Annotated in this window: 57 protein-coding genes (1 of these 57 only partly in view); 38 read left to right on the forward strand and 19 right to left on the reverse strand. The window is 64.3% G+C overall.

Annotated features, from left to right (window positions below; genetic code table 11):
* Positions 1–116: 116 nt before the first annotated feature.
* The 16 genes from folE to ACODSO_RS22620 all read left to right on the forward strand — a co-directional run bounded on the left by folE (position 117) and on the right by ACODSO_RS22620 (position 17,832).
* Complete coding sequence (folE, locus tag ACODSO_RS22545) at positions 117–758, forward strand: GTP cyclohydrolase I FolE (RefSeq protein WP_489038898.1); 642 nt, start codon at positions 117–119, stop codon at positions 756–758.
* A complete protein-coding gene (gene folP / locus ACODSO_RS22550; RefSeq protein ID WP_489038899.1) occupies positions 755–1,597 on the forward strand; it encodes a dihydropteroate synthase in 843 nt (280 codons plus the stop codon). The genes folE and folP overlap by 4 nt, the downstream gene beginning before the upstream one ends.
* Positions 1,594–1,962: a dihydroneopterin aldolase gene (gene folB / locus ACODSO_RS22555; RefSeq protein WP_489038900.1), complete on the forward strand. Its 369-nt coding sequence runs from the start codon at positions 1,594–1,596 to the stop codon at positions 1,960–1,962. Before folP ends, folB begins: the two co-directional genes overlap by 4 nt.
* Positions 1,959–2,483: a 2-amino-4-hydroxy-6-hydroxymethyldihydropteridine diphosphokinase gene (folK, locus tag ACODSO_RS22560; protein ID WP_489038901.1), complete on the forward strand. Its 525-nt coding sequence runs from the start codon at positions 1,959–1,961 to the stop codon at positions 2,481–2,483. Before folB ends, folK begins: the two co-directional genes overlap by 4 nt.
* A gap of 5 nt (positions 2,484–2,488) precedes the next feature.
* The gene (locus ACODSO_RS22565; RefSeq protein WP_489038902.1) at positions 2,489–2,953 is read left to right on the forward strand and encodes a DUF3180 domain-containing protein; all 465 of its coding nucleotides are present in this window, start codon (positions 2,489–2,491) and stop codon (positions 2,951–2,953) included.
* A 113-nt stretch (positions 2,954–3,066) separates the two neighbouring features.
* The gene (locus tag ACODSO_RS22570; RefSeq protein ID WP_489038903.1) at positions 3,067–4,371 is read left to right on the forward strand and encodes a DUF6779 domain-containing protein; all 1,305 of its coding nucleotides are present in this window, start codon (positions 3,067–3,069) and stop codon (positions 4,369–4,371) included.
* A 142-nt stretch (positions 4,372–4,513) separates the two neighbouring features.
* Complete coding sequence (locus tag ACODSO_RS22575; RefSeq protein WP_489038904.1) at positions 4,514–5,464, forward strand: Rossmann-like and DUF2520 domain-containing protein; 951 nt, start codon at positions 4,514–4,516, stop codon at positions 5,462–5,464.
* A complete protein-coding gene (panC, locus tag ACODSO_RS22580; protein WP_489038905.1) occupies positions 5,461–6,360 on the forward strand; it encodes a pantoate--beta-alanine ligase in 900 nt (299 codons plus the stop codon). Before ACODSO_RS22575 ends, panC begins: the two co-directional genes overlap by 4 nt.
* 43 nt (positions 6,361–6,403) lie before the next feature.
* The gene (panD, locus tag ACODSO_RS22585; RefSeq protein WP_068376765.1) at positions 6,404–6,835 is read left to right on the forward strand and encodes an aspartate 1-decarboxylase; all 432 of its coding nucleotides are present in this window, start codon (positions 6,404–6,406) and stop codon (positions 6,833–6,835) included.
* A 2-nt stretch (positions 6,836–6,837) separates the two neighbouring features.
* The gene (locus ACODSO_RS22590; protein ID WP_489038906.1) at positions 6,838–7,638 is read left to right on the forward strand and encodes a type III pantothenate kinase; all 801 of its coding nucleotides are present in this window, start codon (positions 6,838–6,840) and stop codon (positions 7,636–7,638) included.
* Between the two features lie 225 nt (positions 7,639–7,863).
* Positions 7,864–8,382 (forward strand): cysteine dioxygenase, encoded by a 519-nt coding sequence (locus ACODSO_RS22595; RefSeq protein WP_489038959.1) that lies wholly within the window; start codon positions 7,864–7,866, stop codon positions 8,380–8,382.
* Complete coding sequence (locus tag ACODSO_RS22600) at positions 8,379–8,801, forward strand: rhodanese-like domain-containing protein (RefSeq protein WP_489038907.1); 423 nt, start codon at positions 8,379–8,381, stop codon at positions 8,799–8,801. Before ACODSO_RS22595 ends, ACODSO_RS22600 begins: the two co-directional genes overlap by 4 nt.
* Positions 8,802–8,864: 63 nt before the next feature.
* On the forward strand, positions 8,865–10,382 hold the full coding sequence (gene lysS / locus ACODSO_RS22605) for a lysine--tRNA ligase (RefSeq protein WP_489038908.1): 1,518 nt from the start codon (positions 8,865–8,867) through the stop codon (positions 10,380–10,382).
* 309 nt (positions 10,383–10,691) lie between these two features.
* Positions 10,692–13,229: an ATP-dependent Clp protease ATP-binding subunit gene (locus ACODSO_RS22610; protein WP_489038909.1), complete on the forward strand. Its 2,538-nt coding sequence runs from the start codon at positions 10,692–10,694 to the stop codon at positions 13,227–13,229.
* 332 nt (positions 13,230–13,561) lie between these two features.
* Positions 13,562–15,160: an MFS transporter gene (locus ACODSO_RS22615; RefSeq protein WP_489038911.1), complete on the forward strand. Its 1,599-nt coding sequence runs from the start codon at positions 13,562–13,564 to the stop codon at positions 15,158–15,160.
* 260 nt (positions 15,161–15,420) lie between these two features.
* Positions 15,421–17,832: a putative bifunctional diguanylate cyclase/phosphodiesterase gene (locus ACODSO_RS22620; RefSeq protein ID WP_489038912.1), complete on the forward strand. Its 2,412-nt coding sequence runs from the start codon at positions 15,421–15,423 to the stop codon at positions 17,830–17,832.
* Here the strand turns inward: ACODSO_RS22620 and ACODSO_RS22625 are convergent.
* Positions 17,776–18,093, reverse strand: a complete 318-nt coding sequence (locus ACODSO_RS22625) for an antibiotic biosynthesis monooxygenase family protein (protein ID WP_068376782.1) — start codon at positions 18,091–18,093, stop codon at positions 17,776–17,778. The two genes, ACODSO_RS22620 and ACODSO_RS22625, sit on opposite strands and share 57 nt — an antisense overlap.
* Positions 18,094–18,131: 38 nt before the next feature.
* Between ACODSO_RS22625 and ACODSO_RS22630 the strand changes: the two genes are divergently transcribed.
* Positions 18,132–18,869 carry an alpha/beta fold hydrolase gene (locus tag ACODSO_RS22630; protein ID WP_489038913.1) on the forward strand — a complete coding sequence of 246 codons (738 nt, stop codon included), beginning with the start codon at positions 18,132–18,134 and terminating at the stop codon, positions 18,867–18,869.
* 5 nt (positions 18,870–18,874) lie between these two features.
* Positions 18,875–19,681 carry an alpha/beta fold hydrolase gene (locus ACODSO_RS22635; protein ID WP_489038914.1) on the forward strand — a complete coding sequence of 269 codons (807 nt, stop codon included), beginning with the start codon at positions 18,875–18,877 and terminating at the stop codon, positions 19,679–19,681.
* Here the strand turns inward: ACODSO_RS22635 and ACODSO_RS22640 are convergent, their stop codons facing one another.
* Positions 19,682–20,578, reverse strand: coding sequence for an HhH-GPD family protein (locus ACODSO_RS22640; RefSeq protein ID WP_489038915.1), 897 nt, complete (start codon positions 20,576–20,578; stop codon positions 19,682–19,684).
* 70 nt (positions 20,579–20,648) lie between these two features.
* On the opposite strand from ACODSO_RS22640, the gene ACODSO_RS22645 reads away from it, so the two are divergent.
* Positions 20,649–21,272 (forward strand): carbonic anhydrase, encoded by a 624-nt coding sequence (locus tag ACODSO_RS22645; protein WP_489038916.1) that lies wholly within the window; start codon positions 20,649–20,651, stop codon positions 21,270–21,272.
* Positions 21,273–21,348: 76 nt separating this feature from the next.
* On the forward strand, positions 21,349–22,071 hold the full coding sequence (locus ACODSO_RS22650) for a hypothetical protein (protein WP_489038917.1): 723 nt from the start codon (positions 21,349–21,351) through the stop codon (positions 22,069–22,071).
* Between the two features lie 6 nt (positions 22,072–22,077).
* On the opposite strand, the gene disA is transcribed toward ACODSO_RS22650, so the two are convergent.
* The 3 genes from disA to ACODSO_RS22665 form a co-directional block, all read right to left on the reverse strand.
* Positions 22,078–23,172, reverse strand: a complete 1,095-nt coding sequence (disA, locus tag ACODSO_RS22655; RefSeq protein ID WP_068376830.1) for a DNA integrity scanning diadenylate cyclase DisA — start codon at positions 23,170–23,172, stop codon at positions 22,078–22,080.
* A gap of 91 nt (positions 23,173–23,263) precedes the next feature.
* Entirely contained in the window at positions 23,264–24,673 is a 1,410-nt protein-coding gene (radA, locus tag ACODSO_RS22660; protein ID WP_489038918.1) for a DNA repair protein RadA, read from the reverse strand.
* 35 nt (positions 24,674–24,708) lie between these two features.
* Positions 24,709–25,386, reverse strand: a complete 678-nt coding sequence (locus ACODSO_RS22665; protein WP_489038919.1) for a copper chaperone PCu(A)C domain-containing protein — start codon at positions 25,384–25,386, stop codon at positions 24,709–24,711.
* Positions 25,387–25,763: 377 nt separating this feature from the next.
* Between ACODSO_RS22665 and carD the strand changes: the two genes are divergently transcribed.
* The 5 genes from carD to rlmB are packed head-to-tail and all read left to right on the forward strand — an operon-like array spanning position 25,764 to position 29,816.
* A complete protein-coding gene (gene carD, locus ACODSO_RS22670) occupies positions 25,764–26,252 on the forward strand; it encodes an RNA polymerase-binding transcription factor CarD (RefSeq protein WP_068376833.1) in 489 nt (162 codons plus the stop codon).
* Positions 26,253–26,255: 3 nt separating this feature from the next.
* Positions 26,256–26,939: a 2-C-methyl-D-erythritol 4-phosphate cytidylyltransferase gene (gene ispD, locus ACODSO_RS22675; RefSeq protein ID WP_489038920.1), complete on the forward strand. Its 684-nt coding sequence runs from the start codon at positions 26,256–26,258 to the stop codon at positions 26,937–26,939.
* The gene (ispF, locus tag ACODSO_RS22680) at positions 26,936–27,400 is read left to right on the forward strand and encodes a 2-C-methyl-D-erythritol 2,4-cyclodiphosphate synthase (RefSeq protein WP_489038921.1); all 465 of its coding nucleotides are present in this window, start codon (positions 26,936–26,938) and stop codon (positions 27,398–27,400) included. Before ispD ends, ispF begins: the two co-directional genes overlap by 4 nt.
* A 23-nt stretch (positions 27,401–27,423) precedes the next feature.
* Positions 27,424–28,839: a cysteine--tRNA ligase gene (gene cysS, locus ACODSO_RS22685; RefSeq protein WP_489038922.1), complete on the forward strand. Its 1,416-nt coding sequence runs from the start codon at positions 27,424–27,426 to the stop codon at positions 28,837–28,839.
* A complete protein-coding gene (gene rlmB / locus ACODSO_RS22690; protein WP_068376846.1) occupies positions 28,839–29,816 on the forward strand; it encodes a 23S rRNA (guanosine(2251)-2'-O)-methyltransferase RlmB in 978 nt (325 codons plus the stop codon). Before cysS ends, rlmB begins: the two co-directional genes overlap by 1 nt.
* A gap of 52 nt (positions 29,817–29,868) precedes the next feature.
* Here the strand turns inward: rlmB and ACODSO_RS22695 are convergent, their stop codons facing one another.
* From ACODSO_RS22695 to ACODSO_RS22720, 6 genes are read right to left on the reverse strand one after another with little or no spacing between them, the layout of a single operon-like run.
* Entirely contained in the window at positions 29,869–30,714 is an 846-nt protein-coding gene (locus tag ACODSO_RS22695) for a 5-oxoprolinase subunit C family protein (RefSeq protein ID WP_489038923.1), read from the reverse strand.
* Positions 30,711–31,313, reverse strand: coding sequence for a 5-oxoprolinase subunit B family protein (locus tag ACODSO_RS22700; protein ID WP_489038924.1), 603 nt, complete (start codon positions 31,311–31,313; stop codon positions 30,711–30,713). The genes ACODSO_RS22695 and ACODSO_RS22700 overlap by 4 nt, the downstream gene beginning before the upstream one ends.
* The gene (locus ACODSO_RS22705; protein ID WP_489038925.1) at positions 31,313–32,071 is read right to left on the reverse strand and encodes a LamB/YcsF family protein; all 759 of its coding nucleotides are present in this window, start codon (positions 32,069–32,071) and stop codon (positions 31,313–31,315) included. Before ACODSO_RS22705 ends, ACODSO_RS22700 begins: the two co-directional genes overlap by 1 nt.
* A gap of 11 nt (positions 32,072–32,082) precedes the next feature.
* Complete coding sequence (locus ACODSO_RS22710; RefSeq protein ID WP_489038926.1) at positions 32,083–32,961, reverse strand: metal ABC transporter permease; 879 nt, start codon at positions 32,959–32,961, stop codon at positions 32,083–32,085.
* Positions 32,958–33,779 (reverse strand): metal ABC transporter ATP-binding protein, encoded by an 822-nt coding sequence (locus ACODSO_RS22715; RefSeq protein WP_489038927.1) that lies wholly within the window; start codon positions 33,777–33,779, stop codon positions 32,958–32,960. Before ACODSO_RS22715 ends, ACODSO_RS22710 begins: the two co-directional genes overlap by 4 nt.
* A 38-nt stretch (positions 33,780–33,817) precedes the next feature.
* Positions 33,818–34,801: a metal ABC transporter solute-binding protein, Zn/Mn family gene (locus tag ACODSO_RS22720; RefSeq protein WP_489038928.1), complete on the reverse strand. Its 984-nt coding sequence runs from the start codon at positions 34,799–34,801 to the stop codon at positions 33,818–33,820.
* 130 nt (positions 34,802–34,931) lie between these two features.
* Here ACODSO_RS22720 and ACODSO_RS22725 point away from each other — a divergent pair, with 130 nt between their 5' ends.
* Positions 34,932–36,020, forward strand: a complete 1,089-nt coding sequence (locus tag ACODSO_RS22725) for a LacI family DNA-binding transcriptional regulator (RefSeq protein ID WP_489038929.1) — start codon at positions 34,932–34,934, stop codon at positions 36,018–36,020.
* 122 nt (positions 36,021–36,142) lie between these two features.
* Here the strand turns inward: ACODSO_RS22725 and otsB are convergent, their stop codons facing one another.
* Positions 36,143–38,689, reverse strand: a complete 2,547-nt coding sequence (otsB, locus tag ACODSO_RS22730; RefSeq protein ID WP_489038930.1) for a trehalose-phosphatase — start codon at positions 38,687–38,689, stop codon at positions 36,143–36,145.
* Between the two features lie 52 nt (positions 38,690–38,741).
* Entirely contained in the window at positions 38,742–39,416 is a 675-nt protein-coding gene (kstR, locus tag ACODSO_RS22735) for a cholesterol catabolism transcriptional regulator KstR (RefSeq protein WP_068373671.1), read from the reverse strand.
* Positions 39,417–39,509: 93 nt separating this feature from the next.
* Between kstR and ACODSO_RS22740 the strand changes: the two genes are divergently transcribed.
* The 6 genes from ACODSO_RS22740 (at position 39,510) to ACODSO_RS22765 (ending at position 46,317) form a co-directional block, all read left to right on the forward strand.
* Complete coding sequence (locus tag ACODSO_RS22740; RefSeq protein WP_489038932.1) at positions 39,510–41,627, forward strand: acyl-CoA dehydrogenase family protein; 2,118 nt, start codon at positions 39,510–39,512, stop codon at positions 41,625–41,627.
* A gap of 92 nt (positions 41,628–41,719) precedes the next feature.
* A complete protein-coding gene (locus ACODSO_RS22745) occupies positions 41,720–42,730 on the forward strand; it encodes an acyl-CoA dehydrogenase family protein (protein WP_489038933.1) in 1,011 nt (336 codons plus the stop codon).
* Complete coding sequence (locus ACODSO_RS22750) at positions 42,715–43,866, forward strand: acyl-CoA dehydrogenase family protein (RefSeq protein WP_489038934.1); 1,152 nt, start codon at positions 42,715–42,717, stop codon at positions 43,864–43,866. Before ACODSO_RS22745 ends, ACODSO_RS22750 begins: the two co-directional genes overlap by 16 nt.
* Positions 43,863–44,774, forward strand: coding sequence for a bifunctional MaoC family dehydratase N-terminal/OB-fold nucleic acid binding domain-containing protein (locus ACODSO_RS22755; RefSeq protein ID WP_489038935.1), 912 nt, complete (start codon positions 43,863–43,865; stop codon positions 44,772–44,774). The genes ACODSO_RS22750 and ACODSO_RS22755 overlap by 4 nt, the downstream gene beginning before the upstream one ends.
* Positions 44,771–45,151 (forward strand): MaoC family dehydratase, encoded by a 381-nt coding sequence (locus ACODSO_RS22760; RefSeq protein WP_489038960.1) that lies wholly within the window; start codon positions 44,771–44,773, stop codon positions 45,149–45,151. The genes ACODSO_RS22755 and ACODSO_RS22760 overlap by 4 nt, the downstream gene beginning before the upstream one ends.
* Positions 45,148–46,317 carry a lipid-transfer protein gene (locus tag ACODSO_RS22765; protein WP_489038936.1) on the forward strand — a complete coding sequence of 390 codons (1,170 nt, stop codon included), beginning with the start codon at positions 45,148–45,150 and terminating at the stop codon, positions 46,315–46,317. Before ACODSO_RS22760 ends, ACODSO_RS22765 begins: the two co-directional genes overlap by 4 nt.
* Here ACODSO_RS22765 and ACODSO_RS22770 read toward each other — a convergent pair.
* Positions 46,289–47,023 carry a FadR/GntR family transcriptional regulator gene (locus tag ACODSO_RS22770; protein WP_489038937.1) on the reverse strand — a complete coding sequence of 245 codons (735 nt, stop codon included), beginning with the start codon at positions 47,021–47,023 and terminating at the stop codon, positions 46,289–46,291. The genes ACODSO_RS22765 and ACODSO_RS22770 overlap by 29 nt on opposite strands.
* Before the next feature lie 69 nt (positions 47,024–47,092).
* Between ACODSO_RS22770 and ACODSO_RS22775 the strand changes: the two genes are divergently transcribed.
* From ACODSO_RS22775 to ACODSO_RS22800, 6 genes are all read left to right on the forward strand, one after another.
* Positions 47,093–47,974, forward strand: coding sequence for an alpha/beta hydrolase (locus ACODSO_RS22775; RefSeq protein WP_489038938.1), 882 nt, complete (start codon positions 47,093–47,095; stop codon positions 47,972–47,974).
* 319 nt (positions 47,975–48,293) lie between these two features.
* Positions 48,294–48,788 carry a gluconokinase gene (locus ACODSO_RS22780; RefSeq protein ID WP_068373661.1) on the forward strand — a complete coding sequence of 165 codons (495 nt, stop codon included), beginning with the start codon at positions 48,294–48,296 and terminating at the stop codon, positions 48,786–48,788.
* 149 nt (positions 48,789–48,937) lie between these two features.
* Positions 48,938–49,240 (forward strand): WhiB family transcriptional regulator, encoded by a 303-nt coding sequence (locus tag ACODSO_RS22785; RefSeq protein ID WP_489038939.1) that lies wholly within the window; start codon positions 48,938–48,940, stop codon positions 49,238–49,240.
* Between the two features lie 11 nt (positions 49,241–49,251).
* On the forward strand, positions 49,252–49,596 hold the full coding sequence (locus tag ACODSO_RS22790) for a hypothetical protein (RefSeq protein ID WP_489038940.1): 345 nt from the start codon (positions 49,252–49,254) through the stop codon (positions 49,594–49,596).
* A 48-nt stretch (positions 49,597–49,644) separates the two neighbouring features.
* Positions 49,645–50,367, forward strand: coding sequence for a DUF2637 domain-containing protein (locus ACODSO_RS22795; protein WP_489038941.1), 723 nt, complete (start codon positions 49,645–49,647; stop codon positions 50,365–50,367).
* 46 nt (positions 50,368–50,413) lie between these two features.
* Positions 50,414–50,911, forward strand: a complete 498-nt coding sequence (locus tag ACODSO_RS22800; protein ID WP_489038942.1) for a DUF427 domain-containing protein — start codon at positions 50,414–50,416, stop codon at positions 50,909–50,911.
* Position 50,912: 1 nt separating this feature from the next.
* Here the strand turns inward: ACODSO_RS22800 and bluB are convergent, their stop codons facing one another.
* From bluB to kstD, 5 genes are all read right to left on the reverse strand, one after another.
* A complete protein-coding gene (bluB, locus tag ACODSO_RS22805; protein ID WP_489038943.1) occupies positions 50,913–51,554 on the reverse strand; it encodes a 5,6-dimethylbenzimidazole synthase in 642 nt (213 codons plus the stop codon).
* Positions 51,551–53,788: a putative bifunctional diguanylate cyclase/phosphodiesterase gene (locus ACODSO_RS22810; protein WP_489038944.1), complete on the reverse strand. Its 2,238-nt coding sequence runs from the start codon at positions 53,786–53,788 to the stop codon at positions 51,551–51,553. The genes bluB and ACODSO_RS22810 overlap by 4 nt, the downstream gene beginning before the upstream one ends.
* A gap of 110 nt (positions 53,789–53,898) precedes the next feature.
* Positions 53,899–55,620: a cholesterol oxidase substrate-binding domain-containing protein gene (locus ACODSO_RS22815; protein ID WP_489038945.1), complete on the reverse strand. Its 1,722-nt coding sequence runs from the start codon at positions 55,618–55,620 to the stop codon at positions 53,899–53,901.
* Between the two features lie 28 nt (positions 55,621–55,648).
* Positions 55,649–56,509: a MaoC/PaaZ C-terminal domain-containing protein gene (locus ACODSO_RS22820; protein ID WP_489038946.1), complete on the reverse strand. Its 861-nt coding sequence runs from the start codon at positions 56,507–56,509 to the stop codon at positions 55,649–55,651.
* Positions 56,506–57,114 carry the 3' end of a 3-oxosteroid 1-dehydrogenase gene (gene kstD, locus ACODSO_RS22825; RefSeq protein ID WP_489038947.1) on the reverse strand. It continues 1,056 nt past the right edge of the window, so 609 of the gene's 1,665 nt are visible here — the last part of the coding sequence; its start codon lies beyond the right edge, outside the window; the stop codon is at positions 56,506–56,508. Before kstD ends, ACODSO_RS22820 begins: the two co-directional genes overlap by 4 nt.

The following is a 57,114-nucleotide window of genomic DNA, read 5'->3' on the forward strand; positions in this document are numbered from 1 at the left end:
TGGAGCCTGCGGAATGACCCGAAGGTTTGTGTGGTGGAGCCTGCGGAATGACCCGAAGGTTTGTGTGGTGGAGCCTGCGGAATGACCCGTAGGTCACGGATGCGGAGGTAGGGCACGTGTCAGTCAGGCAGATCGATGAGGACGGTGAGGCGGTTGCACCCGGCGATGTGGTTGCAGTCGGAACCGGCAACACTTTCGATCAGCCGCGGGCCGAAGCGGCCGTTCGGGAACTTCTGATCGCGGTTGGCGAGGATCCCGATCGCGCAGGGCTCGTCGATACTCCTGCCCGGGTTGCACGCGCGTACCGAGAGATGTTCGGCGGTCTGTACACGGACCCGGATTCGGTGTTGAACACGACTTTCGACGAAGGTCACCAGGAACTCGTGCTCGTTCGCGACATTCCGATGTACTCGACATGTGAGCACCACCTCGTGTCGTTCCACGGTGTGGCACATGTGGGGTACATCCCGGGTAGCAGCGGAAAGGTGACCGGGCTGTCCAAGCTGGCACGCGTTGTCGATCTCTACGCCAAACGGCCTCAGGTGCAGGAGCGGTTGACCAGTCAGGTGGCCGACGCCGTGATGCGCAAGCTGGATCCACGCGGCGCGATCGTGGTGATCGAGGCCGAACACCTTTGCATGGCGATGCGCGGCATCCGCAAGCCTGGGGCAAGCACGACTACGTCCGCTGTCCGAGGCCTGTTCCAGTCGAGTGCAGCGTCGCGTTCCGAGGCGTTGGATCTCATCCTGCGCAAATGACGCTGCCAGTCACGGTTCCCTCCGGCCCAGTCGTGATGGGGGTTCTCAACGTCACCGCCGATTCGTTCTCGGACGGAGGACGCTATCTCGACGTCGATGCTGCGGTCGCGCACGGTGTCGAACTACACGGTCTGGGTGTCGATATCGTCGACGTCGGCGGAGAATCGACCCGTCCGGGCGCCGAGCGGATTGATCCGGGAGTCGAGGCCGATCGGGTGGTTCCCGTCATCAGAGAGCTCAGTGCTCGTGGCATTCCGACGAGCGTGGACACGATGCGTGCCTCGGTCGCGGCCGCCGCCGTCGAGGCTGGAGTGTCTATCGTCAACGACGTTTCGGGCGGACGCGCCGACCGGGACATGGCGGCCGTCGTCGCCGACGCCGGTATTCCGTGGATCCTGATGCACTGGCGTTCGGCCCGGGACTATGCCCACACCGGTGCCGCCGAGCAGTACGACAACGTGGTCGCCGACGTTCGTCGTGAGCTTCTCGAACAGGTCGATCACGCACTGGAAGCAGGTGTGAAGCCCTCGAACATCGTGCTCGATCCCGGCCTCGGTTTCGCCAAGACCGCTCGTCACAACTGGCAGCTGCTCCATGCGATTCCCGTGTTCGTCGAGTTGGGAATGCCGGTGTTGATCGGGGCCTCGCGTAAGCGCTTCCTCGGATCTCTACTGGCGACGGACGGCGTTCCGCGTCCGCCGGACGGACGGGAGATCGCAACCGCGATCGTCTCGGCGTTGGCGATCGCGGGCGGCGCGTGGGGCGTGCGGGTGCACGACGCCCGCGCGACTCTCGACGCGCTGGCCGTCGTAGAGGCATGGCAGGAAGGCGGAAGATGAGCGATCGAATCGAATTGCGCGGGCTCAAGGTTCGTGGACATCACGGTGTCTTCGATTTCGAGAAGCGAGACGGCCAGGATTTCGAGGTCGACATCATTGTCTGGATGGACCTGAAGAAGGCAGCCGCCACCGACGACCTGACGGCGACGATGCACTACGGCGAGCTCGCACAGGCTGCAGCTGCGATCATCTCCGGTCCCGCGCGAGATCTCATCGAGACCGTCGCTGCAGAAATCGCCGACGACGTGATGAAGGACGACCGGGTCGACGCGGTCGAGGTCACGCTGCACAAGCCGTCGGCTCCGATTCCGCTCGAATTCGCCGACGTCGCAGTGGTGGCGCACCGCACTCGGGCAGGCGCATGACGCGCGTCGTCCTCTCGATCGGCAGCAACGTCGGAGATTCGCTCGCCCACCTCCGGTCCGTCACCGCCGAACTCGGGCCGCACCTCGTCAGTGCATCGGCAGTGTTTTCGTCGGAGCCCTGGGGAGGAGTCGAGCAGCAGGACTTCCTCAACGCCGTCGTCGTGGCCGACGATCAGGCCCGCGGACCGTACCAGTGGCTCGAGTTCGCGAGGGAGCGGGAGGAGGCGGCCGAACGCGTTCGCGTCGTCCGGTGGGGACCTCGAAGTCTCGATGTCGACATCGTCGTCTGCAGAGCACTTCTGGGCGACGACCTGGTCAGCGCCGACCCCGAGTTGCTCTTACCCCATCCGCGCGCTCACCAGCGGGCCTTCGTTCTCACGCCGTGGTTGGACGTCGAGCCCGACGCAACTCTGACGGTCGGTGACGACGCCCGCAGTGTCTCGGCGTGGCGTGCATCGCTCACCGACTCCGAACGCGCGAGCGTACGACGGACCGACATGACGCTGGACACACTCCGTTGAACGAGATGAAGACGACCCGAGTGTTGGACCTGGTCGGCCTTGCGGTCTTCGCGGCGGTTGCGATGTGGTTGCTGGTGCGCTCGTTCTACGGTTCGCTCCCGCCGATTTCGATGCTGGCTGGGGCGTCGCTGTATCCGATCGCACTGGGCGAACTGGTCCTTGGGTTCGTCGTTCGATCTCGGATCGGTGGTAGCCGAGTCGGCGACGGTCCGCAGCAACTGCACCCGATCACCGCAGCACGGGCTCTTGCACTGGCCAAAGCGTCGGCTCTGGTCGGGGCAGGCGTGACCGGAGTATGGATCGGGTTTCTGCTCTACGTGGCGCCGCGGGCTGCGACGGTTCGAGCTGCTTCCGACGATGTGGGCGGGGCAATCGTGGGCCTCGTCGCGGGCCTCGCGCTCGTCGGATCCGCGCTGTGGCTCGAACAATGCTGCCGAACACCCAAGGACGGATCCGGCGAGCCGCGGTGAGACGGGCACTCTTGCGGTGGTACGCCGCTGATGAGCGAAAATTTGCGACTCCTGTAGCGAACCGCAATCGAGGTTGACCTTTACCCGGCGATTCGCCAGCTACGCTGGTTGGCATGACCGAACAGACTCGCGCGAAAGCCGGCCGTCGCTCGCGGCGCAGCGCGAGCCAACTGTTCATCGCCGCGCTCGTCATGTTCGGGATAGCCGCGAGTGTTCTTCTATTGTTCAGCGAGAACGTTCAGTGGCTTCGTGTCGGCCTGGTGTCGGCGCTGTGGGCCGCGATAGTCGGTGCCTTCGCGATGACCAAGTACCGGCGGGAGTCCGTCGCAGACCAGACGAAGGCCAAGGACTTACAGACCGTGTACGAGCTACAGCTCGCACGCGAGATCTCCGCGCGCCGCGAGTACGAGCTTGGTGTCGAAGCTCGGGTCCGGAGTGAAGTACAGGTCGAGACCAGCGAGATCGCGGCGCTACGTGCAGAGCTCGCTCACCTCCGGAACAACCTGCAGATGCTGTTCGACGGCAACCTACCGACCGAACGCGTCGCCCTGCGCGCGGAAGCGACCAGGATGGCCGAACTCGGCGGCAGTCGGAACTACGACAGCTATCAACCCGCGCCGTCGGGGCTGTATGTGCCGGGACGACCGAGTGCGGCGGGCCCGCACGAGCCAGAGCTGTCCAACGGTGCAGATGAAGGACCGGTCGGCTCGGTGCCGGGCCTGGCCACCCCGTACGACGAACCCGTCACCGCAGAAACCTCGGTCGTGTACTCGGATGCATCGAACGGTCACGAACCGACTCGCAACTACTACTCGGAATCGACGAGAGTGACCCCCGCTCGACGTCCCGAGCCACGAGTACCTGGTGGCGGCCGACGCACCCCGACGCCGCCGCGTGCGTCAGGACCCGCACCAGGGCCCGTGACCTCTGCTGGCACGGATGCTGCCGACGACGGCGAAGCAGTAAATTACGACGAACCGCTGAATTACGGCGAAGCTGCCGACTACGACAGTGGTGTCGACGACGCCGGTGAGGTGCAGGCACCGGAGAGCAGTCCGGCGAGATCGTGGGACGACTACGCCATGGAATCCGACCCGCCACCGCCCTTCGAGCAGGCGGACGCTGCCGAAGAAGACTTCCCCGGGACTGCGAGCGACGACGTGTCGTCGCAGGCGCTGCCGGACTACGTCGATCCGGCACCGGCTCCCGACCCCGAGCCGGTCAGCGCCTCCGAGTCCTCGTCCGGACAGTGGGATCTCCCCGAGCCTGCACCGCGCCGTCGACGTCGGGCTGACCCGGACGCTGCGGCGAACTCGGGAGCGCACTCCAACGGCCGGTCCGTGGCGGAAATCCTCGCTGGACTTCAGACGGGCGAGAGTGAACCGACCGAGCGTCGGCACCGCCGCCGCGCCGACTGACACCTACGGGCGAGACGACGTCGGGCCAGAGTGAAATAGATCACCGGTTACTTCGTGGCCGCGGCACACCCGTGCCGCTATCCTTCCTGCAGGACGTCTGGTACCCGCCGAGCGGGACTGGAACGAACGAGAGGACTTTTCAGTGACCTCACCTGAGCTCACTGCTGACCCTGCACCCGCGCGTTTGACGGTAGGAATCGTCTCTGCCGGACGTGTGGGTACAGCCCTCGGCGAGGCTCTCGAGCGCGTCGGGCACCTGGTGGTCGGTTGTGCAGCGGTATCGGAGGCTTCGTTGCGCCGCGCGCGGACGCGGCTTCCCGACTCGCAGATCCTGCCGATCGACGAGGTCGCCACCCGCGCCGAACTGCTCGTGCTCGCCGTTCCGGACACGGAGCTCGCATCACTCGCCGCCGGGCTGGCAGCGACGGGGGTCATCGCACCGGGCAAGCTCGTCGTACATACTTCCGGCGCCAACGGAATAGGCGTGCTCGAGCCACTGGCGGCTCTCGGGGCGATCCCACTCGCCATCCACCCTGCGATGACTTTCACCGGGCACCCCGAGGACACCGATCGACTGGCCCACGCGTGTTTCGGAATCACCGCGGCCGACGAGATCGGATACGCCGTCGCCCAGGCGATCGTGCTGGAACTGGGCGGGGAACCGGTCCACGTAGCAGAAGCGAACCGTGCGCTCTATCACGCAGCCCTCGCGCACGGATCGAATCATCTCGTCACTCTGATCGCCGATGCAGTCGACGCTCTGCAGGTGGCACTCGACGGACCTGGATTCCCAGGTATGGACACCGACCCGGACTGGGAGCGTGGCCCGCGGACTGGCCGTGAAACAGAAGTCGCGCAACGAGTCCTGGCTCCACTGGTGACTGCGGCTCTGGAGAACGCGCTGCAGCGCGGGCAATCGGCGCTGACCGGTCCGGTTGCGCGTGGCGACCTGGACGCCGTGCGCACTCACCTCGACGTGCTGGGGGCGGTGGATCCTCGAATCGCGGCCGGATACCGGGCGTTGTCTCTTCGGTCGGCACAACGGGTCGGAGCCTCGGCCGAACTCCTCGACTTTCTGAAAGGTGATCGATGACGCTGGCAGGTAGCTTCAAGGCGGGTGAAACGACCGTCCACCACGACCCAGTGGTGGTGAACTCGGTGTCGAAAGCTCTTCGGGCCGTGGGAAAGACGGTGTCCTTGGTGCCGACCATGGGTGCGTTGCATGCCGGACACATCCATCTCGTCCGCCAGGCAAAGCGGACCGGTGCGGTGGTCATCGTGTCGATCTTCGTCAACCCGCTGCAGTTCGGTGCCGGTGAAGACCTGGATGCGTACCCGCGGACGCTCGACGCGGACGTGGAACTGCTGCGCGCGGAGGGAGTCGAGCTTGTCTTCGCGCCCTCGGCTGCCGATATGTATCCATCGGGTCCGCGGACGACTGTCCTTCCTGGTCCGCTCGGCAGCGAGCTCGAAGGTGCGAGCCGGCCGACGCATTTCGAAGGAATGCTGACCGTCGTCGCGAAACTGCTGCAAATCGCTGCGCCCCACGCCGCCTACTTCGGCGAAAAGGACTACCAGCAACTGACGCTTATCCGGCAGATGGTGCGGGACTTGAACTTCGACGTCAAGATCTTCGGTGTTCCGACCGTTCGGGAGCAGGACGGGCTGGCATTGTCCTCGCGCAATCGTTTCCTCGACGCGGACCAACGGAATGCTGCTGTGGTCCTGTCCGCTGCCCTCGTGGCGGGTGCGCATGCGGCGGCCGGGGGAGCGCCGGCAATCCTGGCCACGGCGCGTGGGGTTCTCGATGCTGTGGCCGAGGTGAAGGTCGATTATCTCGAACTTCGGGGAGTAGATCTCGGCCCTGCTCCCGAATACGGCGACGGTCGACTGCTCGTGGCGGCCAAGGTCGGAACCACACGATTGATCGACAACGTGGGGGTCGCCGTGGGCACCGGTTTCTTGGCAGGAATGGAGCATACGGAATGACGAGATCGACCAATTCATACGTTTCGAGGGTTCAGGAGAGAATATGTTCCGCACGATGATGAAGTCGAAGATCCATCGGGCAACGGTGACTCATGCCGACCTGCACTACGTGGGATCGGTAACCGTCGACCAGGATTTGATGGAGGCCGCCGATCTGCTCGAAGGAGAGCAGGTGACCATCGTCGATATCGATAACGGTGCCCGTCTGGAAACCTACGTGATCACCGGCGAGCGTGGCAGTGGCGTCATCGGAATCAACGGTGCAGCAGCACATCTGGTCAACCCGGGTGATCTGGTCATTCTGATCGCCTATGGCGTGATGGACGAGCAGGAATGCAAGGACTACGCGCCGCGGGTCGTGTTCGTCGACGAGAAGAACCGTCCGGTCGAGTTGGGCAGCGACCCAGCGCATGCGCCGGAGGGGTCCGGCCTGATCACCCCTCGCACGTTGCGTGCCGACTCCGTGCTGGTGTAGCGATGCTTCTCGCGGTCGACATTCGCAACACGTCGACGACACTCGGGCTGTTCAGTGGTAGTGGCGATCATGCGAAGTTGTTGCGCGACTGGCGAATGCGAACCGATCCTCGGGTCACCGCCGATGAACTGGCGCTCATGTTGCGTGGACTCATCGGTGCCGAAGTCGATCAGATCACCGGAGTGTCGGCGCTATCCACGGTGCCGTCGGTGCTGCGTGAGACGCGGACGATGCTCGGTCGGTATTGGGAGCATGTTCCCCACGTCGTCGTGGAACCCGGTGTGCGAACCGGTGTCCCGCTGCTCGTGGACAATCCCAAAGAGGTCGGTGCGGATCGGATCGTGAACACCCTTGCGGCGCACGATCTATACGAAAGTGCATGCATAGTAGTCGATTTCGGGACGACGACCTGTGTGGACGTCGTATCGGCGAAAGGTGAGTTCCTCGGTGGTGCGATCGCGCCCGGCCTCGAAATTTCGACGGCGGCAATGGCGTCGAGATCGGCGGCGTTGCGTGAAGTCGAGCTGATGCGTCCGCGATCGGTAGTCGGAAAGAACACGGTCGAGTGCATGCAGGCAGGCGCAGTCTTCGGGTTCGCGGGCCTGGTGGACGGTCTCGTCGGGCGAGTCAGACGTGAACTGCCCGAGTTCGCGGGCAATGACGTCGCGGTCATCGGAACCGGCGACAGTGCACCGCTGATCATGGCCGAGAGCTCGGCGATCGAGCACCACGAACCGGACCTGACGCTCGAGGGACTGCGGTTGGTCTTCGAGCGCAATCTCGCCAAAAGACGCGTGCGCTAGCGCTCGGAGCGCGCCTGTGTAAGAATCTTCAGCGTGATGACGTGCATGGGACCCCAGGAGTGTTGTCGAGGCTGACCGCTGCCTCGTTCAATTACCGACCCTGGAGTAGTCCCTGTGCTGTCCACACCTGTCTTTGCTGGACCCGTCTTGTCCAGACCCGCTTCTTTCAGATCTGCGTCCGCCAGAGCTGGCTCATCGAGATCCGCCTCGTCGCCGCGGCTCACGCTGCCGACCCGGTTGCGACCCCATGACCTGCTGCGCATCACCGACCAGGGCGCCTCGGAGGTTCTCGACGGCCGGTTCGACCACCTCCTTCCCGACGGTGGGGTCTGGCCCACCGAGGAACGCTGGGCAACCCGGCTGCACACCGACGACGACGTAGACGTCTGGCTCATCAGCTGGGTCGTAGACCGTTCGACCGAACTGCACGACCACGCCGGGTCGCTCGGTGCACTGACGGTGCTGAGTGGATCACTCGTCGAAAATCGTTGGGCGGGTGAAGAGCTCAAGCGTCGTCGTCTCGACGCCGGAGATCAGGCGTCGTTCCCGCTGGGGTGGGTCCATGATGTGATGCGGGCCCCCGCACCCGACATCTCGGTGCCTGACTCGCTGGAGCCGACGTTGAGCGTGCACGCTTATTCACCGCCGCTGACGGCGATGTCGTACTACGAAGTGACGGACAGTTCCTCGCTTCGAAGAACCCGCACCGAGCTGACCGACGAACCCGAAGGGCCTTCGAAATGACCATCGCCCGGATGCTGGAAGAAGCACGCGCCAAGATCGACCGCATCACGGTCTTCGAGTTGCGCGACGCCGTCGCCCGTGGGGCGATCGTCGTCGACATCCGACCGCAGGCGCAGCGAGCCGTCGAAGGAACGCTGCCGGGTGCGTTGGCGATCGAGCGCAACGTCCTCGAGTGGCGGCTCGATCCGACTTCGGACGCGCGCTTGGTTACGGCAGTCGATCACGACATCGAATGGATCGTCATCTGCTCCGAGGGATACACCTCCAGCCTCGCGGCGGCGTCGCTGCAGGAACTCGGGTTGCACAAGTCCACCGATCTGGTCGGCGGATACAAGGCGCTCAAGTCTGCCGGCCTGCTCGGTGTGCTGACTCAGGCCGCGCATTGCGTGCGTGAGGCCGAGGCGATCTCGGCGCACTGAGATCACCTGGGCCCAGCGGTAGCGATTCTGGTTTGACGGACGTGGCAGATAAAGTGTGCGTCTGTGACTGACGCAGCTGCCCCGACGATCGACGACACTCCGGAACAGCTACGGATTCGTCGTGCCAAGCGGGACCGGCTGCTGGAACAGGGCCAGGAGCCCTATCCCGTCTCGGTCGCGCGTACGCATTCGCTCCGCGAGATCCGTGACCTCTTTCCAGCTCTCGAGGCCGATACGTCGACGGGCCAGCTCGTCGGTGTCGCGGGCCGAGTCATCTTCGTCCGCAATACCGGAAAGCTGTGTTTCGCGACGCTTCAGGAAGGCGACGGCACACAGCTCCAGGCGATGATCAGCCTCGCTGGCGTCGGCGAGGACGCACTCGCAGCGTGGAAGTCCGACGTAGACCTCGGTGACTTCGTGTTCGTGCACGGTGAGGTCATCGCCAGTCGCCGCGGCGAGCTCAGTGTGATGGCGGACTCGTGGAAGATCGCGTCCAAGGCGTTGCGTCCACTCCCCGTCGCACACAAGGAACTGAACGAAGAGACGCGGATCCGGCAGCGCTACCTGGACCTCATCACGCGTCCGGAAGCCCGCGAAGTCGCCCGCAAGCGCATCGCCGTCGTCCGTGAACTGCGTAACGCACTGGAGCGTCGCGGATTCCTCGAGGTCGAGACTCCGATGCTGCAGACACTGCACGGCGGTGCCGCGGCTCGGCCGTTCATGACGCACTCCAACGCGTTGGACACCGACTTGTTCCTGCGCATAGCACCGGAGCTGTTCCTCAAGCGATGCGTCGTCGGCGGCATCGAGAAGGTCTTCGAAATCAACCGGAACTTCCGCAACGAGGGCGCCGACTCGTCGCACTCACCGGAATTCGCGATGCTCGAGACCTACGAGGCCTACGGCACGTACGACGACTCGGCAAGGATGACGCGCGAGCTGGTCCAGGAAGTCGCGCAGGCCGCCCTCGGTACCCAGGTCGTCCTGCTTCCCGACGGCACCACCTACGACTTGAGCGGCGAGTGGACGACGCTCGAAATGTACCCGTCACTGTCGGACGCCATCGGTGTCACCGTGACCCCGGAGACCGGCGTCGACGAACTCCTCGAGCTGGCGGAGAAGGTCGGACTGGAGATTCCGCGTAAGGACGGCAAGCCCATCTACGGGCACGGCAAGCTCGTCGAGGAACTGTGGGAACACCAGATCGGCGACGACCTGTTCGCACCGACGTTCGTCCGAGATTTCCCCGTCGAGACCTCCCCGCTGACGCGTCAGCACCGCAGCACACCCGGTGTGACCGAGAAGTGGGATTTGTACGTCCGCGGATTCGAGCTGGCGACCGGCTACTCGGAGTTGGTCGATCCAGTCATCCAGCGCGAACGGTTCGAGGATCAGGCACGTCAGGCCGCGGCAGGCGACGACGAGGCAATGGTGCTCGACGAAGACTTCCTCGCGGCGATGGAACAGGGCATGCCGCCCACCACCGGAACCGGAATGGGAATCGACCGCCTGCTGATGGCGTTGACCGGACTCGGCATTCGCGAAACGATTCTGTTCCCGATCGTCAAGCCGCAGGGCTGACCGGCGGTCTGCCCGGCTCGAGAAGCTGTTCGCCAGCAGCGGACAGAAAATTGGAAACGAATTCGCATCTGCCCGCGTTATCACCTGTAAGCAGGCACTTGACTGCCCCGCGTCGACGAGAACCGTCCGCGCAAAGGGGGGCCGAGGGTCGGCAAGTGAACCACCGGCCAACTACAGTAAAGGTGGAGACGCGGACGCAACAGCGTTGGCGTTAGACCTTCAGTGCCGAGCGACCCGTATTACTGGATACTGTGGTGCTAGAAGACCTGGTGGGGAGTGCTACCACCCACCAAGAAGTGAGGGAGAGCGATGTTCGAGAGGTTCACCGATCGCGCGCGGCGTGTTGTAGTCCTGGCTCAGGAAGAAGCCCGGATGCTCAACCACAACTACATCGGCACGGAGCACATTCTGCTTGGCCTCATCCACGAGGGTGAAGGCGTCGCAGCCAAGTCTCTGGAGTCGTTGGGTATCTCCCTTGAAGGAGTCCGCAGCCAGGTCGAAGAGATCATCGGCCAGGGTCAGCAGGCTCCGTCCGGTCATATCCCGTTCACCCCGCGCGCCAAGAAAGTACTCGAGCTCAGCTTGCGTGAAGCGCTGCAGCTCGGCCACAACTACATCGGAACCGAGCACATTCTGCTGGGTCTGATTCGCGAAGGCGAAGGCGTCGCGGCTCAGGTTCTGGTCAAGCTCGGAGCCGACCTCAACCGGGTGCGCCAGCAGGTCATCCAGTTGCTGTCCGGATACCAGGGCAAGGAACCGTCGGAATCCGGCAGCAGCCGCGGCGAGGCGGGAACGCCGTCCACGTCGCTCGTGCTCGACCAGTTCGGACGCAACCTGACCCAGGCCGCACTCGAAGGCAAGCTCGACCCGGTCATCGGCCGCGCAAAGGAAATCGAGCGCGTCATGCAGGTCCTGAGCCGCCGCACCAAGAACAACCCTGTCCTCATCGGCGAGCCCGGTGTCGGTAAGACCGCTGTCGTCGAGGGCCTCGCGCAGGCCATCGTCAACGGCGAGGTCCCCGAGACGCTCAAGGACAAGCAGCTCTACACCCTCGACCTCGGATCCCTGGTCGCGGGCAGCCGCTACCGCGGTGACTTCGAAGAGCGCCTGAAGAAGGTTCTCAAGGAGATCAACACCCGCGGCGACATCATCCTGTTCATCGACGAGCTGCACACGCTCGTGGGTGCGGGCGCGGCAGAGGGCGCTATCGACGCGGCCTCGATCCTCAAGCCGAAGTTGGCTCGTGGTGAGCTGCAAACCATCGGTGCGACCACACTCGACGAGTACCGCAAGTACATCGAGAAGGATGCGGCACTCGAGCGTCGTTTCCAGCCCGTCCAGGTCGGCGAGCCGACCGTCGAGCACACCATCGAGATCCTCAAGGGTCTGCGCGATCGCTACGAGGCTCACCACCGCGTGTCGATCACCGACGGTGCTCTCGTGGCGGCGGCAACACTCGCCGACCGGTACATCAACGACCGGTTCTTGCCGGACAAGGCCATCGACCTCATCGACGAGGCGGGCGCGCGGATGCGCATCCGCAGGATGACCGCGCCGCCAGACCTGCGGGAATTCGACGACAAGATCGCCGACGCTCGCCGCGAGAAGGAATCCGCGATCGATGCGCAGGACTTCGAGAAGGCTGCGAACCTGCGTGACAAGGAAAAGCAGCTCGTTCAGCAGCGCGCCGAGCGTGAAAAGCAGTGGCGCAGCGGTGACCTCGACGTCATCGCCGAGGTCGACGACGAGCAGATCGCCGAGGTCCTCGGAAACTGGACCGGTATCCCCGTCTTCAAGCTCACCGAGGAGGAGACCACCCGTCTGCTCCGTATGGAAGACGAGCTGCACAAGCGGATCATCGGCCAGGTCGAGGCAGTCAAGGCAGTGTCCAAGGCCATCCGTCGTACGCGTGCGGGTCTGAAGGATCCGAAGCGTCCTTCCGGATCGTTCATCTTCGCCGGCCCGTCCGGCGTCGGTAAGACGGAGCTGTCCAAGGCGCTCGCCAACTTCCTGTTCGGCGAGGACGACGCGCTCATCCAGATCGACATGGGTGAATTCCACGACCGGTTCACCGCGTCGCGGCTCTTCGGTGCTCCTCCCGGATACGTCGGCTACGAAGAGGGCGGCCAGCTCACCGAGAAGGTTCGCCGCAAGCCGTTCTCCGTCGTGCTGTTCGACGAGATCGAGAAGGCACACCAGGAGATCTACAACACGCTCCTGCAGGTGCTCGAAGACGGTCGTCTCACCGACGGTCAGGGACGCACGGTCGACTTCAAGAACACCGTGCTGATCTTCACCTCGAACCTCGGTACCTCGGACATCTCGAAGGCAGTCGGCCTCGGCTTCTCCTCTGGCGAAGGCACCGGGTCCAACTACGAGCGGATGAAGCTCAAGGTCAACGACGAGCTGAAGAAGCACTTCCGCCCGGAGTTCCTCAACCGTATCGACGACATCGTCGTGTTCCACCAGCTCACCAAAGACGAGATCATTCAGATGGTCGATCTCATGCTCAACCGAGTCGAAGGTGCGCTCAAGAACAAGGACATGGCCCTCGAGGTCACCGAGAAGGCGAAGTCCTTGCTCGCCAAGCGCGGGTTCGACCCCGTCCTGGGTGCGCGGCCACTGCGTCGCACCATCCAGCGCGAGATCGAGGATCAGCTGTCGGAGAAGATCCTCTTCGGCGAGATCGAGGCCGGGCAGATCATCCTGGTCGACGTCGAGAACTGGGACGGCGAAGGCCAGGGCGAGGACGCCAAGTTCACGTTCCGCGGCGAGAAGAAGGCAATCGTCGTTCCCGACGAGCTGCCCGTCGACTTGGCCAAGGCCGCAGGCGACGACGGCGAGTAAGCAGCTGTAGGTCCAGTGAAGCGGGTCGCACTCTTGTACAGGGTGCGGCCCGCTTTGCTGTGTGCCGGGCCCGCCGCATCGCCCCGCCCACACGCATCGCCCCCGCCCACCCCGCATCGCATCGCTTGAATGGTCCATTCATACGGTCAGATAGCTTCGGGGGTTCATTCAAGCGGACGCGGGGCGGACACGGGCCGGACCCCAGACGCGGGCCGGACCCCAGACGCGGGCTGGACCCCAGAGGCGGGGCGGACGCGCGGTGGACTGCGGCCCGGATACTTCGCACTCCGCAGGTGAGGCACACCCCGCGACAGTGCGCTTGACTGATGCCCGTGACTACCGTCGAGAAGGGCTCTGTCCCTGCCCGCGCAGGGCTGGTGTTGTTCGTACTCATCCTCGTCGCCGCGGTGGCGAACCTCAATCTGGCGGTAGCGAATGTTGCGCTGCCGGAGATCGGACGGGACTTCGACGCCAGCCAGACTCAGCTGAACCTCATTGCGGTCGCGTATTCGCTGGGCCTCGCGGCGTCCGTGCTGTACCTGGGTGCACTCGGCGATCGGTACGGCCGGAAGATGTTGCTGGTGCTGGGGATGGCGCTGTCGATCCCCGCCTGCATCATCGCTGGTTTCGCGCCGAACTTCGAGGTGCTGTTCGGTGCTCGGTTGCTCGGCGGGCTGTCGGCGGGCCTCGCGTATCCGACTACGCTCGCGCTGATCACTGCACTGTGGTCCGGCCCGCCGCGGACGAAGGCGATCGCGCTGTGGTCGGCGCTCGGTGGCGCACTGTCCGCGCTCGGGCCACTGCTGTCCGGTGCTCTACTCGAGAAATTTCACTGGGGTTCGGTATTCGTCGTCACGCTGCCGCTGGCTCTCCTCGCGCTGATCCTCGCTGCGATGTTCATTCCCTCGCACGTCAACGAGACGACCGATCCCGTCGACAACCTCGGCGGCATGGTGTCGGTGGTCTTCATCGCGGCTCTTGTGCTCAGCATCAATTTTGCGCCGGTCGACGGTATGGGCACGCTCGCGATAGGGCTCGGCGCGATCGCGCTCGCCGCGGGTGCGGTATTCGTATTCAGGCAATCTCGGGCGAAATTCCCGCTCTACGACCTGCGCATTGCACGGCGCCGCACATTCTGGGTCGCTGCACTTGCCGGGATCATCGTGTTCGGTTCGCTGATGGGCGTCATCTTCGTCGGCCAACAGTTCTTGCAGAACGTACTCGAATACTCGACGCTTGCCGCGGGCGCGTCGACGCTTCCTGCTGCCGTCGCGATGGTCATCGTCGCGCCGCAGTCGGCGAAGCTCGTCGAATCTCGCGGCTCGAGATTCACCCTGTTGTTCGGCTACGTCTTCATCGTCGCCGGCCTCGCCATGGCGTGGCTGACGTGGAAGGAGGATGTGTCGTACTGGGTGGTTGCGGTCAGTTACACGCTGCTCGGGATCGGTATCGGTTTCGCCGGAACTCCGGCGTCCCGCTCGTTGACCGGGGCTGTGCCGGTCGATCGGGCGGGAATGGCGTCGGGGACGGCGGACCTGCAACGGGATCTGGGTGGGGCGATCATGCAGTCGACGCTCGGTGCGCTGCTCACGGCCGGATACGCGGCGTCGTTCACTGCGCAGATAGCGCAGTCGCCCCAGGCCGGCAGCGTCAGCGAGGAAACCCAATCGGTACTCACCAAGTCGTTCTCGTCGGCGGCCGATCTGGCCGAGCGGTATCCGCAGTACGGCGAGCAGATCATCGCGGCGGCAAAACAGGCGTTTCTCGACGGTGACCAAAAATCCTATGCCGCTGCGATTGTCGTTGTACTCGCCGGAGCGGTGCTTGTCTTTTTCGCATTTCCCAAGCATGAGGAGGAGAGAAGGCTTCTGGCTCAATATCATTCGGAAGATGCGCACCGATCCGAGACGGCCGAAGTCCAATCCGATTAGCCTTGGCGTGGACGCGTCCGCCACTCGACACCACGTTTCGCGGCGCTGTTCTGTGCGCATTTCACGAGCTGAAAGTGCGGTTCGAGCGCTGTTCGGTGTAAAAAAGGTGTACCTGTGTACCTGTCCGATCGTCGCGTCTGAGATCCTTGCCTATGAAACCAATCCGGTAGGCATTCGGCGTCGAATGGCGAGCGCGGGAATGTTTCGGGATCGATAGCCGACGCAGCGATGGTTGGGGGACCAGGGAAGGACTGACTCGTATGAGATGGTCGAGGTTCCTGGTGCTGGGCGTAGTAGGAGTAGCCGCTTACCTCGCGGCCCCCGACGGATATCCCCAACTCGCGGTCTACGTTCTGTGCTCGTTCGCGTGCGTAGTGTACGCGTTCGTCGGCCAGAGACGCCGGACGGCGAATCGTTCCGCCTGGCGGTTTCTCGCGTTAGGAGTGTCGGCATGGAGTCTGGGCGATCTGATCATCGGGTTTCGTATGACAACTCACATGATCGTGCCGACGGTGTCCGTCGTCGATGCTGCGTACCTGTTCGGCCACGTCGTATTCGTGGTGGGCGTTCTGAAGCTCGAAGACGACGCCGGGCAACGGCTGTTCGGCATCGAGGATGTGCTCGAGGGTCTGATCGTGGCCACGGGTCTCGGATTGATCGCTTGGATCTTCGTCGTCGGCAACCGTACCGATAGTGTTCTCGGCGCTGAGACCCTCGCCGAGTTCTGGCCCGTCGTCGTGTACACGGGTGCCGACGGGTTTCTGCTGTCGCTTGTCGCCACTCTGCTACTGATCAAGGGCGCCCGCACCACTGCGTTCACAATGACTTCTGCGGCATTCATCCTGTTCTCGTTGTCGGGATGGGTGCTGTACGTCCTGGTAGACGGACTAGGGTTCGTCGACGTCCCAGTGGTGAACGCCGGATGGCTCGTCGGATATGTGCTGCTGGCATCTGCAGCACTGTGTCCGCACGAGCAGACGTGGCGAGTACAGGAGACATCGCCGAGTCCACATCGCATCGTCGATCGCGCCCGCCTTGCGGGCTTGAGCGTTGCGATACTCATGCCCCCCGCTGTAATGGGGACTCAGATCGCCAACGGGGTGCCGGTCGCCGAGTGGGGTTGGCTCGTTCTCGGCTCTTCGGTGGTTGCGGTCGTCCTCGTGTCCGCTCGTATGGCTTGTTTCCTCTCTGCGCTGCGCAAGCAGTCGGATGCGTTGTCCCTCGCGTCGATCACCGATCCGGTGACAGGCCTCGCCAATCGTCGTCACCTAGGCGGTTTGCTCGACAAATCCATCGACTCGGCAGGTCCTGGTGGCGTCGTCGTGGTCATCGTCGACGTCGACCGGTTCGCGCAGATCAACGAGACCTTCGGCTACCCGGTGGGGGATCGCGTGCTCCGTGAGATCGGTCAGCGGCTGTCGGCTGCATCGGAGGGTCATTCCGTCGTGGGTCGGCTCGGTGGCGACCAGTTCGTCGTTTCGATGGCCGCCGACCTGATGGTGATCTCGCCGACGGAGTTCGGCGATCACTTCCGCAGCGTCGTGAGTCGGACCATGTTCGTTCGCGACATCAACGTGGCACTGGACGCCACGGTGGGGGTCGTCGAGTCCTCGAAGCTGAGCAACGTCGACGCCGAATCCCTGCTGCAGTTTGCGCACGTCGCATTGACCGCAGCCAAACACTCGCACATGAGTTCTTCGATCTACACCCCGTCGATGGACTGTGACCGACACGATCAGATGCGTCTGCTCGGTGAGCTCGAAACGGCTCTTCGCGAGCGGCAACTGCGAGTGTTCTTCCAACCGTGTCTCGACCTCGTGTCGGGCAAGGTATCCGGTGTCGAGGCCCTGCTGCGGTGGCAGCATCCGCGCGAGGGACTCATGTCGCCCTCGTCGTTCCTTCCCGACGCCGAACGGACCGGATTGTTGCCCGCCATCACGGCGTACGTGGTCGAGGACTCGCTCGGGTGTTGCAGGGCGATGCGGCGCACCCGCCCCGAGTTCTGTGTCTCGGTGAACCTGTCCGTTCGGAATTTGCTCGACTCTGCGCTCGTGGAGCACGTGGCCAATGCCCTGCAGCGACACGAGTTGCCAGCCGCCGCAGTCGAATTCGAGGTCACCGAAACCACTGCGATGACCGATCCGAGACGCTCGGTCGACTCGCTCGTCGCACTACGAGACATCGGGGTTTCGATCGCGATCGACGATTACGGAACCGGTTACAGCTCGCTGGCGTATCTTCGATCGCTCCCGGTCCAGACGCTCAAGATCGACAAGTCGTTCGTGACGGCGATGGACAGTCAGCCGACGAACGCGTCGATCGTCCGCTCCACGATCGATCTCGCGCGAAGCCTCGGCATGACGGTCGTAGCCGAGGGCGTGGAGGACGCACGAACTCTCGAGCGATTGCGCACCCTTGGTTGCGACGGGGCGCAGGGCTTTCACATCGGGAAGCCGGTTCCTGCAGACGAGTTGGACGCTCTCGTCGACGCCATCGAGAACCGTGCCGAAATCACGTCTGAATCTGCGGCGCCGAAGAACTGGGAGTATGCGAGCACGGCGGACGTCCCCGGCGGTGTCGGGTCCGCAGCGAAGCCGGTCGGAATAGTCGAGGCGTCACTCCGGCTTGCTGCGCGCGGGTACGTCGAGAACGACGTCGAATTCCAGCAGTGATGCACCCGATGCGACCGGTTTCGCGCGTTCACCCGAGTGGGCGGCCTTGGCGGGCCCTGCTGACCACTCCTGGAATGCTTCTTCCGTCTCCCACTGCGTGACCACGAAGTAGCGGTCTTCACCCTTCACCGGCCGCAGGAGTTGAAAGCCGAGGAACCCTGGCGAACCCTCGACGGCGCCTGCGCGCGCGGCGAAGCGCTTTTCCAGCTCGGGGCCTGCACCTGAAGGAACTTCGATTGCATTGATCTTCACGACTGCCATGTTCGAGAGGCTACTCCGCCGGTCATTAGGATCGGGGTGTGCTGTACGACGAGGGTGGGAACGGCAATCCGATCCTTCTGCTGCACGGACTGATGGGAAGCGCGCAGACGTGGCGGCGTCAGCTTCCGTGGCTGCGTGAACTCGGCCATGTCTACACCTACGACGCGCCCGGGCATCGCCGCCGCGCTCCGTCGTCGCTCCGCACCGAGGCATTCGTCGGGGACTTGACCGAGCATGCCGAGAAAGTGGGGCGGGCCACCATCGTCGGACATTCCATGGGCTCGCTGCACGGGTGGTGTTTGGCCGCTGCCAGGCCAGATCTGGTGGCTGCGCTCGTCGTCGAGGACATCGCTCCCGATTTTCGGGGGCGGACAGCCGACGACTGGGCCGCGATGATCAGGCGTTGGCCGCAACCGTTCCCGACCGAGGACGACGTGCGCAATTTCTTCGGGGAGGTCGCGGGTCGGTACTTTCTGGATTCCTTCGTCGAGCGAGAAGACGGCTGGTACCTGCACGGCTCGGTGGCGACGTTCGAGGCGATTTCGGCGGAATGGGGAACACGGCATTTCTGGAACGAATGGGAGTCCGTCGACGTCCCGTCCCTGTTGCTGGAAGGTGAGTTCGGCATCACACCCGACGGACAGATGGTCGAGATGCACGCGCGAAACCCCAAGTCGCAGCATGTCCTGGTACCGGGCGCAGCGCACCTGATCCACGACGAGAGGCCCGAGCTCTATCGCGAAACGGTGACGCGCTTTCTGCGCCAACTACGATGACGCGAATGTCGGTGGCGAAGATCAATGGAATCGAAATCAACTACGAGGTTGCTGGATCGGGCCCGCTCGTCGTGTTGGTGATGGGTACGGGCAGCCCGGGGCGAGTGTGGAAGGCGCATCAGGTGCCCGCACTCGTGAAGGCAGGTTTCCAGGTGGTCACATTCGACAACCGTGGAATTTCCCCGTCCTCGGAATGCGTGGACGGCATGGTGCTCGACGATCTGGTTGCGGACACCGCCGCCCTCATCGAGCATCTCGGCGGAATGCGTGCCCGGGTCGTCGGGACATCGATGGGGTCTCGTGTCACCCAGGAGCTTGCTCTCGCCCGCCCGGATCTGGTGTCGCACGCCGTCATGATGGCGACCTACGGGCGAGCGTCGGCGATGCAGCGGGCGTGGTCGAAAGCGGAACGAGAGTTGTACGACGCGGGAATCACGCTGCCGGCGTCGTACCGGGCGGCGATCACGGCGATGAACAACTTCTCGCCGGCGACCCTTCGCGACGAACAGGCGATCGGAGATTGGCTGGCGGTACTCGAGTTCTCGGGTGGCCAGCCCAGTGCAGGCAAGCGCGCGCAGATCGGACTGGAGATGAGGGCGGGATCGGATCGCCTGACGGCATACCGCAGAATCACCGCCAAGACACTCGTCGTCGGATTCGCGGACGACCGACTGATCCCCGTCCACCTGAGCCGCGAGGTGGCGCAGGCGATCCCGGGTGCTCGCTACGAAGAGATCGCCGACGCCGGTCACTTCGGCTATCTGGAGCGTCCAGAGATCGTGAACAAGGTTCTGGTGGACTTCCTGCGGTGATCATTCACGGCCGGGGGTGTTCTCGCCCTCGCCGGCCAACGCGAACAGTCCCGACTCGGTCTGTTCGATCAAGCCGTCGAGCAGCAGCGAATCGAGTGCCCGGTCCCGCTGTCCCGGATCGATGAGCCAGACGACGTCGAGTTTCGCACGTTCGACCGGACCCGGGCTCTCACGCAGGACCGACATCAGCTTCCCGCGTACCTGACGGTCGGTGCCCGCAAATTTCTGGACCTTCTTCGCCGGCCCCGTGTGGGCGGGTCGACCTGCCTCGATCCATGAGCATTCCGGAAGCGGACACAACAGGCATGCCGGATTCTTGGCCGTGCAGATCAACGCGCCCAGTTCCATCAGCGCCGCAGAATAGCGCGCTGCCTTCGCACGCGGGCGGGGGAGCAGCCCGTCGACGTCGGCGAGATCTCGCGTCGTCGACGGGTTGCCGGGTTCGGCGGACCCATGGACAGCTCTGGCGACGACGCGCCGAACGTTGGTGTCGACGACGGGTACGCGTTGCCCGTATGCAAAACACGCAACGGCGCGCGCGGTGTATGCGCCGATGCCCGGCAGCCCGAGCAGGGTGTCGACGTCCGCAGGTACGACATCGCCGTGTTCGGCCGCCAGTACTCCAGCGCACTCGTGCAGGCGCAGGGCGCGACGAGGGTAGCCCAGCTTGCCCCAGGCTCGCAGCACCTCTGCCCGAGATGACGCGGCCATTGTGGACGGCACCGGCCAGCGCTCGACCCATTCCGCCCAGATGGGCGCGACACGCGACACCGGTGTCTGCTGCAGCATGATCTCGCTCATCAGGATCTGCCATCCGGTCACGCCCGGGCGTCGCCACGGCAGGTCACGTTCTTCGGTGTCGAACCACCCGAGAAGTGCGTTGGTATCGATCGGCACTGCTTCTCTCGCACCCTTTCTTCGATAGCCCGACTCGCCGGTAGCAGACGGCCCAGGCACAATGACACACATGCCTGCAACGAACCCAGTCTCAGCATGGAAGTCTCTCAAGGAGGGTAACCAGCGCTTCGTCGCCGGCGAGCCGCTGCACCCCAGCCAGGGGATCGAGGACCGCACCCGTCTTGCCGAAGGGCAAAATCCGGGCGCCATCTTGTTCGGCTGCGCCGACTCCCGCGTCGCCGCCGAGATCATTTTCGATCAGGGCCTCGGAGACATGTTCGTCGTTCGCACGGCGGGCCACACCATCGATTCGTCCGTGCTCGGCTCGATCGAGTACGGAGTTGCGGTCCTCGGGGCGCCGCTCATCGTCGTGCTCGGCCACGACAAATGCGGTGCCGTCCAGGCCACCATCGACGCGCTGGACTCCGGTGACACACCCGGGGGCTACATTCGCGACGTCGTGGAACGGGTAACTCCCTCGGTGCTGTCCGCGCGCCGGGACGGGTACGTCGCGGTCGACGACTTCGAGGCGCGTCACGTCGAGGAAACCGGCAATCTGCTGATGCAGCGCTCGCGGATCATCGCCGACAAGGTCGAGTCGGGAGACGTCGCGATCGTGGGATTGACCTACAAGTTGTCCGAGGGCAGCGCGCGGCTACGCGAGGTCATCGGCAACATCGGCGAAGTGCCCTGATCAACTTCTTTCTCCAGTCGCGACACGCCGCATGCGCTTGCCAGACGCGTGAGCCGCTGGCACCTACGGTTGTTCTGTGTTGGAACCAACCGGGCCTTTGCCTCCCGAAATCTATTGGCGTCGTCGTGCGCTCGCCATCGGTGCGGCCGTCGTCGTGCTCGGTTTGATCGTGTGGTTCATCGCGTCACTCGGCGGCAGTGGGGACGAGAATCAGCAGGCAGAGCCGGCCGGCGTCGTGTCGTCGGCAAGTCCGACGACGTCAGCTCCGACATCCACCCCACAGCAACAGGGCGCGGCATCGGGTGGATCCAGTGCGGCGGGTGGGTCCGGCGGATCAGGCGGCGCCGCCGCATCGGCGGCGTCGGATTCCAGTGCCGCTCCGGCCGCAGACGCGCCTGTCGCGGCGAACCAATGCCCGGACCAAAGCCTGGCGATCAAGGCAACCCCGGACAAAGCGACGTATCGAGTGGGTGAAGAGCCGGGATTCACGGTCGTCATCACCAACATCAGCTCCACCGAATGCCAGCGCGACGTCGGTGCCGGTCTGCAGCAGGCCCTGGTCTACACGCTGTCGGATCAGCGCATCTGGTCCAACACCGACTGCTTCCCCGACGCGCAGTCGGATCTGCGAACCTTCAAGCCCGGCGAGCAAGCCGGCTTCACGGTCAAGTGGTCCGGAACCAATTCCGTCCCCGGCTGCGGCGAAGAACGCATTCCAGTCGGCGCAGGCTCGTACAAGGTGATCGCTCAGCTCGGTGAACTCCGTAGTTCACCGGAGCCGTTCAACATGACGACGTAACAGACGTCAGTCGAACGGGCCGGCGATCGAGGACTCGGCCAGTCGGGACAGGCCTTCTCTGATATGCCGGGCCCACAGGCCGCCGATGCCTTCGACGGACTGCAGGTCTGCGGCAGTTGCCGCTAATAGACCTTGTAAAGTGCCGAAAGATGCTACGAGGCGGTGGATTTGGCTGAACTGCAGCCGAGGCACACGCGTCAGGACTCGGTATCCCCGTGGACTCATGGGAGTGTCGAGTGCCTCGATCGTCGCGGGATAGCCGAATGCCCTAGCGAGCGTGGTCAAGTCGAGTAGGTCGACGTCGGTGAGTTTGTCCAGCGCGCCGAGGGCACGCTCCACTGCTGCCGTGCCCGCGGGTTCGGTGCCGGCGAGGTAGTCGCGGACCACCAGCTGACGGTCGACGTCGTTGTCGCCGAGTAGCTCTTCGAGCTGAAGTGCCAATTGCCTACCGTCGGTACCGAGTTCGAGAACGTTCTGTTCGATCTCCACGGACACGCGCCGTACCATCTCGAGCCGCTGTGCGACGGTGAGGGCGTCGCGCAGCGTCACGAAGTCCTCGATCTCCACGACCGACAATTGACGGGTGTTGTCGTCGAGGCGAGCCTTGTACCGTTCGAGCGTTGCGACGGCCTGGTTGGCTCTGGATTGAATCGTCGCCGAGCCTTCGACGACATGCCTGACCCCGGCGACATACACGCTGACGATGCTCATCGACTGGCTCACCGAGACGACCGGGTAGCCCGTCTGCATGGCGGTGCGCTCGGCCGCCCGGTGACGGGTGCCCGACTCCACGGTCGGGATCTTGTGATCGGGAACGAGCTGCACGTTGGAGCGGACGATGCGCTTGCCGTCGGTCGAGAGCACGACGGCACCGTCCATCTTCGAGAGCTCCCGCAAACGCGTCGGGGCGAATTCGACGTCGAGTTCGAATCCGCCGTCGCAAATGGCCTCGACTTCGTCGTCGTATCCGAGAACGATGAGTCCGCCTGTGCGGCCCCGCAGGATGCGCTCCAGTCCGTCTCGCAAGGCTGTACCGGGTGCCAGTCGGGCGATGGTCTCTCGCAGTGCGGGGGAGGACTCGCCGCGTGTGGTGTCGTCCATGGTCATCCCCTCGTCGCGTCGAAGTCGCTGGAAGCCGCGATTGCGTGCCTGCGGAATTCGCCCCTCGCAGTAAAAGGCTACTGGAGCGGAATCATCGAGAACGCGTTCGCACCGAATTCAGAGCGTCGCCGAGGTTCGTGACGGTCTTGACCTTCATCCCCGGCGGGATCGGGTCGTCGTGTTCCGGGGTGACGGCGTGCGTGAAACCGAGTCGAGCGGCCTCCGCGAGCCGACGACCGAGACCGGACACTCGACGCACTTCGCCGGCGAGACCGACCTCGCCCAGGATCACGAAGCCCGGAGGAACCGGCACATCGGTGACCGCTGACGCCACTGCGGCGGCGAGTGCCAGGTCGGCGGCAGGTTCGCTGGTCTTCATCCCACCGACCGTGGCCGCGTACACCTCGCTCTTGGCGATCTTCATTCCGCAACGCCGTTCGAGCACGGCGAGAATCATCGCGACGCGCGAGGCGTCGAGCCCACTGACCGCGCGACGTGGGGACGGCATGTGGGTGTCGACGACGAGAGCCTGCACTTCGGCCAGCAGAGGCCGTTTGCCGTCCATCGTGACGGTGACGGCGGTGCCCGGCACCGCATCGGTGCGGTGGTGCAGGAACAGGCCTGACGGGTCGGTGATGCCCTCGATGCCGGTGTCTCGCAGTTCGAAGCAGCCGACCTCGTCGGACGCGCCGAACCGATTCTTGACGCCTCTGATCATGCGCAGTGTCGAGTGCTTGTCGCCTTCGAAGTGCAATACGACGTCCACCAGATGCTCGAGTGATCGTGGTCCCGCGACGGCGCCGTCCTTGGTGACGTGTCCGATCAGTAGCACTGCGACGCCGGTGGTCTTGGCGAGCGAGGTGAGGGCGCTGGTGATGGCTCGCACTTGGGTGACGCCGCCGATGACCCCGTCGACGTCGGCGGCGAGCATCGTCTGCACGGAGTCGACGATCAGCAGACTCGGCTTGACCTGCTCGACGTGGCCGAACACCGTCGCGAGGTCGGACTCGGCTGCGAGAAACACCCGTTCGTGTACGGCGCCGGTGCGATCGGCCCGTAGGCGGACCTGACCGGCGGATTCCTCGCCGGTGACGTACAGCGCCCGTCGGTCCTCACCGGTTCGCGCCCACCGGTGTACGACCTCGAGAAGCAGCGTGGACTTGCCGACGCCGGGTTCGCCGGCAAGCAGAACAACCGAGCCGGGGACGAGTCCGCCGCCGAGGACACGGTCGAACTCGGAGATCCCCGTGGAGTTGGCCTGGGATGTGGTGCTGCTGACCTGAGTGATCGCGGCGGCAGGTGAGGACGGGATCATCGCCGCCATCGCCGAACGGGTATTGCCGGCGCCGAGCCCCGACGCCCCGGCGCGGTTGGTGACCGGAACGAGGACGGGCGCTTCGTCCATCGAACCCCAGCTGCCGCACTCAGGGCACCGTCCGACCCACTTGCCCACTGTGTGCTGGCAGGCCGAACATCGGTAGTTGGTCTTCGCTTTCACCACTCGGGAAGACTAGATGCAGCTACCGACAGACAACCTCAGTTGTTGCCGTCGGTGGCTTCTTCGACCTGAGTTTCGACGACGCTCTGCTCAGCGTGCTCCGCCTCGCCGTGCAGCTCGGCCTCGACGGGTGACTTCGGGGAGACGTCGCGTTGCAGCACCTGACCGGCGTCGACCGGTACCAGCAGTTCGACGTCTCCGGCTTCTTCGAACGTGAAGGTGATCGGAACGGTGAGCCCGGGGCGGACCTCTTCGCCGATGCCGTTGAGTTCCACGACGACGAACTGCAGCGGGATGTCCGGATTCACGGCCGCGTTGTCTACCGGTGCGCCCGCGCCCAGCGCGGTCAGTGGAGCGATCTCGGTACCGCCGGGCTCCTCGCCCACGGTGATCGACGACGCGGCAGTGGTGGAGATTCGAGTGAGGGTGTCCGAGTTCGCCGAGTTGTTGTTGATGGCGATGAATCCGAGCTCGACCTTGCCGCCCGGTTCGATGGAGTACTCCTCGCTCTGCGGGTACACGACGTGGACGTTGCGCAGCGAGATGTCACCGACATCGGCGAAGTTCCCGTTGACCGCAGCGACCTGGGTGGCCGTCTGGGAGATCTGTCCGGCACTGCAGGAACTCAGTGCCAACACACCGCCCGCAGCGATGGCGAGTGCCGATGCCAATCGACGGGTCTTTCGGTTCGCAGTCGCAGCAATGAACGCAGTCACGTCGTCGTCCTTACAGTTGTGGCCGGTGTAGTGGGCGCGGGCGATGCGGCTGCGTCGGTCAGCCGATCCGTCATGTCCACTAGGCAGAGTAGTAGTCAACTCGCGACAGCGGATCGCTGGGGCGTAAAGAGGTTTGCGATTGTGCTCTCGACAACCCGGTGCGCGAGCGCCGAGTGACGCGGTTTACTGACGGTCATCGGCGTGTTGACCGGCGTTTCGTGTTGCCTCCGCCACAGCCTGGAACGCCATTCGCAGACCCGTCGGATACACGTTCCGACGTCGGTGTCAACCCCAATGGAGACGGCTCGGCGCCCCTGACCTGCGCCGTTGATCTGAGCGCGTGGTAAACTGGCAAAATCGAAAGGGGCACGGGACACATGATTTTCAAGGTCGGAGACACCGTCGTTTACCCCCATCACGGAGCGGCGCTGATCGAAGCGATAGAAACCCGCACCATCAAGGGTGAACCACGAGAGTACCTAGTTCTCAAAGTCGCACAAGGCGACCTCACCGTTCGAGTTCCCGCAGACAACGCCGAGTACGTAGGCGTTCGCGATGTGGTCGGACAAGAGGGTCTGGACAAGGTCTTCCAGGTGCTTCGCGCACCACACACCGAAGAGCCCACCAACTGGTCTCGCCGCTACAAGGCGAACCTGGAGAAGCTTGCTTCCGGTGACGTCAACAAGGTCGCCGAGGTCGTTCGTGACCTGTGGCGTCGTGAACAGGATCGCGGTCTGTCGGCAGGCGAGAAGCGCATGCTTGCCAAGGCACGTCAGATCCTCGTCGGTGAACTGGCGCTGGCCGAGGGAACCGATGAGGCCAAGGCCGACACGATTCTCGACGAAGTTCTCGCTGCCGCTTCCTGAGCGGTGGCACGTTCCAATCAAGGTCCCGTCGTCGCGCTCGTTCCGGCGGCGGGCCGAGGTCTTCGCCTCCAACGTGGGGAACCGAAGGCCTTCGTCGAAATCGGGAACCGATCCCTCCTGCAGCGTTCGGTCGACGGCCTGATCAGATCGGGCGCCGTCGACCGAATCGTTGTCATCGTGCCCGCCGAGCTGGTGCAGCACACCTGTGCTCTCCTGGGACCCGATGTGACCGTCGTCGAGGGCGCATCCGAGCGGACCGGTTCGGTTCGACTGGGCCTGGTCGCTGCCGAAGACGCGGGCATCGTGCTCGTCCATGACGCCGCTCGCGCACTCACTCCGCCGTCGCTCATCGCACGCGTCGTTGCCGAAGTGCAGGCCGGACGCGGCGCCGTCGTACCGGCCCTTCCTGTCACCGACACGGTCAAAGCTGTCGACTTCATGGGAGCCGTCGTCGGGACGCCCGATCGAAGCACCCTGCGCGCAATTCAGACGCCGCAGGGTTTCCGTGCGGACCTGCTGCGGCGCGCGTACGACGCCGCGTCCGACTCCGCTACCGACGACGCCGGTCTGGTCGAACGTCTCGGCGTGACGGTGCACACCATCGTCGGCGAAGCACTCGCTTTCAAGATCACCACGCCTCACGATCTCCTGCTCGCGGAGGCCATCATTGCCAGGGAGGGCACATGAGGGTCGGAATCGGCACCGACGTCCATCCCATCGCGCCAGGCCGCCCATGCTGGCTGGCGGGACTGCTGTTCGCGGACAGTGACGGGCTGGAAGGCCACTCGGACGGTGACGTCGCCTCACATGCGCTGTGTGACGCTCTGCTGTCCGCGGCCGGCCTCGGTGACCTGGGGTCCGTGTTCGGTACGGGACGGCCCGAATGGGATGGCGTCAGCGGGGCGGCCATGCTGACCGAGGTGCGCCGATTGCTGTCCGAGAACGGGTTCACCATCGGCAACGCAGCGGTGCAGATCATCGGTAATCGCCCCAAGATAGGACCACGGCGGATCGAAGCCCAGGAAGCGCTGTCGACGGTGCTCGGTGCACCGGTTTCGGTGTCTGCAACGACGACCGACGGTCTGGGATTGACCGGCCGAGGCGAGGGAATCGCGGCTGTCGCGACTGCTCTTGTCATGACGGAGTAAAAGCACCGGTAGCATTGCTGGTCGTGACCCTTCACTTGTACGACACCGAGACGAGGGCCCTGCGGGAGTTTTCCCCCTTGGTCCCTGGCCATGTATCGGTGTATCTGTGTGGGGCAACGGTGCAGGGTGAGCCGCACATCGGCCACGTGCGAAGCGGAGTCGCGTTCGACGTCCTGCGGCGCTGGCTGAGCGCGCAGGACTACGACGTCGCATTCATCCGCAACGTGACCGACATCGACGACAAGATTTTGAACAAGGCCCGCGACGCGGGACGCCCGTGGTGGGAATGGGCCGCGACGTACGAGCGCTCGTTCACGTGGGCGTACGACAAGCTCGCGGTCCTCCCGCCGTCGGCCGAGCCTCGCGCAACCGGCCACGTCACGCAGATGGTCGAGCTCATCGAACGGCTGATCGAATCGGGTCATGCCTACGCCGCAGAAGGCGACGTCTACTTCGACGTCGTGAGTTTCCCGGACTACGGCGCACTGTCGGGCCACAAGCTCGACGACGTGCATCAGGGCGAGAGTGCAGCATTGGGCAAGCGGGATCCGCGAGACTTCACCCTGTGGAAAGCGGCAAAACCCGGGGAGCCGTCGTGGCCTACGCCGTGGGGACGTGGACGACCCGGCTGGCACCTCGAATGTTCCGCGATGTGCAAGGCGTACCTCGGTCCCGACTTCGACATTCATTGCGGTGGTCTGGATCTGGTGTTTCCGCACCACGAGAACGAACGTGCGCAGAGCAAAGCGGCCGGTGACGGGTTCAGTCGCTACTGGCTGCACAACGGGTGGGTCACCATGGGCGGTGAGAAGATGTCGAAGTCGCTCGGCAACGTTCTCTCCGTGCCCAACGTGCTCAAAAGCGTTCGCCCACAAGAACTTCGATACTACCTCGGCAGCGCGCACTATCGGTCGATGCTCGAGTACTCCGACACCGCACTGGAGACCGCGGCCGTGACGTACCGTGGGATCGAAGGCTTCGTGAATCGAACCGTCGAACGCGCGGGCGAGGTTCCGCTCGGTACGTGGACCGACGACTTCGCCGATGCCCTGAACGACGATCTCGGGGTGCCGAAGGCTCTCGCTGCCGTGCACGCGACCGTCAAGGCAGGCAACAACGCACTCGAAAGCGGCGATCTGACCGGCGCCGTCGAATGGGCGTCGAAAGTTCGGGCGATGCTCTCGATACTCGGCGTCGACCCGCTCGATCCGCACTGGGCCGCCGACTCCGGTGACAACGACGCGGTTGTCGGCGCACTCGGTGTGTTGGTCGACGCCGAGTTGCAACGCAGAGCGCAGGCGAAGATCGACAAGGACTGGCCAACGGCGGATGCGATCAGGGATCGCCTCGCGAAGGCCGGAGTAGACGTGACAGACACCCCCAATGGACCCGTTTGGTCCGTCGGGGCAACCAGTAGTACCGACGAAGCAGGGCAGTGATGGCAGGCAATTCCAGTAGGCGCGGCGCAGTTCGAAAGACCGGCACCAAGAAGGGGCAGGTCGCCGGCTCCGGCGGCAACCGCCGCAGGGGTCTCGAAGGACGCGGCGCGACGCCACCGGCCGAGGCCAGGACCAAGCATCCCGCATCACGTCGCGCGAAGATGGCGGAGAAGTCCGCACAGAATCAGAGCGGTGGTAGGCAGGGCGGCGGGCGCGTCGCGAGTCGCAAGAACGACGACGCACCAGAGGTCGTACTCGGTCGCAACCCTGTCGTGGAGTGCCTGCGTGCGGGTGTTCCCGCGACGGCGCTGTGGGTGGCCGTAGGTACCGACAGTGACGAGCGACTCAAGGAAAGCGTCCAGCGTGCAGCCGACGCGGGCATCTCGATCCTCGAAGTTCCGCGGTCGGACCTGGACAAGCTCAGCGCCAACGGACTCCACCAGGGTCTTGCTTTGCAGGTGCCGCCGTACCGCTATGCGCACCCCGACGACCTGATCAGCGCTGCACGTACCCACCAGGAGCCAGCGCTCCTGGTCGCACTCGACAACATCACCGATCCACGCAATCTCGGTGCCGTCGTACGGTCGGTCGCCGCGTTCGGTGGCCACGGCGTCGTGATCCCACAGCGTCGTAGCGCCAGTGTGTCGGCCGTGGCATGGCGTACGAGTGCCGGTGCTGCTGCCCGGCTCCCCGTCGCCAGAGCAACCAATCTGACTCGCACGCTGAAGGATTGGCAGACCAAGGGCGTCACCATCGTGGGTCTCGACGCGGAGGGTGACACCACGCTCGACGAGTTCGACGGCAGTGGGCCGGTGGCGGTCGTCGTCGGGTCCGAGGGCAAGGGACTATCCCGCCTGGTCCGAGAAACCTGCGATTCGATTCTGTCGATCCCCATGGCGGGTCCGGTGGAATCGCTGAACGCTTCGGTGGCAGCAGGGGTAGTGCTGGCGGATATCGCGAGGCAGCGCAGGCGCTGATTCCTGGCGGCTCCGCCACTGGGCGGGACGCCCGTTGCGCTGGGCGAACGCGCTACATTTCGGTGAAGCGCACCGAATCTTCCGGTCGCAACTGGCCCAGCAGCGGTATGTCGGAGCTGTGCACCACTCCGATGACTGGGTAGCCACCGGTGACGGGATGGTCGGCAAGGAACGCAACAGGCATGCCGTCCGGGGGGACTTGCAGCGCGCCGACGACCATTCCCTCGCTCGGCAATTCCTTGGAACTCGTTCGCTTCAACGGAGTTTTGCCGTCGAGTCGCACCCCGACACGGTCGGCGTCCGAAGTAACCACCCAGTCCTGAGTGAACAGACTCGCGGGATCGGTGAACCAGTCGGCGCGGGGTCCGAGGATGACGCGAATGACGCCCGACCGCTCCGGTGGGAGTGCCCAGTGTTCGGCAGGCCACTCGGAAGACCCGTCGCCCACCTGGTAATTGTCGCTCACCGCGACGGGCGCTGGGCCGAGCCCGGACATGGTGTCCGTGGACCTGCTTCCGAGCACGGGTTCGACGCCGATGCCACCTCGAACCGCCAGATATGTCCGCAGCCCGGACACCGAAGTGCCGATGAACAATTCGTCGCCGTCGGACAGGACGATCGTGCAGTACATGCCGTCGGCGACGCCGTTGACCGTGACCGGGCTCGGTGCGCCCGTCACTGCCGCGACGACGCGTCCGTGCGCGCGGATTCGGAGGCCGCCGAGAGTCGATTCGAGGGTTGCGCATCCAATTCCATTGCCAACCAAACGGTTTGCAGCATCGTGTGCGCGAACGTCGGCTGCGCCACTCCGGCCGACGCCGATCGCGGAGTGTCCCGGCCTTCCTCGGTCCTGCACGGTGCACAGCGGTCCCGACGCAAGAATGTGCAGTGAGCTCATCGTCTTTCGAACCGAACCGTGGCCCCTGGCTGCAGCAAGGCGGGAGGATCGCGTTGTGCGTCCCACAGAGGCGCGTCTGTGCTTCCGATCAGCTGCCAGCCGCCGGGTGAGCTGCGCGGATAAATGCCGGAGAACTCCCCCGCGAGACCGACTGCGCCGGCAGGCACCGTCGTGCGAGGTGTGGTGCGACGCGGAACCCGTAGGCGTGCATCGGTGCCGACGAGATAGCCGAATCCGGGCGCGAATCCGCCGAACGCGACGGTCCAGGTCTGTTCCGTGTGCGCGCTGATCACGTCGGCCACGGTCAGGCCAGTAGCGTCGGCGACGTCGTGGAGATCGTCGCCGTCGTAACTCACCGATATGACGACGGGTTCGGCCGTCAACTCCGTGGTGGCTTCGGCCGGTTCGGTGTCGCGCACCCACGTGAGTACTCGATCGCGATTTCCGTTGTGCCGCACGAGAACTGTACGTGCTGCCGGGACCAGGTCCTCGACGTCCTCGATCGTATCGTCGGTGAGCGCGCGGTAGAAGGCCATTGTTTCGGCCAGATCCGGAAACTCGACGAGAAGTGCGCGGTCCCCGGCGTCATGGACGATCATCAGACGAACGCTATGGCATCGATGTCGTTGTCGGACAGTATTTTCCGTACCGCAAACGCCATCTCGACCGCCCCCGGAGAATCCCCGTGTACGCACACAGACTCGGCATCGATGCCGACCGTCGACCCGTCGATCGCCTCGATGGTGCCGTCCCGAACCAGCCGAAGTACGCGGTCGGCGACCGTCGACGGATCGGACAGCACCGCGCCTGCACATCGCCTGGGCACCAGCTCGCCCGACGCCGTGTACGCGCGATCGGCGAATGCTTCGGTGACGGTTCGAAGTCCAGCTTCGCGGGCTTCGTCGAGAAACGCCGAACCGGGCAGGCCGAGTACCGGAAGCGTCGGGTCGTAGGTGCGAACTGCGTCGACGACAGCACGTGCTTGCTCGCGATGGGTGACGATGGCGTTGTACAGCGCGCCGTGCGGTTTGACGTAGGCGACCGCGGATCCGGCGGCCTGTGCGAGTCCGTCGAGTGCGCCCATTTGGTACAGAACGTCTGCCGTCAGGTCGGCAGCATCCATGTCGATGAAGCGCCGTCCGAATCCGGCAAGATCTCGGTAGCCGACCTGGGCGCCGATGCGGACGGCGCTGTCGGCGGCGGCACGGCACGTATCGAGGATCGTTCGCGGGTCACCGGCGTGGAATCCACACGCGATGTTGGCGCTGGTGACGATCGACAGCATGGCGTCGTCGTCGCCGAGCGTCCAGGTGCCGAAGCTCTCGCCGAGGTCGGAATTCAGATCGATTGAGGCCATTGCCGATCAGTCTAAGCGGTTAGCGCGCGACCGGAGTTGGCCTTGCGACGAGACCCCACCACCCTGCAGATCAGGTAGATGACGAACGAGATCGTCGTGACGAAGGTCGACACGGGCAAGCCAGGCGCGAGTGAGAGCAGGATGCCGCCGACGGCGGCCGTTTCGGCGAAGACGACGGACAGCAACGTCGCTTTCAGCGGGCTGGCGGTCACGCGCGCGGCAGCGGCGGCCGGGGTGATCAGTAGTGACAGGACCAGCAGAGCGCCGACGATCTGAACTCCGAGGGCGCAGGCGACTCCCACCAGCACGGCGAACACGACTGACAATCCCCGAACCGGGACGCCGCGTGCGAGCGCGACCTCGGGATCGGTGCTGGCGAACAGCAACGGGCGATAGACGACGACCAGGACGAGCAGAACGACGACCGCGCAGACGAGCAGCAGCTGCAGCCCGCTTTGCCCGACTCCGACGATCTGGCCGATGAGAAGGGCGAAGCTCGTACCGGTTCGTCCGGGGTAGAGCCAGATGAACAGGACCGAAAGTCCGAGCCCGAAGGACATGATCACGCCGATGACCGAATCGCGGTCGCGGGCTTTCGAACCGAGCAATGCGAACATCACGGCGGCGACGACCGATCCGACGATCGCGCCGAGACCGACGGTGATGCCGACGAGTAGCGCAGCCGATGCTCCGGTCAGGGACAGTTCGCTCGAGCCGTGGACGGCGAACGCCCACTGGCGACTGACGATCAACGGCCCGAGCGCGCCGGCAAGCAGACCGAGGATTGCGGCAGCGATGAGGGCCTGCTGGACGAAGTCGTAGCTCAGAAGGTTCGCTGTGGTGCTGAAGTCGAACATCTTGGAGAGGGCGTCGACCACTTTCTCGTTCAATGCGGATCCTCGGTCGGTGGATGATGCGCGCCCGCGCTGCCCAGTGCGTCGATGGAATCTCCGGTCCCGACGACGATGAGCCTGCCTCGTACGCTCAGGACCTCCACCTCGGTGTCGTACAGCTCGGAGAGCACCTCGGTGGTCATGACTTCCGTGGGCGTGCCGATACGGAACTTTCCGTCGACGATGTACACGACGCGGTCCACGAGGGGAAGGATCGGATTGATCTCATGGGTGACGAACATGACGGCGGTCCCGTGCTCCCGGCGTCGTCGATCGATCAGTTCGGACACCAGCCGCTGGTTGGCGAGATCGAGGCTGAGCAGAGGTTCGTCGCACAGCAGTACCGACGGATCTCCGACGAGTGCCTGCGCGATGCGCAACCGCTGCTGTTCGCCGCCGGACATGGTTCCGACGGGCGCTCCGGCAAACGAATTGGCGCCCACCTGGTCGATCGCGTCCTGGACGATGCGCTTGCGTTCGCGCATCCCACGGAATCCGATGCCCCACCGGTGACCGTCCCATCCGAGGCCGACGAGATCTCGCCCGCGCAACGGAAGGTCGTCGTCGATGCTGCGTTGCTGGGGTATGTAGCCGACTCCGGATTGACCGCGATGCACCGGCGTTCCGGCGATCGCCGCGGTACCGGAAGTCAGGTTGTTCTGGCCGAGCAGGACCTTCAGGAGCGACGTCTTGCCGGAACCGTTCGGGCCGAGGACGGCGACGAACTCTCCGGGTTGGACGGTGAGGTCCAGGTTCTGCCACAGCGTGCGCTCGCCGAACGCCAGTCCGGCGTCACGCAGTTCTACAGCACACATGCACTACAGCTTTCCAGGGCTGGCGAGCGCCCGCCGAGTCAGGATGCACTCAGCGCAGCATCGAGATCCTGAGCCGCCTTGGTTTGCCATTCGATGTAGGTTTTTCCCTCGGGGAGCGTCTCGGTGACCTCGACGACGGGGATGCCTGCTGCTTCTGCAGTCGACCGGATGTCCTGCGTGACTGCGTCCTGGGTCTGGATGTTGTAGACCAATGCCTTGACGGAGTTGGACGTGAACAGGTCGCGGGTAGCTGCGATCGACGCGGGGGACGGATCGGTGCCCTCCTCGATGGCATCCTTGAAGTCCTCGGGGGTCTTGTCGTCGAGGCCGGACTCTTCGATGAGGTAGTGCGCGATCGGCTCGGTCTGTGCGACCGGTACTGCGGGATAGTCGGCGGCGATCTTGGCCGTCACGTCCGTAATTGCGTGAACCTGTTCGTGGAAGGCCTCTGCATTGGCGGTGTACTGCGCAGCGTTCTCGGGATCGAGCTGTCCGAGCTTGTCGGCAATGGATTCCGCTGTGGCAGCGGCAGTTTCGACGTTGTACCAGACGTGCTCGTTGACCTCGCCGTGGCTGTGACCGTCGGTGGACTCGTGGGTCGTGTCCTCCGGCTCTTCGGCGTCTTCGTGTGCGTGGTCGGAATCGAGCAGTTCGAACGCGTTCACCGACGGCACATTCTGGCCTTCGGAGCCGAGGATGTCGGTGATGAACTCGTCGTATCCGCCACCGTTGTAGACCACGAGCGATGCCTCCGCGACCTTGGCGGCATCACTGGGAGACGCCTCGTACGAGTGCGGATCGGCCGACGGGTCGGCGATGATCGACTCGACGGTGGCCAGGTTTCCGGCTACTGCTTCGGCGACACTGCCCCAGACATTGGTCGACGCGACGATGGTGATGGGCCCGTCGACGGCGTTGGCCGGGGCCGAGGTGGTCGACGTCTCGGCGTCCGAACTGCACGCGCTCAGGGTCAGAGCGGCGGCGCAGGACAGTCCGACGAGCGCGGTGGTGGTACGACGCATTGGGGGAACTCCTCGAGCGGCAGGATAAATGCAATTGGAAACCGTTACCGTTGTACTCTAGCGAGTCGGTCGCTCAGTATCGAATCGGGCCGATTTTCGCTGTGACCTGGTTTGCGACTAACGTCCGGGTATGTCCAGGTCGAGGGAGCCACGGCGCCCGGCTACGTTGGCGTCCATCGCGGCCGAGCTGAAGGTGTCTCGCACCACGGTGTCGAACGCGTACAACCGTCCAGACCAACTGTCCCCTGAGCTGCGTGAACGTGTGCTCATGGCAGCGAAGCGTCGCGGGTACGCAGGCCCGGATCCGGTGGCGCGCTCGCTGCGCACCCGCAAGGCCGGCGCGGTCGGACTCGTACTCACCGAGGCTCTCAGCTACTCGTTCCGGGATCCCGCCGCGATGGCGTTCCTCGCCGGCCTGGCCGAATCGTGCGAGGCAGCCGGCCAAGGGCTTCTGCTCATCCCTGCTGGTCCGGATCGCGAAGACACTGCAGCCGCTGCCGTCGTCCAGCAGGCAGGCGTCGACGCCTTCGTCGTCTACTCCGTGGCCGACGACGATCCATACTTGCTGGCGGTCCGCGAACGGCACCTGCCGATCGTCATCTGCGACCAACCGCGGGGTGTGCCCGAGGCGGCACTCGTCGCGATCGATGACCGCGCCGCGATGAAGCTCCTCGCCGAACAGGTCATAGCACTCGGGCACGAGCACATCGCCGTGCTGTGCATGCGTTTGGGGCGCGACCGTCGCGACGGCGTCGTACCCCCAGCGAGACTGGCAGACAGTCATTTTCACGTGCAGCGCGAACGAATCGCGGGTGTGAAGGAGGCGATGGTCGACGCCGGCCTCGACCCGGAGTCGTTGACCGTCGTCGAGCGGTTCGAACACACCATGCGTTCCGGTCACTCGGCAGCTGCGCAGGCGTTACAGGCAAACCGCGACACCACGGCCCTGCTCTGCACGACCGACGTCCTTGCGCTGGGAGCACTGAACTTTGCCAAGGTCACGGGCATCGATGTGCCCGGCCAGCTCACGGTCACCGGATTCGACGGTGTCGAGGACGCCATCCGGGACAACCTCACCACCGTCCGTCAGGACGCAGAGGAGAAGGGGCGACGGGCAGGTGCGCTGCTGATGTCCACCTCGAGATCCGGCGTCGTATCGACCGAATTCATGCCCACCGAGCTGTTCAAGGGGCGAACCGCCGGGCCGCCGCCGGGGTGAGCTTCGCCCGCCCACCATCGCTTGAATGGACCTTCGCAGCCATCTGACCGTATGGATGGACCTTTCAAGCGATGGTGGGCGCGGGCTGATGGTGGGCAAGCGAGGATGGGCCGACGCCCGGATCAGCTCAGCAACGCCGCACACCGCAGCAGACCGAGGTGACTGTAGGCCTGCGGATGGTTACCGAGGGAGCGCTCTGCGACTGGGTCGTACTCCTCACTGAGGAGGCCGGTCGGTCCGGCGGCGCTGACGAGCTGGGTGAACAGAGCTTCCGCTTCCGAACGCTGCCCGGTCAGCAGGTAGGCCTCGACGAGCCACGCGGCGCACAGGTGGAAACCGCCTTCGCCGCCGGGCAATCCGTCGTCGTGGTGATAGCGGTACACCGTCGATCCGCTTCGTAGCTCTGCTTCGGTGGCGGTGACTGTCGCTGCGAACCGCGGATCCGATGCGTCGATCAGCCCGGACAGCCCGATGTGGAGCGTGGCGGCGTCGAGGTCGGAGCCGTCGTACGCGGCGGTGTAGGACTGTACTTCGTCGTTCCAGCCCTGCTCGAGGACCTCGGCGCGAATGGTCGAACGCAATGTCTCCCAGCCAGGTTCGGTCTCTCGGTCGAACGTGGACGCGAGGGTGAGGGCCCGGTCGATCGTCATCCACCCCATCACCTTGGAGTAGACGTGGTGGCGCGGGTTGCCGCGGATCTCCCAGATGCCGTGATCGGGTTCGGACCACCGACGCTCGACGGCCTCGACCATCGACCGGACGAGGGACCAATCGTTCTCGGACAACGCTTCTTTCCCGTGCAACCCCTTCGCCTCGCGTGCATGCGAGAGGGAGGAGATGAGGTCGACGATCGGGCCGAACACGTCGAGCTGCACCTGCTGGTTCGCGGCGTTCCCGACGCGTACCGGCCGGGACCCGGCATAGCCGGGTAGCTCGTCGATGACAGCTTCCGGAGGCAGTCCGAGGCCCCAGATCGTGTACAGCGGATGTAGCCGCTCGGGGCCTGGAACCGATTGCAGCACACCGTGAATCCAGGAAAGGTAGTTCTCGGCTTCCTCTGTCGAGCCGAGGTTCACCAGTGCAGACGCGGTCAGTGCCGCGTCTCGTAGCCAGCAGTAGCGGTAGTCCCAGTTGCGGACGCCGCCGATCTCCTCCGGCAGCGAGGTGGTGGCGGCAGCCATGATCGAACCCGAATCGGAGTGCACCAAACCGCGTAGCGTCAACGCCGAACGCTTCATCAGATCGCGCTTGAGCGGGGGCAGGGTCAGGCCGTCGACCCAGTCCTTCCAGTAGGCCTCGGCGCGCTGTCGTCGTTCCGTCTCCGGAACCGCAGAAGGTTCGAGATCTTCGCTGCCGAGCCGTAGTTCGAGAACGATGGGACCCGAGGACGGGTCGACCTCGGCGTGCGCGGTCTGCTGCGCTCCGTCGGACACGATGTTCCACCGCACTCCAGGACTGCGCAGCACCATCGGATCCGCGGTTCCGTAGATGCGTAGACCGTCGTTCTCGGGTTCGAGGCGAGCCCAGACCTTGCCGAACTCGGGCCTCGGTGCGAATGTCACGACGGCGGTCGCTTTACCCGTGATGACCCGGGTCAGCGACGTCTGGCCACTGGGCACGTCGTGCGGCAGGTAGTCGGTGACCTGCAGGCTCGACCACTTGGTCTGCACGGTCATGGTGCCGTCGACGTACTGCTGGCTGAGCGGCAGGGCGGCACGGGTCGGTCCGACGCTGAAGTGGCCGGCTTCGTTGCCGCCGAGGAGGTGCGCGAAGATCGCCGCGGAGTCGGGTTCGGGGTGGCACAGCCAGGTCAGGTTTGCATCGGGGGTCACAAGCGCGACGGCATTGGGACTGGCCAACATGGTCAACCGCTCGATACGCGGGGCGTCCGCCCCGGACAGCCATTGCCGGCGTTCCTCGAGGAGGAACGCGAGGGCTAGTGCGACCTGTGCGGTGTTGTCGATGCGGAACTCGGCCGCGCTGTCGCCGGTGCCGACCTTGACGCCGATGTCGGGGCCGTGGAGCCGGGCGAAGGCCTTCTCGTCGGTGACGTCGTCGCCGAAGAAGACCGCCGCCGTCGCGCCTTCTTGATGGCGAAGGATGTCGAGCGCGACGCCCTTGTCGGTGACGATGACGGCAAGCTCGATGACGGATTTGCCCTCCGTGATCTGCACGCCGTCGCGCAGAGCAACACCGTTTCGAACCGCTTCGAGAGCGCGTTCGGCATCGTCGGGGTCGGCGTTGCGCACGTGCAGGGCCGCACTGGCGGGTTTGACCTCGACGGTTACGCCGGGGCAGCGGGCAGCGATCGACTGCATGTCGGTGGCGATGTCGTGCAGGAGCCTCTTGGCCTCGTCGTCGATGGCGTGGATGAAGCCCACGTCGAACTCGCTGCCGTGGCTGCCGACGAGCTGTACCTCGGCAGGCAGACGCGACAGCGTTGCCAGGTCGCGCAGTGCGCGACCGGAGATGACAGCGGCGGTGGTCCCCGCGAGGGTCGCGAGACCGCGCATGGCACTCACGGCTTCGGGGTGCGGAAACGCTTTCAACGGATCGGACACGATGGGCGCCATCGTGCCGTCGTAGTCGGAAGTGACGAGCAATCGAGGGGTCCGGGCGACGCCGATGAGGGCGCGGCGAAGTTCCAGCGGCAGATCCAGTGCAGTCACCTGAACGAATCTAGGCGATCAAGGCACAACCGCCTACTCGGACATCGTCGGGCTAGTCGATTGCCTTGGAGTCTCCGAGCAGAAGATCGACGGTCAGTTCGAGTCGCGCTGCCACATCGGTGGCGGAGGATCGCCGGGTCAACCATGCCACCAGATTCGACAGCCAGACATCACTGATGACGCGAGCGATACTGAGCTGCAACTCCGTCGGCTCGCCGTCGCTCATCGCTTTGGCGAACAATCGGTCCATCAGGCGCCCGACCTGATCGACCTCGGCGGCGGCGGACGCGTCGGCGAACATGAAGGCTCGCGTCATCGCTTCCGTGAGTAGTGGATCACGTTGCATGGCCCGTGTGATCTGCCCGAGGATCAGGTGCATGCGCTCCTGGGGCGTCTGGCCGGGGGGAAGTTTGCGGCGCGAATCGATCTTCTCGAATTCGCGGGCCAGTGCCGATACCAGCAGATGGACCTTCGACGGGAAGTAGCGATACAGGGTTCCGACGGCTACATCGGCGCGCTCGGCGACCGCACGCATCTGTACGGCTTCGTATCCGCCCTTGGACGCGAGTGCGAGCGTGGAATCGAGGATTCGCTTGCGGCGTTCACGCTGTGCGTTGGAGCTGAGATCGTCGTCCGTGAGCACACCGACCGAACGGAGTGGCGTCAGATCGCCCGATCCGTTCTTGTCGGAGGGGCTCACTGCGCCCGACCTGGATGATGAGGTCATTGACGTTTTCCTTCGCACCTTGACTCGTGACCAGCTAGCGTATTAGAACACGTTCTAGATGGAAAAGTCATCACGAGACCTGGGGAAACCACTGTGACAATTGCCACGACCGAGGACCAGCGCGACGTCCAGCAATCGATTCGATCGTGGGTGTCTTCGGCCGATCCGATCGGAACTTTACGCGCCGACGAGCTGTCCGCTTGGCGTAGCCACTGGCAGGCGCTCGCCGATATCGGGGTGTTCTCCGTTGCGGTGCCCGACAGTGCAGGGGGCGCGGGCGGCACTACGGCGGACCTCGCCGCGATGCTGGAGGAGACGGGCGCAGCACTCGTGGGCGGGCCGGTGATCGGGACGGTCCTGGCTGCGATCGTCCTGGCCAAGCACGGATCCGCCGCGGATATCTGCGACGGGCGTACTCCAGTTGCCGTCGTCCTGTCCGGTGCAATTCCCGAGGCGCGAGCCGAGGAGAACTCACTGATCGTCGACGGCACCGCCGAACTCGCCTTCGGCGGGGCCGACGGCGTCGCGGTTCTGCTGCCGGTCAGTCGGGAGGGTGAGCAGGTCTGGTGCATCGTTGCCGCGGATACCCCGGGACTGAAGATCGAATCTGTTCTCGGGGTGGATCGGACGGTTCCGCTGGCTTGGGTGTCGCTCGAGGCGGTTCGAATCCCGGCGGACGCCGTGCTCGAGAACGTGTCGACGCAGTACGTGCACGACCTGGCTGTCACCCTCGTCGCCGCCGAAGCCGCAGGCATCGCTGGATGGTGTCTGCGCACTGCCGTCGAACATGCGAAGTTTCGCGAGCAGTTCGGCGCGCCGATCGGGAGCTTTCAGGCCGTCAAACATCTGGCCGCCGACATGCTGTGCCGCGTGGAGAAGACGCGGGCAGCGGCGTGGGACGCCGCGGTGGCAGCCGACACCGCATCCGAGCAATTCTCGCTGTCGGCCGCAGTTGCAGGTGCGATCGCGCTGGATGCCGCCGTCGACACAGCAAAGGATTGCATTCAGATCCTGGGCGGAATCGGGTTCACCTGGGAGCACGACGCGCACCTCTACCTGCGTCGCGCGCTCGCTGTGCGGCAACTGCTCGGTGGCGCGACGCGGTGGCGCACACGGGTCACCGATCTGACGCGCGCGGGCATTCGCAGAACCCTTTCCGTCGATCTGGGCGCGGCAGAGGAGCTGCGCGCGAGAACCCGAGACGAGGTCGGGGAGATCGTCGCGTCCGAGGACCCTCGTGCGGCTCTCGCGTCGTCGGGTCTGGCCGCGGCGCACTGGCCGAAGCCACACGGACGCGACGCGAGACCCGCGGAGCAGTTGCTCTACGCCGAGGAACTTCATCGCGCGGGCCTGATGCCACCGGATCTGGTGATCGGCTGGTGGGCGGTTCCGACGATTCTCGAACACGGCACCGACGAGCAGATCGAGCGCTTCGCGGGCCCGACATTGCGAGGTGACATCACCTGGTGCCAGCTCTTCAGCGAACCGGAAGCGGGCTCGGATCTGGCCTCGTTGCGGACCACGGCGAAGAAGGTCGACGGTGGTTGGACGCTGCAGGGACACAAGATTTGGACCTCACTCGCGCGGGAAGCGGACTGGGCGATCTGCCTGGCCCGAACCGACCGCGACGTCCCGAAGCACAAGGGAATCAGCTACTTCGTCCTCGACATGGCATCGCCTGGAATCCGCATCGAGCCACTCCGCGAGATCACCGGTGACGCGGTGTTCAACGAAGTGTTCCTCGACTGCGTCTTCGTCCCCGACGACGGTCTCATCGGGCGCGAGAACGACGGCTGGAGGCTCGCACGCACGACCCTCGCGAACGAGCGCGTCGCGATGAGCAACGGTTCCACGCTGGGCTCAGCTCTCGAGGATGTCGTCGAAGCAACGGTCGAGGATGCGGGTGTGGCGGATCGACTCGGCGGTCTCATCGCCGACGGCCTCGTCGGATCGCTGCTGGAGTTCCGCGCGACGTTGCGACGGCTCGGCGGGCAGGATCCGGGTGCGGAATCGAGCGTACGCAAGCTGGTCGGCGTCCGTCATCGTCAGGACCTCGCGGAGTTCGCGTTGGAAGCGGTAGGACCTGTCGGCGCGGTCGAAGGTCCGCTAGCCAAGGAAATGTTGCTGACGAGATGTCTGTCCATCGCAGGCGGAACGACGCAGATCCTGCTGACTGTTGCGGCCGAGCGGATATTGGGGCTGCCGCGGTAGTGGGGGGTTGGGTCTGGTGATTGCCGCTCGAAGGTGTTAAAAATAGAACACGTTCTACCAATGCTGGTTCTCCCGTCGATAGGTGCTCAGGCGTGGACTTCACACGAGATTCAACCCAGACGACCATCGCCGAGATGGTCTCCGGACTATTGGCGCGCGAACCCGCGGACCTGTGGGCCGCGCTCTGGGACGCAGGACTGCTCACGATGTTGTTGCCCGAGTCGGCAGGCGGCGACGGCCTCGGTCTCCCCGAAGCGGCAACGGTGCTTACCGAACTCGCGCATGCCGGCGTGGTCGGTTCAGCCCTTGCGACTATCGGCTTCGGCATCGTCCCGCTGGCCATGCTTGCGCCGGACGCGGTCGATCCAACGATGCCACCGGGGTCGATCCTCACTGCCGCCCTCGCCGAACCTGGGCGCCCGTTCCCGTCGAATCCCTCGACCACGGCAACGCCCGACGGCGACCGCATGCGCGTCACGGGTACGAAGATCGCCGTCGCGTATGCGGAGCAGGCCTACCGGATTCTCGTGCCGACGTCGGCAGGAATCGTTCTGGTCGACCCGAAGAGCGACGGCGTACGGCTCACCCGCACGCCGTCGTCGTCCGGTGACCCCGAGTACGTCGTCGAATTCGATTCGGCACTTGGCGAATTCATCGGTGACGACGTCGCTGGCCTGTACCGGATTGCGCTGGCGTCGATCGGTGCTGTCGCCGACGGAATTGCCGCGGGCGCTGCCGAGTTGACGGCCTCGCATCTGGGAAGCAGGCATCAATTCGGAAAGCCGCTGGCGACGTTCCAGGCGGTCGCAGGCGAGATCGCCGACGTTTATGTCACGGCCCGAACGATCCACGTGGCCGCGGTCTCTGCGGTGTGGCAGGCGTCGCAGCGGCGAGAAGCCGACGACACCGACGTCCTCGCCTACTGGATCGCCGCCGAACTACCCGCGGCGATGCAGATGTGTCATCACCTACATGGGGGCATCGGCGTCGATGTCACGTACCCGATGCACCGCTACTACTCGGCGGCAAAGGATCTCGCCCGACTCGTCGGAGGTTCGTCCTACCGACTCGACCTAGTGGGGGCAGCATGTTCGTCGAACTGACCGAAGACCAACTGAAACTTCAAGCGGAACTGCGTCACTACTTCGCCGACCTCGTCGACGAGCACGACGCCGACATCATGATGACCGAGCGGCACGGAGCAACGTACCGAAAGATCATCAAGACCATGGGCCGCGACGGATGGCTCGGAGTCGGATGGCCGAAGGAGTTCGGTGGCCATGGCTTCGGCGACCTCGAGCAGTCGATCTTCGTGAACGAAGCTGCCAGAGCCGACATTCCGCTGCCGGCCGTGACGCTGCAAACCGTCGGTCCGACGCTGCAGAAGTACGGCACCGAGGCACAGAAGGCGAAATTTCTGACGGCCATTCTCGCGGGCGACGTCCACTTCGCCATCGGCTATACCGAGCCCGAGGCGGGCACCGATCTGGCGTCGCTCCGTACGACTGCGGTTCGGCACGGCGACGAGTACGTCGTCAACGGACAGAAGATCTTCACCACGGGTGGACACGACGCGGACTACGTCTGGTTGGCAGTGCGTACCGGCGCACCGGATTCCCGTCACCGCGGTATCTCGATGCTCATCGTCGACACCAGCGATCCTGGCTACTCGTGGACTCCGATCATCACGTGCGACGGCGCGCATCACGTCAACGCCACGTACTACAACGACGTCCGAGTTCCAGTCGACATGGTGGTCGGCGAGGAGAACGCCGGGTGGCGGCTCATCACTACTCAGCTCAACCACGAGCGGGTGATGCTCGGGCCTGCCGGACGAATCGCCGGTCTGTACGTGCGGTTGCGCAGGTGGGCCGAGAATCACTCGCTGCTGAATGAATCCGATGTGCAGCGCGTCCTCGGTGAGATCCAGGCAACGTTTCGCATCAACGAACTGTTGAACTGGCAGGTGGCATCGAGCACCGCCGATTCGGTGGACATCGCGGACGCCTCGGCAACGAAAGTGTTTGCCACCGAACGTATTCAGCGCGTCGGTCGGATAGCGGAGGAAATGGTCGGACGGCACGGTAACCCGGCGGACCCGGATACCGGAAAACTGATGGACTGGCTCGACAAACAGGTCAAACGCAATCTCGTCATCACCTTCGGCGGTGGTGTGAACGAAGTCATGCGCGAACTCATCGCCACCTCCGGTCTCGGGTTGCCGAGGGTGATCCGGTGAGCACGTCGATCGCCGAGGCGGCCGAACGCATTGCGGCGGCGGGTGACAGCGCACCGAAGCCGGGTCGCGATCCCGTCAACCAGCCGATGATCAACAACTGGGTCGAGGCCATCGGCGACACCAATCCCATCTATGTCGACGCCGCCGCAGCCGAAGCGGCCGGGCATCCTGGCGTCGTCGCGCCGCCCGCGATGGCGCAGGTCTGGACGATGGGCGGTCTGCACCGGACCCGAGCTGCGGACGATCCGCTCGGCCAGATCATGGAGATCCTCGACGAGGCAGGCTTCACGTCGATCGTCGCTACCAACTGCGAGCAGACGTACCATCGGTACCTGCAGCTCGGGGAGGAAGTGACGCTGACGGCCCGCCTCGGTGACGTAGTGGGGCCGAAGAAAACGGGCCTTGGCCTCGGCTGGTTCGTGACGGTGCACAACACCTGGTACGTGGGCGACGAGGCTGTCGCCGAAATGCTGTTTCGGGTGCTGAAGTTCGCACCTGTCGCGAAAGAGGACCCAACCGAGCAGATCCGACCCGTGGCTTCGCAGGAGACCGAGTTCTTCTGGGAGGGAACCAAGGTCGGCGAGCTGAGAATCCAACGGGTACAGGACGGTTCACTCCGGCACCCGCCGATACCGGCGATCTGGCAGGACAAGAACAAGCCCATCGACTATTGCGTCGCCACCGGAACGGGCACGGTGTACAGCTACGTCGTTCACCATGCACCGAAGGTTCCGGGCCGAACGTTGCCGTTCGTGGTTGCGCTCGTCGAACTCGAGGAAGGAGTGCGGATGCTCGGAGAACTACGAGGAGTGGATCCGTCGGAGGTAGTCGTCGGACTACCCGTGCAGGTCGAGTTCGTGCGTATCGACGACGATCTGACGCTCCCGGCGTGGAAGGCAGTGCGATGATCGCCGCGGTCGGAGATGTTCTCCCCGAGTTGCAGATCACTGCCGATCCGACGTTCGTGGTGTCGACGGCGTTGGCCACCAGAGATTTTCAGGACGTGCACCACGACCGTGACAAGGCCGTCCAGCGCGGATCGAAGGACATTTTCGTCAACATTCTCACCGACACCGGGCTCGTACAGCGTTTCGTCACCGATTGGGCCGGTCCGTCCGTGGTGTTGCGGTCGATCGCGTTGAAACTCGGTGTGCCGTGGTACGCCTACGACACGCTGACACTGACAGGGGCCGTGTCGAGGGTGGAAGAGGGTGAGGTCACCGTGGACGTTCTCGGCACGGACTCTCTCGGGGCTCACATCACGGCGACGGTGAGGCTGGTATGAGCGGCTTTTCGAGAGAAACGGCGATCGTCGGCATCGGAGCAACGGATTTCTCCAAGGACTCCGGGCGGAGCGAACTTCGGCTTGCAGCCGAGGCCGTCACCGCCGCTCTGGACGACGCAGGCCTCACGCCGAACGACGTCGACGGACTGACGTCGTTCACGATGGACACCAACACCGAAACAGCTGTTGCGCGAGCGGTCGGCATCCCCAATCTCACCTTCTTCAGTCGTATTCACTACGGCGGCGGTGCGGCGTGCGCGACAATTCAGCAGGCCGCAATGGCTGTCGCAACGGGCGTCGCCGATGTCGTCGTCGCGTATCGGGCGTTCAACGAGCGCTCGGGCGCGCGGTTCGGCCAGGTGGCATCACATCTTGCGGCCGCGCCGACGTCGTCCGGAATCGACGCCGGATGGTCCTACCCGCACGGTCTCGGCACTCCGGCGTCCTTCGTCGCTATGGTCGCCCGCCGATACATGCACGTCTACGGCGCCACGAGCGAAGATTTCGGCAGAGTTGCCGTCGCGGACCGCAAGCATGCCGCCAACAACCCGGCGGCGTTCTTCTACGGCAAGCCGATCACGTTGGAGGACCACCAGAATTCGCGGTGGATCGCCGAACCGTTGCACCTGCTGGACTGCTGCCAGGAATCCGACGGTGGCATCGCACTGGTCGTGACCAGCGCCGAGCGTGCGAAGGATCTTCCCAATCCGGCGGCCGTCATCACCGCGGCAGCGCAGGGGAGTGGGCCCGATCAATACATCATGACCAGCTATTACCGCGACGCAATGACGGGGCTGCCGGAAATGGGACTCGTCGGTGATCAGTTGTGGGCGCAGTCCGGTCTGACCCCGGCGGAGATGCAGACGGCAGTTCTGTACGACCACTTCACGCCGTTCGTGCTGATGCAGTTGGAGGAACTGGGGTTCTGTGGCCCGGGTGAGGCCAAGGATTTCGTCTCCGGCGGTGCGATCGAACTCGGCGGCAGGCTGCCCCTCAACACCCACGGTGGGCAGTTGGGCGAGGCGTACATCCACGGCATGAACGGAATTGCCGAGGGCGTCAGGCAGATTCGGGGAACTTCGGTGAACCAGGTACCCGACGTGGAGAACGTACTCGTGACGGCAGGTACCGGCGTTCCTACGTCCGGTCTGATTCTGTCGAAGTAGAAGTAGCGTTCATCGCACTGGCCGATTCGGTGACGATCTGCTCCATTGCCCGTTCGGCCGCCTGCGCGTCACCCGCCTGAATAGAAGATGCGACGACGCCGTGCAGGCGAATGGCCTCGGGATCGGCCTGATGCGGCATCAGCGCGTGACGGGTACGCCCGGCCAGTACCTCGACGACGATCTCGGACATCGAACGCAGCATTGGATTACCTGATGCTGCAAGAAGAGTGCGGTGAAAGTCGGAATCGTGGGCCAGGTAGGCGTCGGAGTTCGCGGCACGGGAGGTGGCAGACATGCCGATCACTGCGGCCGTCAGCTGTCCGCAGTGTTCCGGTGTCGCCCGCTGTGCGGCGAGCCGCGCCGCTAAAGGCTCTATACCCGAACGCAATTCGCTGAGGATTGCAAGTTGTGCTGCGCGGTTGGGTCCGGCCAGTTGCCATCTGATCACCAGTGGATCGAGCGAATTCCACTGCGAGGAATCGAGCACGGTGATGCCGACTCGGCGACGAACGGTGAGGAGTCCGAGAGATTCGAGTACGCGAACGACTTCGCGGACGACCGTTCGTGATACCTCGAACCGGGTGGCTACGTCGTCCGCCGAAATCCTGGTTCCCGCGGGCACGGTTCCGTCCACGATGTTCCGTCCCAGTTTCTCGAGTACGGAGTCGTGTAGTTGTAGGAAATCCGCGCGTGCTTCGACCACCACTGTTCGATCGTGCCACGTATACGCGAGGTTCTCTCGCCGCTAGTGTCTTCGGCAAAGGGGAGGTGGGCTATGACCAAGCGTTACGACGTGCGTTTTCCATCCGGTTCGGTCGACTGCAGTGCCTGGTTCTACGAGGGTGCAGAGGGAGCTCCGGTGATCGTCATGGGACACGGGCTCGGGGGAGTCAAGTGGATGCGTCTCGATGCATTCGCCTCGAGGTTCGCGGCCGAGGGGTACTCGTGCCTGGTGTTCGACTACCGCCACTTCGGCGACAGCGAGGGCCAGCCGCGCCAACTTCTCGACATCGACCGGCAGCTGCAGGACTGGGCGTCGGCCATCGCGTACGCGCGAACACGTGGCAGCGGCGGTGTGGTGCTGTGGGGAACATCGTTCGGCGGTGGCCATGTCATCGTCGCGGCGGCGCGGGACGGTGGTGTCGCCGCTGTGGTGTCGCAATGCCCGTTCACCGACGGCATGGCATCCGCCTTGGCCACGAACCCGCTCGTCGCAGCTCGGGTGACGGCGCGCGCGGTAGGTGACCGGGTCGGCTCCCTGCTCGGTCGCGAGCCGAAGTTCATCCCGCTGGCGGGCCCGCCGGGTTCGACAGCCCTGATGTCCTCGTCCGACGCACTGGACGGCTATCTGGCGCTCGTGCCCGAGGGGAAGGCGTTTCGGAACGAGGTACTGGCCCGGGTCGGTCTCGACATTCCGCTGCGTCGCCCTGGTCGGCATGCCGGAAAGGTCACGTGCCCGATCATGTTCTCGGTGTGCGAGACCGACACCGTTGCGCCGGCCAAGGCCACCCTGCGGCATGCGAAGCGTGCACCGAAAGGCGAGGTCGTCGTCTATCCGGACGGCCACTTCGACATCTATGTCGGGGATGCGTTCGACCGTGTCGTCGCCGACCAGATCGAGTTCCTGTCCCGCGTGGCTCCCGCCGTGCGCGCCTAGAGATTAGTAGTACGAATCGATCATGGTCTTGCATTAAGTACTACATTTTGGGATAGTGAGCAGGGTCACCTCGTTCCGGCGGGGCTGACCGCCTCACGTTCGACGGGAAAGAACTCGTACTCGCTACTTCTACCGCTTGCGCACGACGCGGGAGGCCGGTTGGTGACGGTGTATCTGGGTACTTCGATCGAGCGGAACCCGAAAACTTGGAGTGTGATGGTATGCGCTGTTTCTGTGACGGTCCTGGCTGGCATGTCGACTTGGATTGCGGTGATCTGACGTGAATTCGCCACCGAACCCCCATCCGGTTCTCGTCATCATGGGTGTGTCGGGATCTGGGAAGTCCACTGTCGCAGGCATTCTTGCGGGTGCGTTGAAGTGGGACCTGCAGGAGGGGGATGACCTGCACCCTGATTCGAACGTCGAGAAGATGGCGTCGGGGCAGCCGTTGACCGATGCCGATCGCTGGCCGTGGTTGGAAACCATCGCCGACTGGATACGAGCCCACACCGCCGCGGGCGAACCTGGAATCGTGACATGTTCGGCGCTCAAGCGAAGCTATCGAGACGTCCTGGAGAGGGGGTCGGAGGGTCGCGTCGTATTCGTTCACCTGGCGGGAACGCGGGAGCGAATCAGCGGCAGGTTGAACGCCCGGATGAACCACTTCATGCCGAGCGGTCTACTCGACACACAGCTATCGACTCTCGAGTCGATCGGATCCGACGAAGACGCAATCGTCGTCGACGTAGGCCCGCCACCTGCAGAAATCGCGGCCACGATAATCGCAGAACTGGAGCGTACCCGCGGAATATGAAGCAGCAGCGCTGGTTTTTAGGCATACAAATGTCCGACATTCTTGCCAAAAGTATGTTGAATGCGGGAAAGTGAAGTGGTTCACGAAGACATCCGCTCGCGCAGACAGGTCACAAACCTCGATGCGCCGGCGCTCATGAGGAGACCCCGATGGTGAGAGGCGTTCCTTCCCGGCCGGTCGAATTGCCGGTTCCGAATGCCGACGTGTGGGATTGGCAACTAGACGGACTGTGTCGCGGCTACGACTCCTCGGTCTTCTATCACCCCGAGGGGGAACGAGGCCGAGCCCGCGCGATGCGGGAAAGGAAGGCCAAGGCCATCTGCGCCGCATGTCCGGTGCTCGTCCAGTGTCGATCGCATGCATTGTCGGCGAACGAGCCCTACGGCGTGTGGGGTGGAATGTCCGCCCACGACCGCGCCGATCATTACCGCGCCGAGGCTCGGCTGGCTTAGCCTTTCTCACCGTGACCGAACCCCGGAAGTCCTCTTCGGTACGTGGATGGGACGTCGTGATCTCGGTGGCTGCCCTCGTGTTCACTGTGATGCTCGGCGGCCTGGCAGTCCTCGTCGGGATCTTCTCGGTGGCATTCCTCGACCACCGACATCAGTCGAGTGCAGACGGGGCCGTCACCGCTGTCGTGGTTACGCTTGCCGTGGCCGGACTCTTCGGTGCCGTCGGGTTCTTCGCGATGGCCGTCAGGCTCGCGCGCCGGCGAATCGCCTGGCCGTTGTCGGTGGGAACGCTGGTGGTGTGCATGCTGACATGTATGGCGGGAGCGCTCTGGTACGCCTCGGCAATAGGCGCCTGAGCGTCTGGACGGGTTTCGTGTCGGTGGCCTCGTGCACCATGTCGAAACATGAACAAGGTCTTGCGTGCGACGCTCGCCAGTGCGGTCGTCATCACCACGGTCATCGGCATCGCGTCGTTCGTCTTGAGCTTCGCGGCGCTGTGGGATCTCGCGACGATGGCGGGAGTGCCCCGGAGTCTGTCGTGGCTGTGGCCGGTCATCGTCGACGGCACCATCCTCCAAGCCACCATGTCGGTCATCGCGCTGGCGCAATTCGAGGATCAACGCAGTGGGCGACGGTTCTTCTGGGCAGTTCTCGTCATCGCGGCGTTGGTGAGTATCGGGGCGAATGCGTTGCACGCGTTCATCTCTCCGGCCGGCATGCTGCACCCCGCGCTGTCGGCAACCATTGCCACCGTGGCGCCGGTCAGCCTACTGGCCGCCACCCACGGCCTCGGCATTCTCGTCCGACTGCCCGCCCTCGGTCCGTCCGGGGCCTCATCGGCGCGCGGCGAAGCGTCCACACAGGACGCCCCAGCTGTGCCCAAACCCCCTGTGCCGATACCCTCTGTGTCGATACCCTCTGTGTCGATACCCTCAGCGCCCATATCCCCTGCACCCGATCCCGATCCCGTCGAGGCTCCGGCTCGCGAGGAAGCGCTGCCAGCGCTACACGACGAGCGGTTGAGCGACCCCGTGACCGAGCGGCTGAGCGACCCATTGGCAGACGTGGATCGGTGGATACTCGACGAGGACCGATCCGACGATCTTTACCCGGTAGACGCGCCTTGATAGACGGCGGCCCTCGGGTGCGGGGTTACGTGGCACTATCGGGAGGATGAGCAAGGTGACTCCGCAGGTGCCCGGTCCAGGTCAAGAATCGGTGTGGGACTATCCGAGGCCCCCGAGGCTCGAGCAATCGAACCGGTTGATCACGGTTAGGTTCCAGGGCGTCCTGGTGGCCGAGACTCGTGAGGCCTGGCGCGTGCTCGAAACGAGCCATCCACCTACGTGGTACATCCCGCGGGACGATGTGGCCGCCAACGCGCTGCGCCCTTCGGAAGCGCGTTCCACGCACTGCGAATGGAAGGGCGCGGCGACGTACTGGGACGTGAGCGGCCATGATGCGGTGAGTACGGGTGCGGCCTGGAGTTACGAGACCCCTACGGAACGGTTCCTTCCCATCACCGGACACCTTGCGTTCTCGCCGAGTCGACTGGAATGCGAAGTCGACGGGGAGCGTGCCACTCCGCAGGAGGGTGGGTTCTACGAAGGTTGGATCACCAGTGACGTCGTCGGACCGTTCAAAGGAATTCCCGGCAGTTGGGGCTGGTGAATCAGCCGCCGAACTTCTCGCGGTGTATTGCCTCCGATAGTGGGCGACGAGGGCGCCACCCGAATCGTTCGAGGTCGGGGACCGTCTGAAATTCCGAAACGGGTCCGACGCACAGCCACGCGATCGGGCGCACGGGAGCAGGTATGCCGAGCAACTCCGATAGGAACTGCTCCTGGTAGAACGACACCCATCCGACGCCGATGCTCTCCGATATCGCGGCGAGCCACAGATTCTGTACAGCCAACACGGCAGAGAAGATGCCGGTCTCGTCGACGGTTGCCCGGCCGAGGACGTGCTGGCCGCCACGTTCGGGATCGTAGGTGACGACGACTCCGGTACCGGAAGTCTCGATGCCCTCTATTCGTATCGGATCGAACGTTTCTCGGCGATCAGCGGGGAGCGACTGCGCGAACGCCACGCGTTCGTCGGCGACGTGTCGTCCGAATGCGGCCAATGTGTCCGGGGACCGGACGATCACGAAATCCCACGGTTGGGTGTTGCCCACGCTCGGCGCATGATGGGCGGCGTCCAAAATCCTGTGCAGCACATCATCTTCGATGATCCGACCGTCGAACTCGGCGCGAACATCACGGCGTGATCGGATCGCGGTGTAGACCGACATCGGGGCTTCGGCGTCGCTCATGGGGTATCCGTGTACTCCTTCAGCTCGGCGTTCAGCTTGGTCACCGATGCCGGTATCTCGTCGGCCGGCACCGGACGCCCCACATAGTAGCCCTGAGCATAGTTGCAGCACAAAGCTTTCAACTCCAGGAGGGTATCGCGGTCTTCGACTCCTTCGGCGGTGATGGTGAGGCCGAGGGTGCGTGCCAGGTCGATCGTCGATCGTACGATGACGCGATGCGCGGGTACCGTCATCATGTCGAGCACGAACGTCTTGTCGATTTTCAACTGCTGCACCGGTAGTCGCTGAAGGTATGCCAGCGAACTGTAGCCGGTTCCGTAGTCGTCGATCGCGAGTGTCACGCCGAGTCGGCGCAACTCCGCCAGGGTTTCGATCGCAACCGGTGGGTCCGTCATCGACGAGGTCTCGGTGATCTCGATCGTGAGCATTCGTGGGTCGAGTCCGGCGTCGAGCGCCCGTCGAACCTGCTCGACGAGTGTGGTGTCGAGCAGGTTTCGAGTCGAGACGTTGATGGAGAGTGCGAGATCGATGCCCTCGCGTCGCCACTCGAGGTGCTGTGCAGCCGTCTGAGTGAGGACGAAGTCGAGAAGCGGGCGGATCAGGCCGGTGCGCTCTGCCATCGGAAGGAACGAGTCGGGTTCGATCAATCCTCGGACTGGATGGTTCCACCGCAGTAGGGCCTCGACACCGACTGCTTCCATGGCTGTGAGGTCGACCTGAAGTTGGTAGTAGAGCTCGAGATGATGCTGATCGATTGCCGTGGTGAGCTCGCTGAGAAGAAGCAGCTGCGCACTGTTGTCGCGAGCCATCGAGCTGTCGTACACGGCAGTGCGGGGCTGCACTGTCTTGGCGGATTCCATCGCCAGGTAGGCCTGTTGGCCCAAGTTCTCGGCCGGAGGTTCTGCCGAGGTCGATATTCCGATACTGACCTCCACGAACAGAGTTGCATCAGCGGTGGTGACCGGCCGGCGTAGCGTGTGGTGCACGTCGTGGGCGATGTCCTCAGCTTCGCACGGGAAGGTCGTGGTCGCGATCAGGAATTCGTCGGTGCCGACTCGGGCGACGACTCCGCGCAGGCCCACCGCGCGGGTAACGCGGTGGGCGACGGCGCGGACCACGTCGTCGCCGACCCGGTGGCCGAAGGTGTCGTTGATGTCCTTGAATCGATCGATGTCGAGCAGCAGGAACGCCAGTGGTTGTCGGTAAGCGTCGTTGACGTCGATCCATCGTTCGAGACCGCGGCGGTTCAGGAGACCGGTGAGATGATCGGTGTCGGCTACGTTTCGTAGTGTCCTCGTCTGCCGTTGCAGTAGCCGAAGCAACTCGCTCACCCGCACGAAAATCAGGCAGACAAGGATCGTCGCGCTCAGGACGACTCCCCATCCCCATTCCCGCACGGGCTCACCTCGGATCAGCATGATCGCCATGACCGCGGGTGCTGTCAGCGCCGCCGCGGTGACGATAAGCACGGTGGGAAGGTTGTACGAGGCCGCGATGGTGGAAACGCTGCTGCGCGGGTTCGGGGCGGAGAGGCGGCGCATCGAGGGGTGCAGTGCGGCGGTGCCGATGAGGATGTTGTAACCCAGGTAGCCCGCGTCCGCAACGTTGTGTCCGGCAAAGGTGAAAGTGACGAGTTCGTACGCCGTGTCAGCGGCCAGGACAAGGACGACGGCGGCTATGAGCAGTCGGAATGCTGTGCTCTGCCACTGCGTCGCACTGACGAAGTGAACGAGAAGACCGAGTAGAAAGATGTCCATGGCGGGGTAGGCGACGGCAAGAAGCCCCGCAGCTGTGGAGACGTCGACCGCGTTCGGCTGCACGACGAATATCCACAGAATCAAACCGAAAGCGATCATGACGATCATGCTGTTGGCGACGTGGCCGAGATCGCCTCTTCTCCAGCCCTCGTGAACCAACAGATAGAGACCGGCCGCGAGTACCGGGTAGCCGACGAGGTAGATGTAGTCCGCAGGGGACGGCAACGGGACGGTGCCCTGGGTCTGCGAAATGTAGAGGTACATGGCGTCGCCCGCCACCCACAATGCAGACCCGGCGGCAACTAGCCCCCATGCTCGGATTGTGGCGGGCCGGTAGATCCACATCCCTGCAGTCACTGCCGACACCGAGACCAGTCCGATGCCGACGAACACCGATTCCGAGACCGGCCCTGGCGGACTTGCGAAGTAGCCGGCGCACGCCACGACGCCGAATACGAGAAACAACCACCACTTCACCGGTTGTCCTTCCCCCTCACCGCCACCACGAGTTCGCAGTCCCAACATTCCACATTCGATCACCCAGGACACTTCGAATGCGCGATCGGGGCGCAGCGGTACCTAGGTTGTCAGGGAAGGAGCTGGTCGATCAGGGTGTTGCTGTAGATGCGATGCGGGTCGAAGGTGTTGTAGACGGAGAGGGCGGTGTCCCAGTTCTCGTCGGCCGGGACGCCCTCCCTGTAGGTATCGGGAAGTATCGTGTCGATGACATCGGCATCCTTGTACGGCAGCTCGGTGCTGAAGGCCCATCCCTTGGACCACTCGGGCCGGAACGTTGCCCACTGGCCGGAGTAGTGTCCGCGCATCCACTGTTCCATCTCACGGTAGAACGCGAACATGCCGGGAGTGCCGGGGACTCCGAGCACGTTGAGCCATATTGCGGTGTCCCACTCGGGGTGGTCCGGGCGAGGTCGCATGGCCGAGATGGTCGGTGGACCGGCCGAATCGACGACGACGTCGGCCGGATCGTCCATACCGCAGCATCGGATCTCCACCGGACCGTTGATGGGGAATTGTCCGATGGACTGGTAGTAGGACACTCGGCTCTGGAACCACACGGCGAAGTCGTGAATGACCTGTGCGACGTTGGCCCTGGAGGTGATGACGGCGCCCCCACCCTCGGTCAGGAGCAGGGTGCTCGGTTTGATGTAGAACTGTAGGTCCTTCGCCCATCCCCAGAGGTCGTACGACGCGGTTGCGGCAAGCCCGGCGACCGTCGTCCCATAGAAGACCTGACCGAATGCCGGTGCGATGGAGGTATTTCCAACGGTGAGCTGTCCGATCAGATCCGAGGCGATCTCGGGCAGGTTGTCCGAGAAGGGATAGTTGTACGGCCCGAACACTTCTCGTGAAGCGGGCGGCTTCTGTGGGCAGATCGACCATACTTTGAGCCACGGGTTTTCGGTGAACGGGTACCAGATTGCCTCGACGCGTCCGGTCCGGTCGAGGAAGCTCTCGAAGGTTCGACCTGGGGCGCCGCCGGTGGCGAACAATTCGCGCCAACCGATATCGGTGAAGCTCTCGCAGCGCATGCGAGTATTCGCGCCTGCCTGCAGCGTCACCGAGGTCAGGAAGGTACGCCCCAGATGCGCCAGCAGGGGAGTGATCTCGGGCTCCGACCGATCGAAGGTGCGCAGTGCGTACTCGGAGCCATTCCACACCACCGCGGTGAGCGACGTGATCAAGTTGCTCATCGAGCCGTATGTCGTTCCAGGAGTAGTTGATTCGCCAACGGCCGGCACCGCTGCCCCATGTGCATCGACCGCGAGTGCACCAGCGACGGACAATACACCCGGCGCGGGCACGCTGACCCATCCCAGTCCGTTGTTCTGCAGCTGCGCCAGAATCGCCTCGATCGTGGCTCCCGCTCCGGCGGAGACCGTCGCGGTGCCGGGATTCACCGAGATGCCGTTCAGGTGAACCATGGTGTCCACCAGGACAGTTCGATCGAGGTTCTCGCCGTTGACGATGGTCAGCGGGGTCCACCCGTGCATGGCGCCGCGCGGGCGAATGCGATAGCCGTTCGCGTGTGCCCAGTTCGCCAACCGCACAACGTCGTCCGGCGTCACGGGTGAGCAAGTCCAGATGGCGTCGAGGATGATCTCTTTCGACCAGTTCTGGTAGCGCTGCTGATACAACGGAATGCCGCCGGGGAAGTTCGGTGGTGCGGGGATCGTCGTATCGACGCTTCCGAAGGGGGCGGCACCGGCGGGTACTGCACGCATCACCGAGGCAGCGGCGAGTGCGCCTGCCCCGGCGGCGATGAACTGTCGACGATTCAGCTCGGACATGATTCTCCGTCTTCTTTTTCAATCGGGCTTAGCGGGCGGCAATGACGACATCGGCGAGAGCAGGGGCGTCCTCTCTCCCGGGTACGGTCACGCCGACAATGTAGCGATCGCCTTCATCCCAGATGCGGCACGCTAGGTCCTCGCCGGGATAGACAACGCCTGCGAAGCGCGCGGCGATGCTGCGCATGGCGCCGGCATCGCCATCGAGGACGGTGTCCGTGACTGCCTTCGCAACCATCGAATACGTGCACAGACCATGCAGAATCGGTTTCGGAAACCCTGCTGCACGGGCGAATTCGGGATCCGAGTGCAGTGGATTTCGATCACCGCACATGCGGTACATCAACGCCTGTTGCGGCAGGATCGGAATGCGCACTTCGGCGTCCGCGACCCGGTCCGGTAGGGCCACCCTGGTGGACGGGCCGCGCTCGCCACCGAATCCACCTTCTCCTCGTGCGAAGATCGACGATCGTGCTCGCCAGAGTGCGGTGCCGTCGAGAGCCGTGGTGGTCATTTCCTGCACGATGACGGCAGCACTGCCCTTATCCCAGATTTCGGTGATTCGAGTGACCGTCTCGGCCTCCCCCGATGCCGGAACAGGTGCATACGTCTCGATCTCTTGGCTACCGTGCACAACCTTCGCAAGGTCGATGTCGATTCCGGGGAACCGCACCCGGGGAGCCTCCGTGCTGTGGAAGGTCGCCGCGACGGTCGCGAACGTCGGAAGTACTTGGGGCTTCGCGTCGTCGAGATAACGCAGTTCCCGGTTGTCGAGCGGCGACGATCCGGCGCCGAGAGCGAGGTGATAGGTCTGAATATCGTTGGGAGTCCAGGAAAACCGTTGTCGAGGTAGCTCGGCCCCGAGGGCAGCCTTCAGGTCTATGCTCATTGCGCCGTCCGGCTGATCATGTCGAGCACCGCGAGATATCCGAAGGTCATGGCCGGTCCGATGGTCGCGCCGGGCCCGGCATAGGTGTGCCCCATGACCGGGGCGCTTGCGTTGCCGACCGCATAGAGGCCATCGACGACACTGCCGTCCTCACGCAGCACTCGCGCGTCGGCGTCGGTGAGGAGACCTCCCTTCGTGCCGAGATCGCCCGGCACCATCTTGACGGCATAGAACGGGGCCTTGTCGATAGGGCCGAGGCTTGGGTTCGGCTTGTTCGTCGGGTCGCCGTAGTACTTGTCGTACCCGCTGTTGCCGCGACCGAAATCCTCGTCGACACCGGTGCGCGCGAATCCGTTGAAGCGCTTCACTGTTGCGCTCAACTCGGTGGGTGGAATTCCGGTCCGTTCGGCCAGTTCCGAGATGGTGTCCGCCTGGACCACGACCCCGGCTTTCAGCCATCGAGACGGGAACCGCTTCTTCGGTTGCAGGCCGGCGAAGATGTATCGATCTCGATACCTCTGGTCGATGATCATCCAGGTCGGAATGTTCTCGCCGGGTCCATCACCGACGCCGTACTCTCCGCCGTACATCGAATGCACGGCCTC

The organism is Rhodococcus sp. FG69 (assembly GCF_057808915.1).

Bases quoted from the DNA above. Each gene is read 5' to 3' on its own strand.
- folP (WP_489038899.1), top strand. From the start codon at position 755: ATGACGCTGCCAGTCACGGTTCCCTCCGGCCCAGTCGTGATGGGGGTT.
- folB (WP_489038900.1), top strand. From the start codon at position 1,594: ATGAGCGATCGAATCGAATTGCGCGGGCTCAAGGTTCGTGGACATCAC.
- folK (WP_489038901.1), top strand. From the start codon at position 1,959: ATGACGCGCGTCGTCCTCTCGATCGGCAGCAACGTCGGAGATTCGCTC.
- ACODSO_RS22565 (WP_489038902.1), top strand. From the start codon at position 2,489: ATGAAGACGACCCGAGTGTTGGACCTGGTCGGCCTTGCGGTCTTCGCG.
- ACODSO_RS22570 (WP_489038903.1), top strand. From the start codon at position 3,067: ATGACCGAACAGACTCGCGCGAAAGCCGGCCGTCGCTCGCGGCGCAGC.
- panC (WP_489038905.1), top strand. From the start codon at position 5,461: ATGACGCTGGCAGGTAGCTTCAAGGCGGGTGAAACGACCGTCCACCAC.
- panD (WP_068376765.1), top strand. From the start codon at position 6,404: ATGTTCCGCACGATGATGAAGTCGAAGATCCATCGGGCAACGGTGACT.
- ACODSO_RS22590 (WP_489038906.1), top strand. From the start codon at position 6,838: ATGCTTCTCGCGGTCGACATTCGCAACACGTCGACGACACTCGGGCTG.
- ACODSO_RS22600 (WP_489038907.1), top strand. From the start codon at position 8,379: ATGACCATCGCCCGGATGCTGGAAGAAGCACGCGCCAAGATCGACCGC.
- ACODSO_RS22610 (WP_489038909.1), top strand. From the start codon at position 10,692: ATGTTCGAGAGGTTCACCGATCGCGCGCGGCGTGTTGTAGTCCTGGCT.
- ACODSO_RS22620 (WP_489038912.1), top strand. From the start codon at position 15,421: ATGAGATGGTCGAGGTTCCTGGTGCTGGGCGTAGTAGGAGTAGCCGCT.
- ACODSO_RS22625 (WP_068376782.1), bottom strand. From the start codon at position 18,093: ATGGCAGTCGTGAAGATCAATGCAATCGAAGTTCCTTCAGGTGCAGGC.
- ACODSO_RS22635 (WP_489038914.1), top strand. From the start codon at position 18,875: ATGTCGGTGGCGAAGATCAATGGAATCGAAATCAACTACGAGGTTGCT.
- ACODSO_RS22645 (WP_489038916.1), top strand. From the start codon at position 20,649: ATGCCTGCAACGAACCCAGTCTCAGCATGGAAGTCTCTCAAGGAGGGT.
- disA (WP_068376830.1), bottom strand. From the start codon at position 23,172: ATGGACGACACCACACGCGGCGAGTCCTCCCCCGCACTGCGAGAGACC.
- carD (WP_068376833.1), top strand. From the start codon at position 25,764: ATGATTTTCAAGGTCGGAGACACCGTCGTTTACCCCCATCACGGAGCG.
- ispF (WP_489038921.1), top strand. From the start codon at position 26,936: ATGAGGGTCGGAATCGGCACCGACGTCCATCCCATCGCGCCAGGCCGC.
- rlmB (WP_068376846.1), top strand. From the start codon at position 28,839: ATGGCAGGCAATTCCAGTAGGCGCGGCGCAGTTCGAAAGACCGGCACC.
- ACODSO_RS22695 (WP_489038923.1), bottom strand. From the start codon at position 30,714: ATGAGCTCACTGCACATTCTTGCGTCGGGACCGCTGTGCACCGTGCAG.
- ACODSO_RS22700 (WP_489038924.1), bottom strand. From the start codon at position 31,313: ATGATCGTCCATGACGCCGGGGACCGCGCACTTCTCGTCGAGTTTCCG.
- ACODSO_RS22705 (WP_489038925.1), bottom strand. From the start codon at position 32,071: ATGGCCTCAATCGATCTGAATTCCGACCTCGGCGAGAGCTTCGGCACC.
- ACODSO_RS22715 (WP_489038927.1), bottom strand. From the start codon at position 33,779: ATGTGTGCTGTAGAACTGCGTGACGCCGGACTGGCGTTCGGCGAGCGC.
- ACODSO_RS22720 (WP_489038928.1), bottom strand. From the start codon at position 34,801: ATGCGTCGTACCACCACCGCGCTCGTCGGACTGTCCTGCGCCGCCGCT.
- ACODSO_RS22725 (WP_489038929.1), top strand. From the start codon at position 34,932: ATGTCCAGGTCGAGGGAGCCACGGCGCCCGGCTACGTTGGCGTCCATC.
- kstR (WP_068373671.1), bottom strand. From the start codon at position 39,416: ATGACCTCATCATCCAGGTCGGGCGCAGTGAGCCCCTCCGACAAGAAC.
- ACODSO_RS22750 (WP_489038934.1), top strand. From the start codon at position 42,715: ATGTTCGTCGAACTGACCGAAGACCAACTGAAACTTCAAGCGGAACTG.
- ACODSO_RS22760 (WP_489038960.1), top strand. From the start codon at position 44,771: ATGATCGCCGCGGTCGGAGATGTTCTCCCCGAGTTGCAGATCACTGCC.
- ACODSO_RS22765 (WP_489038936.1), top strand. From the start codon at position 45,148: ATGAGCGGCTTTTCGAGAGAAACGGCGATCGTCGGCATCGGAGCAACG.
- ACODSO_RS22775 (WP_489038938.1), top strand. From the start codon at position 47,093: ATGACCAAGCGTTACGACGTGCGTTTTCCATCCGGTTCGGTCGACTGC.
- ACODSO_RS22780 (WP_068373661.1), top strand. From the start codon at position 48,294: ATGGGTGTGTCGGGATCTGGGAAGTCCACTGTCGCAGGCATTCTTGCG.
- ACODSO_RS22785 (WP_489038939.1), top strand. From the start codon at position 48,938: ATGGTGAGAGGCGTTCCTTCCCGGCCGGTCGAATTGCCGGTTCCGAAT.
- ACODSO_RS22795 (WP_489038941.1), top strand. From the start codon at position 49,645: ATGAACAAGGTCTTGCGTGCGACGCTCGCCAGTGCGGTCGTCATCACC.
- ACODSO_RS22800 (WP_489038942.1), top strand. From the start codon at position 50,414: ATGAGCAAGGTGACTCCGCAGGTGCCCGGTCCAGGTCAAGAATCGGTG.
- bluB (WP_489038943.1), bottom strand. From the start codon at position 51,554: ATGAGCGACGCCGAAGCCCCGATGTCGGTCTACACCGCGATCCGATCA.
- ACODSO_RS22815 (WP_489038945.1), bottom strand. From the start codon at position 55,620: ATGTCCGAGCTGAATCGTCGACAGTTCATCGCCGCCGGGGCAGGCGCA.
- ACODSO_RS22820 (WP_489038946.1), bottom strand. From the start codon at position 56,509: ATGAGCATAGACCTGAAGGCTGCCCTCGGGGCCGAGCTACCTCGACAA.